Origin of the sequence: Paenibacillus xylanilyticus (assembly GCF_047246825.1) — a bacterium.
GTDB classification, from domain to species: Bacteria; Bacillota; Bacilli; order Paenibacillales; family Paenibacillaceae; genus Paenibacillus; species Paenibacillus xylanilyticus_B.
Window position 1 is genome coordinate 3,178,277 of sequence record NZ_JBFOLB010000001.1, and the last position, 57,671, is coordinate 3,235,947.

Consider the following 57,671-nt stretch of genomic DNA (forward strand, 5'->3'; position numbering starts at 1 on the left):
GCTGAAAAAGCTTATACAATCGATTAACAATATGCACTCTATATGAGCTATCCAGTTGACGCTCTTCTTCTTTAAAGTTAGGAACGGTCAATAAATTTCTGATAATTGTCTTCTTATCTGCGATTGGGGGTAAAGCTTGAATATAAGGATTTGTGTTATACTCTTCAATCGGAAACTCATTATAGTGGGCTTCCTGAGCTTCCATTCCATTGGGTAGATAGATTTTATTCATCGTAATCTCCATCATCATCATTATTAAAAAACATTCGTAAGTCCTCTGTTTCATTATCTGATTCTTCGGCATGAACAGCGATCGTTTCAACAATTGATGTTTCATGGAATTCCTTTGCCCGTTGAAATAAACGCTCTTGTCGTTGATTTTCCTTTATACCCGCTAATCTTTGTGATTTACTTTTACCAGAATCCCTTTCGGATGCTGTTTTCCTCTTTGCTTCTTCGACAATATGTTCAATTTCAGCAAAGAGATGAACCTTTTCTTGCAACTCTCTCTCCTTGCTCCTCTCATCCATTGTTTGTTCATGCTTAATCATTTGTTCTATTTCCTCAATTCCTTTATTTTCATATTTTAATAAATGGTCTAATAGAGTCAGTTTGATTAAACCTTCGTCACCCTCACCCATCACATAAATATTTGTTAAATCCCGTGGATCAAAGCAGATATTTACTCTCCAGCTACCATTTATACGAGCTTTCTCAAACCACTGATTTTTTAATGCATATTCCGAAGCGTACAGCATCTTTTTATAAGATACTCCTCTGGCAGAAACCAAAGCACGGTCGATTGGGTAGAGGTGAGTTTTAATCATCTCTTCTGACAAAACCCTCAATTGCCCTTTTTTATGTTTTAATCCATGATTCCAAATTTGGATGGGTATCTTTTCTATCCCCTCTTCTATCATTAGTTCATCTAACACGTAATCATTAAGGACATGGTTTTTATTATGGAAAAGCACGCACTTTATAATGATTTTAGTAAAATCCTCAATTGATAGACTTGCCCTCAATCGATGATCGGACTCACCTCTCTCTTTAAAACCCTTTCCATTAATCACAACACCTTCAGCAAAGGGCTTCACTCTCGAATTCATTACTGCAAATGCAACCTCAATTATCCCTTTATAATCTGCATGATATGGCGGGCTGTTTTGTATCGTAATCCCCAAACCTTGTATGGCATTCTCAATCTGTTTGCCAACAAGTTCACCTCTATCTGCCATTACTCTGAGTGGTACGCAGAAGGGCCAATCTTTGTCTTCAATAGTTATGCCATACTTTGAAGCGAACTCTTTCTTGGATGACATACTATTTGCGAGTGCAACCATTGCCCCGCTATACGAATTTAATGATTCAAAGCTGATGTTAATCCCCATAATGAGGCGTGAGTATACATCAACGCACAGAAATACAATTGGGCGACCTACAATTAAATCCCTTGATACGCTGGATGTAAGGTAGATATCGAATAACGTACTGTCGATCTGCAAAAGCGATCCGCATGCTCCACCTGCATCTTGTGTTGAATCGCCAATGATTGTTCTAAAATTTTGTTGATATGCTCTGGTTCCTTTCCTTTTTGAGATCTCCTTTTTAGGATTATTCAATTTCTTATACCAGTACAAAAATTGCTGATAGGTCGGTAAATGGGACTTGTCTATGAGTACGGGTAATTTAATCCCATTTTGTTCAACTTCATCTTTAACAAAGGAATCCCTGAGCATCAGCTCATAAGTGATTTTCAAGGAATTATTACGTTCAGAGTAGTAATACCTATTGAGTGCTTGCTTAAAAACCTTTTTCATCTTATCATCAACATTTATGCCGATGCCTCTTTCACCGCTACGTGGTCTTCCACGCTTATGGTTCCCGCTAATTCTCTCCCTTCGCTTAGCCCCGCATCTATGATAGCTTGGTAACAAGCTATCTTTAGTTTGTGCTCCATGCCAATAGCGAATTAACAAGTTTTTTACTCCGTTATAGCTCAGCTTAAACATCTGCATCGCTTCCTTAATTGCTGGTTCTCTATATTTACTGAGATGCAGATGTTCTTCAGTTTCGACATTATTTAGTATGTATTTTACGATCCCCCAGGCATGCTCCCTCTTCCTCTTCTCCGCATCGCTTAAATCCTCTTCGATAAAAATTCTGCAATAGATATCTTCTTCCAACAGTATAATTTCTGACTGCTCCTGAAACCGCCTCAGTTCATCCATCTTCAGAGGATACGCCCATCTATTACTCGCCATATCGATCACATATATAATTGAAGAAACTCGATTAATATGTAGAATTCTAATGACTTTACCATCACCATATTTAAACAGCATATTCTCCATGAATTTCACAGTAATCCCCCCCATCACATTAGTAGATCTATAATTCTTGCCGTTGTATCGAACTTTCTACTCATATCAACCCTAATTGCTTTTTTGGCTATTAAATATCGATATAAATAGAGTCCTGTACCATTACTTGCTCCAGTCTTCTTGTCGAAATCCCTTAAACTATCCCGCAAAACTGAATCTGGATTGCTCAGAAGATAATGATTCAATAACATATCGGATAGCTGATCTTTATTTATATCCGATTGTTCGTTCGATAATAATGTCTCTCTAACCCACTCAATATTTTTAACAAACTGTCTTGAAAGCTGTTTATCCGTTATTACTCTCCACTCTATTCCCTTGGCTCTCCAGTATCGATTCTCGATCTCAAGTTTTTCAAAAGTAATTTTTCTTGTTAATTCGGATGAGTCTTTTATAGCTCTTGCAAGATATCGTTCTTTTCCATCTGCATCTCTAATCGTTAAAAGGAAACTGGTTGTCAGTACCAGCTGTTCTCCAGACTCTTTATCACGGAATTTATCAAATCGAAGGTTCTCTTTGTCATCAATAACCTCCATAACATCCAACAATGGAAAACCTTCTCTTATATCAATTACGTTGTCTTCCCACTCAAACATATGGAATGCCCTTAACTGATTGTCTGAGTGAAGATGGTGTATACGTTGAGTCTTAATTCCAAATATTCTCGTTGCTCTTCCCTTGGAGGAGAACTCGTGCGTTTTCGTCCATGGAATATAGGAGGCTTTTTCCCCCTGCCCTCTTCCTTCTTTAATATATCTCTGAAGTTTCTCCTTGTTCCAACCGCTCATAATCTTACCTCCAAGTAGCCGTTCATTGCCTAACATGCAATGCAAAAAAACATTGGTATTACAGGCAATTAATCCGCTTTTTTTTGCGGCATAGCCTATAATTCAATGCTTTATCACTTATTGCATATGAATTTATTAAGAATGACATGAAGTAATTTTGAAAACTCATGCTTTATTATAAATTGATCTGAAAATAAATATCATCCAAGTCTTCTTGAAGTAAACCAAGGTATCGTTTGGTTTCAGCGATTGATCTGTGGTTTAGGGCTATAGAAATATAGTCCAACGAAATGCCCTGTTTGAATGCGAAGTACCCCCAGGTCTTCCGAAGACCGTGGCTCCCGAACTTATCGGGAATTCCGCACATATCACATGCATGATCTAATATATCACGAGCTTGTTGCCTGGTGATCGGTCTATTTTCTCCTTTTCTGCTTCGAAACAGATATAACTCTGAATCACTCATGTCATAAACAGCGGCGTATTCTTTAATTGCTTTCGCAAGATTAGTTGTTACAGGAAACCTCTTGTATTTCCCTGTCTTTTTCTCATTTACTTCAATAAACTCGGACGGTCGCTTGTTATTCCATACATGCTTCACTTTAAGGCTCAGAATATCTGATATGCGAAGGGCTGACGATATGCCGACTTGGAACATAAGATAATTTCTCAGGCTCCTTGACTTCAGATAACTCTTTACAAGCTCAATCTGTTTTTTATCTCGGATCGGGTAAACCATCTTCATTCGTCTTCTTCCTCACTGCCCCACTTTATTTGAAGTCAAGAAATCGAGAATCTATCTTCAAAGGTGGACTCTCTTCCTCAAAATATGCCAATCATACAAAACTATTGTATCAGGACCCTTGAGGAAGATTCAATGGCCAAGTGTTTTGGGCTAATTTTATAAATCCCTATTTTATAGGATTTTTAGGTTTCCTTAATCAGATTAAGTAAGGTTCGATCATTTTGCCAAGTAATCACTTCGATTCGTCATTTCGCATCAACTGAGATACCTGACCATTCAATCAAATATGTCCTGATGCATCCCCTTTTTTTGTTATTCGTATATTATAATATGGATTTTTGCATATCCAATATTTACATCTAAAAAGCAATATGGTATAAATATCTTGTACATAAATTTTCCAGTAGAAAGGCGTGCTAAAATGAAAGATTTTGATCTAAAAGGTCTTAGAGAAAAGTTAGGATACACCCAAGCTGAACTTGCTTCTGCTCTTCAATGCGGACAAGACTATATCTCCAGAATGGAAAGTAATCCTGGAAACATGTCACTCGAATTCTTTATGAATCTGTGCAGTGTAGCTCGCATGCTACCAAACGATGTTTTGAGTAATTTTAAATTAGAACAACCTAAAGCCCTTGATATTCCTAATGTTTATGGAGAAGAGAGCTTAAAGAAAAACGCCTTAAAATATTACATAGCTCCAACAATGGAACTTTTCAAGAAAAAACCTGAATATCAGACGGCTATTAAGAAAGTATCTGAATTAGATGATTTAATTAACATTTACGGAGCAAAACCCCTCGTTGCTTTGCTCGGTCCATCTGATGCTGGGAAAAGCACAATGATCAATAGCCTTACAGGAATTGATGCGCTTTTGTCTCAATGGACACCGACAACGTCATCAACCGTCTACGTGAAACATATTAATGACAAACCAGCTTGGATGGGCGAAAACCATGTTAGTATTTTCAAAGCAGAAGCTCATGACAAAGGCTGGAATTTCAGAAGAATTCATGATATAGAGTATTGCAGGGATCATGCTCTGCACGTAGGAAACTACGATATATTAGAAAAATACTGTAATAGAAACTCAAACAAACTTCATAAAGAGGTGGATTCCGCTGTCGTTTATTTAGATTCAAACATCTTACTGTCTTGCGACATTGTTGATCTTCCAGGCTTCGGAACTGAAGAAATGGATGATACGGTTAGAGCGCAAAGGGCTAAAGACGAGGCAGATATTGTTTTGTTCTTATGCCAGAGCAACAGTTTCTTAAATAAGCAATCTGATATTTTGTTCCTAAAAGATGTAATCCGCACATTGCCAGTTTTGAACACAAAAGAAGTTCCGTTGCTTTCAAATCTATTTGTAATAGCTTCTCAGTCACACGTTGTAGGTCCTGAAAAAATTCCACAAGTATTAGAAACAAGATCCATGGCGTTTTCAGAGCAACTCTCTGACGAATTGATTAAACAAATCTTTAATGTTAGTAAAAGAGAATTTGTTGAAATATTTAAAACAAGATTTTTCTCGTACTCACTTGATACCCCAGTTCTTCGTGAAGAATTTGAAAATGCATTCAGAGAATTGCTTGTGAATTCATTACCTACTATTCGAAAGGCAAGATTAAACCAAGCTATTGAGGATTTTAAAAATGAATCTCTCACCTTATTTGCAAATGAAGTCCAAAAATATGAGACCATTTTGCGAGACCGTGAAAACTCTAAAAAGGAGTATGAGAAAGCCGTTCGAGAAAAGCCTCAAAAGTTCGAGGAGATAAACGCCCTTCGAAACCAGCTTATCTCGTTCATTGATAAGTCCCAAAAAAGCAACACACTCGAAATAAAACTTTGGGAAAAGGAGACCATCACCGAAAAATACATTATAAATTTAATTAATGAGAAAAACTACGATAAAAAACAGGCTAAAGAGTATCTTCTCTCCAACATCTCTGATCTTTATTATGCAAAGATGCAGGAGATACTTAAAGGCAGTGCCTCAGAGTTCAACACCATGTTGACTCAATTTTTTAAAGATGTTGAGAAGAAAGCAAATTCATTGAGTAAAATATCTGTCGGTAACGTTCAAATACCCTTTGATTTTAAAGGTGCACTCGCAGGAGGAATCGCTGGAGCAAGTGTACTTGGTGGATTAGGATTATGGGCGGCAACTGTTGGAAACCTTGGTGGATATATTCTTGTTGCAAAAGGTGTCAGCTTACTGAGCGCTTTAGGAATTTCAGTAGGTGGAACTGCGGCGGCGGCTTCTTTCGTAGCAATGATTGGAGGGCCAATCACTATTGGTATAGCATTAGCTATTGGAGCATTTGCAATTGTTACATCTCTCTTTGGTGATGGTTGGAAAAAAAGGTTGGCAAAAGAAGTGATTAAAACTCTGGAAAAGGAAAAGGTTATTAACTCTTATTCGGATGCAATCACTAAGTTTTGGGATGATAGTAAGATTGGGTTAAATGAAGTTGTCGAAGGAATTCTGCAAAAAATTGAAGAACACTTGGATAACTTGAAAACGATTATTGAAACCAGTGATCCACGAACAATTGAAGATATGATTACAATAAATAAAGGGTTAGAAGATTTTTTCGGACAACTCCCCTGGGAAGGCAGTGAAAACTTAAAGGCATTACCTACTCAAAACATGTCAATGTCAATATAACAGACTTCATATTCATCTCTTATTAATTTTAGATTCCATCATCATTTTAAAGGGGATAATATACGTTGATTAGACAAATGGAGTGTCAAAATTGTGGTCAATTCAATAACATTGATACTGAAAGTTTCGCACAAGCAATCTGCGGTACATGCAAATCCAAATTTAGTGAGGATGTAGAACTAAGTGTATATAAGTCAGAACAAGAATTAGCTACTGCATTGGCAACAGACCACGCCTATTCTAAAGATGAAAAAATTGACACGAAAACTTGGATAGCAAAAATTGGCGATTCAAATGAGCAAGAAAAGTATGTTAAAGATAATTTTCTGAAAAAATTAAAAAAACATGCATCAAAAATCCCCTTTGCCAAAGATGCATTAGCCATGTATTACTGTGCGATCGATATTAAAACACCTATGAAAGCAAAAGCAATTGCTATTGGTGCGTTAGCATATGTTGTACTTCCAATTGATTTAATTCCTGATTTCATCTTGATTCTTGGGTACACTGACGATGCCGCCGCTTTCTGGGTAGCGTTCAATAGCATAAACACCCATATCACGGATGAACATCGGAAACAAGCTGAGGACTTTTTCAACTAAAGTGTTCGGAGAGAATCACGCATTCTCTCCGTTCTCTTGCATGAATTTAATTAAAGTATAATGAGAGCAGACTATGATCGTACAGTCAAACTATTACAACAACTTTCAGAACAAATTAACGAATAAAAGCGATCCATGACTCCAGGGTCATTTTTAACATAATTATATGTTCTGTGGAGAGTTTCTCATTTTCAAAATCTGCGAAGCCGCATTCCTTCGTTTCGAAAAATCAATTAAGCAACTCGAAACTCGGTACATAACTTATTTAGACCATTTTTTAATCAACTTCTCAGACTTCCTTCACACTGAGAATCGCACCTTCCTACTCCATTAAATTTCCTGTCAGACGACAAGAAGAGGTACTCCAATCTTTAGGCAACGCTACTGATTTTTTTACCAGTAAATTACCTTCGATGAAGTACCTCTGTGTTTACACATGAATTTTGACAATAGTATAGCACAATCAACATAACCAATAAAGTGTGATTTATATTGATGTGTTTGACCGTCTATTGCTAACAACTTAATTGTCGATTAAACTATCTTCAACCAAATAGGAACATATATTCCCGTTATAGTTTGGAAGGTAACGGTATTGGGAAAAGCCAGAAGAGGAGGATCTACAGATGAATATTTATGATATCCCATGCGATGGTGATGGCAAGAAAATTAGGGTTCTAAATTCCGAGGTGACAATACTCCTTGTGAGTGCCCTATTTGTTTAGATGATGAAAATGATGTTCAGTTAATCGAGGAGCATAGAGAATGTGCGAGGATCAAGAAGGCGAATATTTCGAGGAACGATTATCCGATTGCTTCGAATGATTGCTAACTGAAATCATCCGACAATTATTCATCAGAATGTGTCCCAATCATTGTCCGATTGCTGACGGAGTTGCTTGTCCAAAGACTGATTAAAATGTTGACCATTCTTAATAATAAATGGTCAGTAACCTTTATGACAAACTTGCTGACTACTGCCGCCGCTCACATCAAATCCTGGACAAATATCTCATCAGATTTCAGACACTGAATAGATCTATGTATGCCATGGAAACAAAGACCTCCATGGTTTTTTCATTCTTCTAAGCAGATTCACCTTTCAAACCATCTAAGCGTTTGAACATCCCGCCCATTATTCTCCTCAACTCTTGTGTCATTTCATCCAACCGCTCAAATGTCACTTGATCAATATACGTCTTGCGAAAAGCTCGCTCAACCCAATATCTAACTTCATTTGCCGAGGAAAACGCTACACCGAGATGATAGCGTTCCCTGCCAGCATACTGACCGCCATTTGACTCCGCAACGTTTGCACCTATACTTGTGGTACAACGAATTAACTGGTCCGTTAAGCGATATTTTTCATCTTGCGGAAAAGATTCAGCCAATTTATCAATTATCTCCTCAAGTTCTACTGCCTTCTTGTACAAGGTCAACGTCTTGAAATCCCTCAAAAAATAATCTTTCTCCTTTGATTCACCCAATTGTCCATTCCTCACTTTTTCATTGGCTTGAGAATTTTGAGTAGAATACTCCGTTTGAACAGTTACATTATGCTTACGATACCAATCGTTTAATCCAGTATACAGCTTAGAATGTAACTGGTGATATTCATTCCACCTTTGTGGATCACGCAGTACCCCGTCTCTGATGCGTTCCCGATGGTCAATTCCTTTTAATTCACACCAATCACGTAAAGATAATCGATCCTTAAATTTCTCGAAATCGGATGCTTCATCATAATCGTCCCACTCAAATAGGTAGTCTGCCTCACTTATTTTCATTAATATTAGATAGGAATGCTTCGGATCGATGAGATGTTCATGACCGCTCACTATTTCCCCATTTTTAAAGTCGAACCACGCATAGCCGTGATCCCATTCCTTTGAGTACGCTTCCCAGGCGAGTTCAAAGAGATTCTCCATTTTATACTGCTTTATCGTCTCACTTGCTTCTTGCAAACTAATTAATGGTTTCACGTTTTCATTTCCCTCAATAATTGTTCCACCCGATAGCATTGGTTATATTCCCCCAGTAGTAAGTTTATTTGTTGATAACATTACTCTATCCTTTTTGGCAGTTCGTAAAAAGGCTTTTTCTGTCGAACCTCGTTTGAGTATAGGTTATCCTACAGTAAAGTTGTATCTGGACGTTCGTTCTTTAAATCCCTTGAGTTTTCCGCTTCATCAATTGGGTTTTACTTAGAAAGTTGTATTGAATTCTTCCTATATAAGAGGAATTGCTAATTTCGATACAACTTTTATTAATTGGCATCATGAATTGATTGTAAAATCATAGCATTGCAAATTTATTCTTCATAGAGTTAAGCATCAATCACTGATATATACGGTTGCCTTATGGCAACCTAAACCTTTAGGATGCAAGCATCATATCCCGCAAAGTATAAAACCATCGTTTCAATTAAAATCTGCTTGTAGAGATCTAATCAATCATTTATGGTATCCCTCAATCAAAGCCTAACACCTATAAGAACAAGTTCTCTCGAACGTCCAACACAAGAGTATAGCTTACATGAAACAAGAACATAAGCTTCACCCTTATTAAGCAGACTCACGAAGTTTGTTATATTCAAACTCGTTCAAATTATCGTGAAACCAAATTTGCTGACCAGTTTGACTTATCCCGTGTTCTTTAAAGAAACCCTCTAATTTATCCAGTATCTTGGTGAGGTTCCCTCCGCTTTTTATCTCCAACAAGTTCCTCAACTCCAGCTTTTGCATCATTTCTATACCGTTCTTCTTAGCTTCGAGAAGTATTGTTCTTGCCTTTTCACTTTTAGTGGATTTCTCTCTCTTCGTTTTGTCATAATGTCTCCCAGTATTCTGCTTTTCCTCAAGATTCTTTTTGTTGTACTGAATATTCGGCAATTGCTCAATCACCATATCTATAGCTTCCTGAAAATCGGCAAAAACGTATATATCTGCACGCCTGCTATTGTCCCGATTAATCCTTTTTATCGCTTGGTACATCTCACCTGCAACTGTACTTTGCCGAATAGCCTCCACTATTTCATGTTTGAACAATTCAACATTCTCAACAGGTTGCCCAGTCAACCGCATGTAGTATTGGTAGGTTAAGGCATACGTGAGATAATCATAGTGAGGAGTTTTAAGCAAAACAACGGCATCATAATCATGATAATGGTTCACCCCTATTAAGTTACCGAAATAGTCGATCTTTATATTGATTTTTAAATTACCTTCAATTTCTGAAAGGCTATTTCCGTAATCTGAGAAGTATTGAACAATTTCTTTCTCTAATTTATCAACGTTTGCTTTTTCCGTTACGAAAAGAATTCCTGTTTTACCTTCAAGTTGAATTTCTTTTAACGACTCTTTAACAAATTTTTCGAACTTCTTTAATGCGTTCTTAGTCGTTTTAACGTTAATATGATGTAGTGTATCCTTAGCATAATCGTACATTTTCTCTTTCTCATGAAGGTCAAATTTGCCATAAAGTTTATACCTATAGTCGAACGCAGCGTTCGCATCGAGAATGATGTTATTCTTTAGGAGTACAAATTGTCTGTTGTCATTAAAGGTATGAAACCCATCTTCAAACAAGAATCCACCATTCTTTGTTAGTTGAAGACTTTCCTTCAAAATCCCCTTATATATCTTCGAGTTCTTGTCATCCAACTTGTTAATGGCAGATTTTATCATCGGTTCATAGTGCTGATCTTTACCATCAGAAAAGTCGGTAAATCTCATGACATTATTAGCTACATTACCTTCATCTATTAAGTCACGAAGCAATATCGCCCATTCCTCTATTGCAGGTACATTCCTTTTTCTACATTCAGTCCAAAGAAGACCTATTTCGTAATTTGATATATTAATCTTCTCAAGCAAGTCTGGAAACTCGTCTATGATTAGAATATCCCGATCCTTTATCAAGTGTTGGTGCTCCCCTTTACAAACCTGAATGTACATTTGATGAGTAATACAAATAACCTGGCTACGTTCAAATACTTCTGTTGATTTACCTTTCTCTGTGTCCTTTCCTGTGATGCTAATTGCCACTTTCCGTCCTGCGTTGCGATTAATAGCCTTCACAGTATTGTTCAGCTCATCGTCTTTAAGGAACCGTTGCACATACAGTACCCGATGTGATTGCTTCTTCGTCATTCCACCGATAATCTGATGCGTTCTTGTACTTTTGCCTGTCCCTGCCTCATGATTAAACACCACAAATTTATCTCGACTCCATTTTGCTTTATTAATGATCTGTTCTGATAGTCCACTGAAGTAGCTCTCTTTTACTTTCATTTATATCTCCCCCTCGGTTTGCATTATGTTCTGTTGCATATAGAGGATAACGGAGATTGCAATGCCTGAATACGGCTTTGTGGTTCTATAGCGTCTGACCCCCTTGCTTAACATTTATTCATGGCATGCTAATTAATCCTTGATAATGATCTTTGATGATATTGCTAATGGTCTACGATACTCCAAATTGAACTGCCCAATCAATCGCTTCATCTCATCCTCACTGTCAAAGAACGGGATAACCTCGTATTCGCTTACTATCATTTGGGCGTATAATACTTCTCCACTAACCAACAAGCATTCCCCCATGTAATCTCCCCAAATGATATCACCATACTTATTCAGAAAACCTACCATCTCATCGCTCGACTCGAATTGAATCGCCACATTGAAGCTTAGCAATCCCATCATCTCTGTAATCGAAAACGGCATGGCAGGCTGTAACATTGATATCCCGCCTATCCTGTTTACAGTAAATTGTGGGTTAATAGTTGCCGTTCTCAAATTCGACTCCATAAAAGCATGCACGCAGTTATTACCCCATTCATCAAAAGTAATTGAGAGCGAGTTAATAAATGTGGCTATCTTCCTATATCTATCACGGCATCGTTTGTAGTTCTTTAGCTTAATGAAAAACACATCCTTGGTTTGTTCAATCCATCTGTCCAAGGCTTCATTCGTAATTTTTCTCACCTCAGTATCCTCCGATCTAAGCAATAACTTAATAAACCGAGTGACATCTTTTGTAGACCTAAAGTCAACATCCTCTCCGTACTTCCCTACGATTTGATTCAGCTCTTGCCTTAAAAATTTCCCTTCCTCAATGGTACTGCTAAGCATTTCTCGCAGATAAACTAAATTTACCGTGTATTCCGCTCTATTTATCTCACAGACAATTGTTTGTATCATACTTATTCCCCCTATCACTCTCTCCCTATCATATGGAAAAAGTAATTGTCTGAGTGGCAATAAGCGTCGAACCAGGTCGGAGCATTCAGGGGTTGACATAGCCAACAGGAGGATCCTTGGGGAGAGGGGAAGGGAGAAGTCTGTTCGCTGTGGACAGACCTCTCATATTCATTCAGCGACAGCAGATAATGAGCTATTAAAACCTCTTGGCTTTGAAAGCCTACTGAAGAAAGACATACTATCAGGAACTTTACCGCAAGCCAATTGAATTGATGCTTAATACCAAAATCATTACGCAAATGCTGTTCATTGCAACCTGAAACGCTGATTTTGGCGTTCCTATATAGGTTAATGTATAAATCCTACATGACGATCGATTACTTCTGGCAACAAACAGGCAGACGGTTGCTAAGATTCAAAAGCGAAGGCGAAAATTGAAACCTGTACCGTAAGACGAATGCTTATGTTCTTTGGAGGGTTGCATAAGGAGGATGCTACATATTATCTGACGATTAAATCTACTGGTATGGATGCGAAATTACCTACAGAAGATCGCATGCGAGAAACTTATCGAAGAATTTTTGCCCTTATATACAGGTATATGTATTCCGAAAGTTGATTTACCCCTCTGATGTATCTAACAACCCTTTTTATCTGTCAATCCCACGTCCCCCGCCAAGTCCGACTTCATCGCCCATTATCCGACAGCCTTAGACCAAAACATGCGATCATGTCCGACTATCTCAGATAAAATGTGCATATAATCTATAAAACTACTAAAGAGGGGGCTACTAACATGCACAACCATTTTCTAATCGCCGTGGACAGCGGCAAGTCAACTACAAAGGGAATCATGAAGGAAGGGACGCTACAAAAGGTCAAGTTCGAAACCAAAGTTGAGGAAGTCAGCAACTTAGGGGCTGACTTAACACCAGGTTCATATTCGGTTGAATTCGGAAATAAAACCTATCTCTTGGGGAACATGCTTGGAGAAAGCAAGATGGATTTTTCTCTTAGCAAAAAGACTGACACGCATCGAATATGCATATATCTCGCTATCGCCCAATTGCTCAAAAAATCGAAGCAGAACATCGTGTTAAGTAAAATTTCATTGGCAGTTAATATTCCGATCAGCCTGTATAAAAATGAGAAACAGAAGATCGAATTCAGTGAATTCATCCGAAACAACGGCGATACAATCAATATCATTGTCAATAACAAGCCGTTTCTTTTCCGTATTGAAAGTATCCACCTCTTCCCTGAAGGCATTGGTCCCATCTACAGCAACCTAAATTTATATCGGCAGAAACGGGTATTGATCTTCGATATTGGCTCGCTTAATGTCAACATCCAGGAATTTAACAACCTGATTCCTATTTACGACAAAATGGTCACTGCTGATCTTGGGGTGAACATTCTTCGCTCAAAAATAGCGGACAAGCTCTCAACGGAATACGGCATCAGCGTTTCCGATTCTGACGTTGAGGCGATATATCGGGACAAACACTTGATTATCAACGGGGAGAAGATGGTGGAAAGCAAACAAATTGTTGATCAATCGATGACCAATCATGTTAAGGAGATATTCAACTATGCTCGTAGTCGAAAAGTTAGTTTTTCAAATAGTGAAGTCATAGTCGTAGGTGGGGGTTCGTTATTGCTAAAGGAGCATCTAAAACAAGAATATCCTGCCGCCGCTATATCTAACGATCCACAAATGTCAAACGTATTGAGCTTTCTCACAATCCTGGAGGCGAAACATCATGGGAAATCGTAATCGGTTATCCATATCATTCAAGAAAGAGCATCAGTATATTTATGACCATTTGCAGGGTATTACGAATAAAAGTGACTATATTGCAAGAGCGTTAGAAGTGTTTATCAGCGGCGGCGGGCAATCACCCGTATCAAAAAAAGAGATCAAGAACATGGTGTTGCAGATCCTTCAGGAGCAGGGCAATGCTCCGCAAACCTTGTCCGCTCCCCCTCCTGAGCACCAGATTTTAGAGGAAGATGTCGAGCTTTTATCACAACTCTTCTGATTTCACTTGTTTTCAAACGAAAACCCTGCTTTTTTGCTCTATTTGAGCATTATCGGCAGGGTTTTTAGCAATTCACATGTATTTCGACTACAAATAAGATCCAATGAGTGTTACCTCTTAAAAGCCGTGATGGAAACTTCTTAGGCAGTAATCCTTAAAAAAGTCCGAAAACCACCCTTCCGACGACCTGACAACTTTTATTTTCAGTCGATTTCACGGATATGGAACTTATCATAGGCTGACAGCTCGATCAGTTTCCTTGTGATTTCTGTCTTGCTGTACCCAACAGTCTGCCTAACCTCTTCTGGTTTACCATCAAGCAATTAGATGGTCTGTAAACGGTATATAGTGTCCTCTTTGTCTAACCAAAGATCATAACACCTTTCTTCCCCGTCAGGATCGTTACAGGTAATGATATAAGCAGAACCATAATCAAGCTCAGCAATGATTTTATGTACCTTATCCTCCATATGTTTATCCTACCCCCAACGCCTTAAACACAGCATCAGTCGGATCCGAATAAAACACGGGTTGAACCTTTATCAGCAGATCTGCGGGAACCGTTTGAAAATCCACTACGGACGACGCAGGTATCAATACCTTCTTAGCTCCTGCATCTACGCACACTTGAAGTGTATTAGCAAACTCCTCGACTTTAGCAATTGTACCACCAACAGTCATATTACCAAGCACGACCATTGATTCTTGAACGGGTCGCTCCAATGCACCTGAGCATAGTCCAATCAATTCGGCAATCGCTAAATCATCTGTCAAACCAATGCCTTGCATATCACTAATATGCATCAAATAATCCTTGGTCTTCGTGCTAATCGAGCCGCTGATACTCTTACTGTTTGAAGTGAAGTATCGGAAGGCGGTATCCAGGCTCTCTTTCACTCCTCGATGGGATCCGACACCCGACTTCTCAAACTTCCCTGTCCCCGAAACGACTTGGTTCTCCAATTTGTAAACCCCGATCATGCCAGAATCTCCATGACCAACCGTATATACATGTCCTGGTTTGCCCATTCCTTCAGGGATCAACTTTCCACCGCCTTGTTCTGGCACTGACACATATTCTTCGCTCATTGTTTCCTTATCGATATAAGAGAAATGGACATCGTAAAACTCCATCCCGCCTATTTTTTTGAGTTGTTCCTTGACCCTTCTTCTACCTTCGAGAGCATACTTCAAGATCTCCTCGATGTCGTCTCTCGTATACTCCCCGTCTGGATACAGAAGCTTCACTAACCCTGATACCGTTTTACGCACTGCAATTACATCACGTTGGTTCAGGTTGTTACCAAGCCTAAAATACCGATCCAGAGCATCTGAAAACGAACGCTTCCGCATCTCTCTAAAATATTCAGCCATGTAATCGACGATGAAGCCATACTTATCTGTGAAGAAGTCAGGTCGCATCTTCGGTACTTCCCAGCCTGGGAGGTAATAATGCATCCGATCAAAGAATGCAGAGTCATTCGCCATGGCTTCAGGGAACGGTGCAAATAAATGGGATGTCTTGATCAGTGAATCAAGACTTTGGTTGATGTTCCCTACAAATACCATGGAAGCAGAAGCCGCCTTCTCTTCTCTTCCCCGTGCAAATGATCCCGATGCCATGTAATCCTTCATGATCTGTATACCATCTTTGTCCTTAAAGGTTATACCCGCAACTTCATCGAAGCCGATTGTGTCCCATAATCCAACTAAACCAACCTTCTTAGTTGACATATTGTAGAAGAGATTAGCTACGGTCGATTGGCCACCAGAGACGAGAATCGAGTTAGGCGATATCTCTTTATACACATGTGATTTCCCCGTCCCCCGTGGACCGAGTTCACACATGTTATAGTTGTTCTCAACAAGCGGTACAAGCCTGAGAAGTAAATGCCACTTTACTCTATCCTCAAGTTGTGTAGGCTCCATTCCTGTTGAGCGAATAAGTACATCGATCCATTCTTCTTTCGTAAAGCTCTTCCTGCCCTCAAATACCTCATTCAGATCCATATTCGGCATTTGAATCGGCTTCAAGCTACTGATGCTGAACGGATTGCTGTTTTTGACCTCTTCATCGAAGAAGTATTCCATCTTCAGCATGCACCAGATTCCGCCTGCCAGGAGTTTGTCGAACTCTTTGACGTAACTCGGCGATATCGGAACCCCTTTAAGCCCCAGATTTGAGAATTCCGCCACGTAGGAATCAATCTTCTCATTGAGCGTTACCGTAATCTTATCAATTACGGAGTATTGACCGAGTTCCCGAATTCTCGATTTGACCTTCTCTGCTTCATCTGGTCTAACAAAATTCTCTGAGAGAATCTTCTTTACCCGTTGAATCCCTTCTCGGATGTTATCCTCATCATCTGTAGCGGCATACATACCAAGAAGATATTCAAGAACATAAACAGGGACATTTGCCCCCTCTTTCATTAGCTTTGTCAGGTCTTTTCGAACAACCCTTCCTGAAAAAACATCATTCAGTTTCCTATCTAAATCGATCGTTTGTCCTTCGCTTAGTGACTCCATTCGTCCCTCTCCTTTCCTCTAAAAATCAAAGTCACTAACTATGCCCAAATTGATTGTGAACTGCGTTTTTTCAATGACGATATTTGTCTCAATGTCTTTTGTAATGAGGTAATAGTTACTATTCTTATCATATGGTATCGACTTTAACGCAAAGCGAAGCTTAAATGTACGCTCGTCTGGCTTATCTGATGTTCGATCACAGATGACGAGTTCCTCATTACTAATCACGCTTTCGGCATCATCCACCATGTAGATCTTAACCGTTCGAGGAACCCGCTTGTCCTCCACTTTCTCCGTCTGGAAGAAGGTAAGGTTGAACAGGCTATTCGTGATCTTTCTGGTGGTATTTGTGAGCTTTACATCCACTTTCTCGATTTCACGACTGTTCTTCTGCCCAGCTCGAATGTTCTTAAATTGTATGAGTGGCACAACGATCTCTTGAAGACTGGCTCCCCCATGAACAAAATTAGCACCAGCACCTTGAATTTTAAAACGAATAGTCGCCTTCGGAACATAAGTGGTGATTTTATGCTCATTCTTAATTAGACTATCCATGTTGATATCAAGGAGACCGCTTCGTTCTCCATTTTCTTGTGAGAAAAGATGTCTCCGTTTGACCTCAAACGCTTGAATACCTTCCTTTTCAATCTTGTCACTCTCTTCCAATGCATCACGTTGATAAACGAAGCCATGATCCGCAGTGATGAAAATGTTTGTACCGCTCAAATCATCCTTGAGGATTTTAACTATATCGTACAATTCATCAATAGCTTTCTCAGCCGCTGTGAACGTATAGACCTCGGTTGATGCCTTATCTCCCGTTGCATCAATGCTGTCGTGATAAATATATACCAGTTTCTTACCCTTGAAAGTTTCCCTGCGACCAGCCTTATTCATGTTTTTCAGCTCTTGATAGTGTATGGCGGTACTATCAGCTACTGCTCCTTGTAGGATATCAATACGATTATCTATCCCACTGGAAGATTTCCCATTCACAAATACTTTTCCACTTAGATCGATCTCCAAATTCTTATGCGGAAGAAGTGATGCCATTCCCATCTTGGTTACAGAAGGTACGACTCCCAACAGTGGTTGAATTTCACAAGCTCCTGTCGTCTCCGAGTTAAGCTTGTCCGTAAGCTCTGAGGCTATCTCATAACGCAGGGCATCCGATATGATAACAAATACTCGATCACCATTCGAGATTTTAGGTGAAACAAAGCTTCTATAGAAATCCTTCTGGTTTAGAATACCTGGTAGTACCCAGCATGATTTTAACTCATCGTGCACAGCGGCGGACCAATGCGAGCTTAATTCGCTCATATACCAGTTCGTATATAGGTTCTCAACCATCACTTTGAGCTTCTTCAAGATTTCGCTGTTCGAATCATTATCGTATGCAACATAGAATTTCCGATAGAACATGTCCATTTGGTAATAGTCATTCACATAAGCTCGGTACATGTCCACTGCTTGCGTTTTCGGAATACCCATGCTGTATTTCTTATGAAACTCGAACATCTTAACGGTGTAGTAGAGGGCTTCATAAATGGATTGATATCGCTCGTAGTAATGCTTCGCTCTCCGCAGGTTAATTAGCTTCGTATATGCATCATAATCCTCCAGTCGATCTTCCAGACTATTGGCGATATAGATGATAATTGCTTTATCGAAGTATGGGAATATATCCGCCGCCTTGAATTCTTCAATAGGGAGCTGATTTATGATATCCGATAGCTTGATTTCTTTCTCAGCGATTTCTGCATATCGGTCATACAGATGATAATCCGTTTTATGATGCATCCAGTGGTCAACGAACAGCAAAGCATTGGACTTATTTCGAGTAGCAATGTAGCCTTTAACCAGTGAAAGACGTTCCTCATTAACCGCATGGCTAAGTGCAGTGACCGTCAAATGGATAAACAGCGTTTTAAGTGACTTTTGACTTTGCTCATAGCCATACCGCTCAGCTACCGCATTCCAAAACACTTCTAACCCTACATACTTCGCAATCGAATCCAGATGCTTATTCTCACTGTCATCAATTGAATCCATCAGTACAACCTTTAGAACATCCTCAAAATCTGGTGTCTTGATGTTGCATAACGCACTCATCATCATTAGTTCAATTGTTCCTTCAGAATTCGCCTTAACCTCGAACCCTTTAAATTTCTTAATCCGATCCTTACTCCCAAAGAACTTCTCGTATGTCTTTACTGAACTCCGAAGAGAAGTATCAATGTTCAGTTCATTCATGATAAGGGATATCCTATCCGCATAGAACTTCTTCGAGTACAGAATTGTATCCAACAACCAATTGTCTTCCATACTCATGTCCAGGTTGGAGTAGATCAAATAGTTCGAGGTCGGATCCTCTTCTTCGAGCAACACCTTAGTATAGAAGTTATTACCCTCAGTCAACGTATGCACTTTGACGTTCTCAAGGGAAATCTCATGTATATATTCAGCAAACTCCAGGTCTTTATCGAACCAGAAGATGATTTTTCGATGTTCGCCCTCATTGAGCGGTAGAAGAAAAGCATCTTGCAGTGCCTTAGTAACTTCATCCATATTCATTATCTATCAACACCTTTACAATCAGGTTGAAAACAGGGATACACCAACAATTTCTGGCATACCCCATTGTACCCAAATTATTTGATTGGAGCGAGTAAACCATCAAATTTTGCATAGTTCACAGCTACACCGTCATCAAGATCGATCTCGATTTGCATATCTGCCATGTGATGAAGTTTTTCATCGTATGATCGAAGTTCTTCAATCTTCAAATCCAGAGACTTCAGTTCTTTCTTCGCATTAGCAATTTCTTTAGTTGTACCATCCCCATTAATAACATCAAGCAAGGTTTTCTTCTCAGTATCCATTCGAATCTGGAGCTCATGCAGATAATCCGTTCTGATTCTCGACAAAGTTGATTTGTCATAGCGGTGCATGTAAATTAGGCAGTTAAATGCTTTTTGTTTGCCTGAAGTAAACAACCAATAAATTGGCTTTTTCCTATACGTTTGGAGATGGTCCTTGAAAAAATCATTTAGTAAATATCTTATGATTGCTTCTTTTGCTGTCTCTCCATCTTTCTTTCCGAGAGAGACAGCAATAAAGTCAAGATTAATAGTTAAATAATCTTCACCAAAACTAACTTTCACAAATTCAACAAATTTGGATAAAATACCATCTTCAAAATTTGCACCTGGTATCATCGGTAGAACATTGTCTTTATCAACTTGGTAGGTTTGATACTTGTTTGGATCAAAGTTTCCTCCAGCATAAACAAGACCTTCTTGATCTAAAGAATATCTTCCAAACATACAACCTACTGCATAAGAAATAAAAGTCTTAGTATCTCTCAATTTATCCGCTCTACTAATTGTTATTTCTGACTCATCGACAACTGGAGATAGATACTCATTCAAATTATTTGTCTCAATAAAGATTCTATTCAATTCTTCTTCATTTTCTTTCATTCTAAAAAACTGTTCTTCAGTTAAAGTTTTCCAGTAATTAAACGTTTCTTCCAGAGTATTATCTTTTAAACCTATTTGGTCACTTTCTTTATTAGCATGGTTTTTAATTAGTAAAAATGGATGTGATCTAAAATTCCAACTTGTCTCTACTTTATCCCAATCGGTTTTCGAAATAGATATATTATCTACCACGAGTTCATCAATACGTAGTTTTTGATTTTGTGATTGAATATAAGGTAGTCCGATAATATTTTCTACTTGGAAACTAATGGTCGAGTTTGTAACACTTAAAATATATTTTGCAACGGGTGAGTTTAAGTAGGCTACTAATTCATATAATGAATATTCATCCTGATTATTTAGGAACAAGCTTGAGCCATGTACATCCCACAAATATCCTGGTTCAAAGTAACGTGCTGAAAATTCTGCTGAAGTTAAATAAGACCATGTAACTCCTTCTTGTAAATAATATGCTTTATTTTCAGTTCTTGCTCTTGTTAGTCCTCTTCCATTATCGATCCATCTTAAAACATAATCATTGTTACCGTACCATTTACAATACTTCCCACCTTTTTTATAGGGAATCCAAATTGGTGATTTTTCGTTCATCTCCTGGATGTTAGAACAACCGATCAATAAATTATTATTATTTATCTCATACCATAGCCTTAAATAATAATTATTATCTCCAGTAATCATACCTTGAAAAGAGTAAGCAAAATCAGAAAAACGATTTGATTCCCTGTAAATATCATATACGCTGTCATCTATCCAATAAGCTATAGGAATACCTGGAATTCTACAGAAGTCTTTTGATTTTGCTGTTTTATATCTTTCGTTTATAGTTGGAAATTGTAACGGTACGCCTTCTTCGTTTGTTTCGTAGTATCGAATATAAGTATACTGTCCAGAATAATTGTCTATAAATGTGTTTCTAATTATAAATGCACTTGTTCCAAAATTAATGCCTAAACTTGTTCCACCTTTTCCCAAGTATGGCATATGGACCATGTTTATCAATGTCTTGGAATTCACGATGTATTCTCTTAATTTTTCATAACTCGATAAGGTCATCCAACTTTCCATCGTGATCATAGAAAGTAAACCGCTTGTTGATAAGTAATCAAATCCTTTTTCAATAAAACAAGAGAATAAATCCGATTTTGTATTTGGATAGCTCTTCTTCAAGAAATTAGACAATTTCTCCCCTGCTCCATTGCTCCCCATGTAAGGTGGGTTCGTACAGACAACGGCGTATTTACTACTCATCACTTTTTGTTGCTTAATAATTGAGGGTAATCTCTCTATTATCTCTGCTATGGACAAAAATTCAATAATATCAGCCTGTTCTTCTTGCCCATTATTAAGTTCAATTAATCTCTTTTCTAAAAAATCTGTGTCTAAATATTCTACATTTAATATCGAGCCATATTCTTTTGCATCCTTAAATTTAGTCCTAATATATTGTAGTTTTTCTTTCTGGGTGTTTTGTTCAACAATTGGAGCCTTATCATCAACCAAAACTTTTAATATCTCATCTGTCATCCAGTTACTTTCTTGAATTGCACAAATATTCAGCTGTATATCTTGTCCAAAAACTCTACGGGATTTTTCTCTCGCTTTCATCATAATTGCGAAAGATGCTAATTGAATAGCTCGATCATCGATATCCAAACCATAGAGATTTTTTTCAAGAATCAATTTTGGAATTTCGTTCTCAGAATAACCTTTCTCAAGGTACATCGTAAATAAAACGTCAAATGCATACACCAAAATATGTCCGCTTCCACAGGAAGGGTCGAGAAAAGTTATTTCTTCTGGAGATACATTTCTATAGCGAATTTCTTCGAATTGCTTCTTTACTTCTTCTTCTTGAATAGCATCATCTAAATAATACTCCCAACCTGACTTTAATGAACTATCAGGATAGCTTTCTATCCAAATACGCCCTAATGAGTTCTCAACCATATAACGTACAATCCAGTTGGTAGTGAAGATTTGAGTAGCGGCAGGTATGTTTTCCTTGCTGATCTTTATATTCTTTTTGAGATCAGCAAACACTTGTTCCTTCTTTTCTGCGATATAATATTGATACAGCCAGCCTATTATTTCAACTTGTTCCCAATCGGATGCTGGTATGTTTGTTAGATCCGTCATCTCCCGAAGAAAGGAACTTTTCGCTAATAGCCCTTCTGGAAAAAGAACTTCTTTGTAGTCATCTATAGTTTCAAACATAAACGGAAGATCTTTATTCAAGCTGTTACACTGCTTAATTACCAAATACTTGAATAGCTCTTCTGTCTTATTATCTACCTTCAAATCATAAACCAATTCTTTATCAATCTCTAAGTCAACCGTCAATGCCTCTTTAATAATATCTGGCTCAGAGCTATCGGGATTACTGGATGACAGGACTCTTACCTTGGTAGGAAGATAGTTGTTAACCTCCATAAACCGCAAAGCTGTAAAACGGTTAAACCAGGTATATGCAACTTCTTCGACTACTTGCTGATACCCGATTTCCCTAATTCGAAATATTAGTTTCTCCCTTTGTTTCTTCTCAGTTGCAGTTAGCCGTTTCCCATCAATATATATACCATCTGAACTTTCAATTTGAGCCTTCTTAATATTTTCTTCCGTAATTCCTATCTTAAAAGCCTTAGCTTTGACTTTCTCAATCAACTCTTTACGAGCATTCGTCGCAAAGTTTTTTAAAGCTGTCTTATTCATACGTGCTTTTCACCAACCTATATTCGGGATGTATTTTAGTCAGAATGCCGTGGCCATAGACCACGGCATTTTGCATTAATCAATAAACTCAATTTGTTTGTTGCTCTTAATAATCTGCTTCAGTTTTGCTGACAATGTGTCCAGCAACATATCTACATCTGCTTCCGTCTTCAGTGTTTTGGTAGAAAGTAATGTGTTCACCTTTACACATTCCCGCTGAGGAGTTGCCTTCACTACAACATTAGCTTTACCTCCTCCGCCACCTATAACTGGTGGTTCAACTTGTTGTTTTTCCTCAAACTCACGAATTTCACGATTAATAATGAGTTCTTGTTTGTCTTTGAAGGTTGTGCTTTGTGTTATTGTCGCATCCACCTTAAAGATGTCCACAAGTTCATTCATACTATTGAACAAGTTTTCATAGTAAGCTTGGATTCGTTCTTTTGTCTCTTCAAACACCCCATCTTCATTCGCACGCAATGTCAGATGATTCAAATCCAATTGAATAACACTTTTCGCCGCTACTTTCTTCTCCTCAAGCACCGTTTGAATTTGTTCATCAATTTTATTCACAAGTTCAGGAATATCCTTGATTTTTCGATAAGGCTGTACTTCTGTTAATATCTCTTGCAGTTTATCTGCAAAACCCTTGATCTCGTCACCCGATAAATAAACATCGTTTTCTTGGTATTTCTCAATTGCATGGAGTCCTTTGTCAAAAATTTCTTTTTGGGAAGCAAAGAAGCTTTTTACATACGTAACGTCTTCTTCCCAATCCAGAAGATTATCTTCCAGATCACGAAGTTTCGTGAAAAATGAGACGTTATCTAAGCCTTTCGTAAACTCCCCGAAATATTCAAGTCCACGATCCAAGAGACTACCGCCTGGATACTTTCTTCCTTCGTAACGGTTTTTGAGTGCTTTAATCTCGATTATTTGTTGATCAATCAGGTGACGAATATCCTTGATCAGACCATCCTCATCATCAGCAACATCCGTTTTGTTGAACACTTGCTTACAGATGTTCTTCGCAACTTTCAATAATGACTCGGCAACGATAACCCTCTTTACAACAATAACCTTATCAATCTCGCTTGTTTTGGTCAAAGCGTTGACGGTATTACCGTCTTCAGGTTCCAAATACTCGGAATTGAGACGTAAGCGAATTCGTTGCTCCTTCATCAACTCTGCTATCAAACCAGAAATATCGAGTTCCTTCCACCCATAAGGTTTATCCTTAAAACGATCCAATAACCCCTTGACCCTAACTTGTTTCTGGATGCTATCCTGCAAGCTAATAAAGTCCATGACTTCTTTTATTGCCAGCTCATTTGCATTCGACGATCCACCATCAATGGTCAATTGCTCATTATTTCTTCTCAAAATCGAGATGAGATTCTTTTCTGATTCCAAGAAGTTCTTCACATATCCAAGTTTCGTATACACATTTTCGACCAATGAAAGGAATCCAGCGTTAATTCGCTCTTTCACCGTTGAACCCTTGATCTCAGCTTTATTACCATTGATGTAGAATAAGCCGTCTTTGATGGCTTCCTCCAGCATATCTCGCACTCTGCGTCTGCGATCAATAGCCTCATCCCTTTTATTGTTCAAGATGTTCTGAATGTTACCTGGAAGTTGATTCAGATTTTTCTTCTTCCGATACTCATCAATCTTGAGAGCTTCCTCCATTTCCTCCACATATGCTCCATTCGCACCCATCTTTAGAATCATCTCACCAGTTCCAGAAGACATGAGCATCAATTCTTGTTCTGATTTGGCATAGTGATCCGACAGCGGCGAAAGAATATTAATGCCAATACTTGATGTTTGATTTCCGATATTCTTCTCATCCATCTTCTGATTGTATGGGAATTGGTATTGTGCCGAGTAACGATATCTCTTGTCATCGTATAAGTCCTGATAGATATAATTGGCAAGCTCCCGCTTGATGACATCCTCTTCAATCTTCATTGCTTTGATCTCACGGTTAATATCCTGCTCATCATCCGTCAAGAACAAGTAGAACTCACCGTTTTTCTGAATAAGCGTTTGGGATATCAGTTTTCGGAGTGAAACCTTAATTTTATCCTTTAAAGCCAACTTATCTTCATCGATCTGTGTAACCATGAGCGTAGCAACATTGTCGATATTCGCAGGAAGCTCTTTAATATACTTAATCATGAACAACACTTTAAGCAGATCCATGTTAAACGGATCGTCTTTTAATACTGGATTCTCATATGCACCTTCAATAACCCTTGCGATTGTAGGGGTTAGGAACTCCTTAATTGTATCGTAGAAAGCATAAAACGGGATGAGTGTACCCTCTTCAGCATCCTTAAACCGCAATCCAGCTTCCTTGAATGCAGAGAGCATGGAACGCTCTCCTTCTGACAAGTGCTTGCCAGAACTACCGTGTTTACGAACTTGTTCGAAAACGTTCTGGAGGAGCTTGAATTGGTATGGAAGGAATGGGTATACATCAGCAAACTCCAGATCATTTTCAAAGCCACGCAAATCCGCTGTGCTATCCTTAAAGCTCATAAGGTTCTTGAGTGTTGCACTCTTCTCATGATGAAGTAGTTTCAATTTATCAGCAACATGTTCCTTCTTATCAAGGATCCGCTTTTTTATTACCTCATCAACCGATATGGAGGAGAGTGACAATCTCGTATCGAATCTTCCTTGAATACGGGAGAAGTCATCACCCTTCACCTTAACAATACTATCAATGCTCTCCTGCGAAGTAACCATGATCCATACTTTACCCTGACAATGCGTTCCGAGATCCTCCGCCAACGTTTGCAAGTTAAGCATCAGTTGTCTACTGTCACCTATGTATTGACCAATCTCATCGACCAGGAAAATGAGGTGGAAGTTGCTCCCCTTCTGAGCAATGTACTCTTTTACGTCCTTCGAAAATTTTTCGATGCTAATCTCAAAGTTATTAACACCATTCTCGAACCAGTTACGAGCCGTCTCCTCGGACATGGAAGTAACCTTGTTTAAGGCTCCAATTACATAGTCAGCATCAAAATAGAAGGTGTTTCTGCGGTCAACCCATTCTTCGCCTGCCGCCACTTTAAACTCACGTTTAAAGTCCTCATACACACCTTCTTTGGTCAGGTACTTCTCCATCTCGGCCACACCAGGGATATCCCCATAAAAGCCCATATGCTCGTAGAAGACTTTCGTGAATACCCGAAGGATCGCATCCTCTTTCGACTTGTTATCCAAAGAGCTTTTCGAATCGATGTTAAATAAAATGACCTCAGTTTCTACATTTGCCGTTCTCTTCATATTAGCGTAAATGAGTTCATCTTGAATTTTATCAGCAAAGAAATCCACAGCTCTCTTATCCTTTGCCTTTTTATTTTCAAGCAAGTATGCAAGGATCTTCAAAAAATGTGACTTACCCGAACCAAAGAAGCCCGAAATCCAAACGCCCATTTTATCTGTATTTCCATCAATACCTTGCTGATAATTTTCATAGAATTTGGATAAGTGCTTATTAAGTTCTCGTGTCACGACATATTCATCAAGTTCCTGATATATGTTATCTTCATCGGTTTGAGCAACCTTTATTACGCCTTTAATGCTACGTTCAATGTCTTTTACAAACATGTCTTTAATTTGCACAAGTCTTCCCCCTCGAAATTAATCCACTAAACGAAATGCTCTATAATAGTTATCGTCTTTGAAGCGATCAAATAAGCGTAATGATAATCCATCGTATTTCCCTGGGAAAAACATAATGACAGGAGTTTTATCCAGCACCTCTTGAAGATTGTTAAGAATATTGTGGGAACGTACGAATGGATACACCTTTCCAACACCAGTAATGAGCACAACATTATTATCGGCCAATTGTTCCTTTATCTTTTGAAGAAACACTTCAGGTTTTGCAAAGTTAGCCATCGCTTTAAACAAGGCATCCTTGCCCTGTTTTTCTTCCATTTGAGGAATTCGGTCATAGATCCGTTTCTCTTTGGCAATCTCAATGAGCATCTTATATAAATCGAACTCAATGAGTTTGCGTCCAGAACCTTCGTGACTGAACTCCTTCAATACGTGAGGGATATAATCTCGAACCAGCAGTTCGTTCTCAGGCTCGTAATCAAACACATAGAAGCTAATTTCGTTTCCCAAGCCTCTGCCCTCAATGAACTTATCTTCCCTGATCTTCGGTATTATTTTATCAAGCCTACTTTTAATATTCGCCATACGCTATACCTCACCCATTGCTCGAACATAAGCAATGTCTCCGATTTGGATCAAATGTTGTTTCAACTGTTCATCCATCATAATCCTGCTTAACTCGCCTGTCCTCTTGTCCTTCAACACACCTGACTCAAGTAAGATTCGTTGGATGACATTCTTTAGCTTCGTAACGGTTTGTTCCGTCCATCCAGCAATACCTTCGTCTTGCTCCGCTTTAGAGTTAAAATAAAGATTAAGATCCTTCTTCTCCAATAAATAGGTATTCGATTCAAGCTTCTCACGAATGACCTCATTCATGAATTCATAAAAGAGCCTGTCTGTTTTCATTATGGCATAAAGGTTGATAATCTTTCCCGACTCCAGCGAATGCTCCAGCACCAACCGACATAATGTATCATCGAGAATGCTTGTCCTCCGTATTACCGACGGTATGCTTCTTTTAAGGCTTGCACTGACCTGATACTGAAATAAGTTCTCTGATAGTACCTTTTCCCTTATCTCTTGCTCATTTAAGCCCTGCACTTTAAGACTTACGACCTGCTTGAACTCGAAAAATAGGAATGAAGCCCCTGTTAATGTAGCACTATATTCTAATTCTGTAGACATAACTCAACTCCCTGCTTTTACAACAATAGTATTTTGATCCTTCATCATTCCAGTCATTAATAGTACCCGTTCGATAACCTCCAATCGTCGCTTCCCGCATTGTTGTTTAAGTATCGTTGTAAACTGTTCTTGCTTTATAATCTTGTTCGGGTTGTTTATGTACATATTCGACACACTCTGCATTAGCGAATCTTCGCTTACGGTATTATCCCAATAAGCATCAACGATCTCGTTTAACGCCGTAGCGAGTTCCCTCTGAGTTTTATAAAAAAGTTTCAGTTCCAAATTAACCACCTCGCACAAAATCTGCTTATACTTCATTATTACTCTACTCTTACTTTTTTATTATACAGGATCATCCCAAAAAGAAAAACCGCTTGTTAAGCGGTTTGATGACAACATTATTTCCCCCAATACAATTCTGGTCCCATCACCTTTAGCATCCTTTCAAGTATATTGGCCAACCTTCTGATAGTATCGTCCAGTTCATCTTGCGGGTGAAATCCTAATCCTATTTTTCGATCCTTCGCAACGAGTACAGGGTGTATATTTGCCTGAAGCTCTTGAATCTTACTCTCGTATGAGTGATACAACTCCGCCTGAGATTGATCAAAATGCAGATAAATCGATGCCTGTCCATATTTATTATGAGCACTCAATTTGAAATTAACACCATTGCGACCACCTCCAAGTGAGAGCTGACAATCGTGACTATTATGCTTCTTAGCTTTCCATACATTGGTTAAGTGGGGTACGTATCCCCTTAGCTTTTCAAGCATGTATTGCTTCACATCCTCCGTCCGCTTAAAATCATACTTTGTCTTCACTATTATCCGCCCAGTATGAGTTGACGGAACTTGTGAATAAGAGTCATACAGTTCCAGTGGCGGATACGCCGAATCTCTTATGCAATGTAGTTTTCCCCACACTTCAAGCTTGTGTAGCTTGTTAAGATCACTTGCCCACAATATGGCTTGTTCATGTAAACGCAAGGCGTAAAAATCGATGTACTTGTGTTTATGACTCTTCATGTATGATCTAACTCGTTGAAGATAACCCTCATTGAATCCTGAAGCAATCCAGATGATTGTTCCCTCCGATGTTCCATCTAATATTTCAAGCACTTTCTCTAAGTGACGTTGATCAGATTGGTTAACTTGAGATTCAATAAATATCGGCAATCTCCGAGATACATTTATCGCATACAAATCCACTTTGCGTCTGCCAATCGGAACCTCTGCCTCTGCAAGCTCTAACTTTTGTCCAATGAGATCCTCCAGGTATTCGGGATACTTTAGGAGAAAAAGGGTTAGAATAAACTCTTTCTCGGATCCGTTTTTACTCATTCAACATCACTCTCCATCATTTTAGAAAGGGAAGACAACGCCTTCCCTCCCTTACTCATCCTTTATATAGCCGATTTAAACTCATCCAGCATTTCAGACAGCATGTACAATTCCTTCACTTTACTTCCAGCATCCCATTGGCAATTAACCAGAAACTCGTTAATCGTTATCAGAATGGAACGTGCTTCTTTGCTTAGTGCTTGGTCGTTTAAGGCAAAGTTACTTTGGATCAGCACGTCTGAAATTGATGGCTGTCCTTGCTCTTTGTCGTCTGTCTTTTGGAAGATAGTCGCCATTAGGACGGAATACGGGATCTCAAGGCTCTCTGCCAATGAAAATACAACGGGTAAGCTTGGTGATGTTTTTTCACCTCGTTCAAGTCTGTTGATGTACGAGCTTGACACTTGGCTCATTTCCTCCAGTTGCTTCAAGGATAGATCTTTTACTTTCATTCTGTAGTGCCGAATCAAGATTCCGAAGCTCTCCGAAATTGCATACCCTCCTACGTGGTTGCCTTCCTCAATTGCTAAACCTGAAGCTGTATTGTCTTTCTTTTTGTCATCTACCATTCTTAAATGGCTCCTTTCTGCTTTTCCTCGTAGTGAGAATCCTTTGTTCTGTAGAACCTTTTATCATAAGCATTGACCTGCGTTTCAATAACACTTGAAGCATCAGTTATCTAAATTTTGATGAGTGCAGACGATGTTGTCTTTGTACGTTTAACAAATGAATTACCAGTTGAAGAATGGCAATCTCCTTTGGTGTTTATATCAACAATTCATTTATTGAGACATTGTTTTTATCAATTACTCAAGGGACAATACAGTAACATCTTAGCTGTTGTCTTACGACAACAGAATTCAATCATCTTGGAGTATTAGGCAACATTTGAATTCCTGATTTCAATGAAAATCTCTTGGGAAATCTACTCCAGAATTCTGATCAAAACTAAAAGTTGTACTGAATTTCATCCTGCTTCCTTATAGAAGGTAAATTAGATACAACTTTTTCATTCAGGGATTGATGCAATAACATTCAGGTTTACAAAAGCGAACGTCCAGATACAACTTTTAGAATGCTCACGCTTTCCCACACAGCTCCCTAAACTGACAGCTCCTACACGTTGGCTCGTACTTTGTCTGCTCAAACGCCTCCATTTCGAGCGGCACATTATTCTGAATATCCTGTAAGTAAGACTGCATCCAATCGATGCTGGTATGAATGAGATAATCAATATTTTCAAAATCGTAGCGTTTTGGGGCGAATGAAACAAATGAACCATCGTTTAGATACTCGTTCCGAAGCTCAATCTGATCCTCAGTGCCGATCTGGAATGATTCTTTTACGAACTTGGCATAAAGGGCGAGCTGTGTTCGATCATTTTCACTTCTCTTGCCAGTCTTGAAATCAGTTATCACATACTTTCCATTCCCCAAGTCCCTGTACAAAAGATCCATTACGATCCAAACCTTAACGCCCCTAACTTCAATAAATCTAAACCGTTCTGACGCTATCAACTCCGTATCTTTCCGCCGTTGAAACAAGTCATTAACCGTATTGCAGGAAATTAGATTGTGAACTATATCAGGCAATCTTTGTTGATAATCCGAAATTGCTTCAAGCGATAATTCACCATCAAAATAGATTTCAGACAAAATCGAATAATCACTCGGCATCTCTAACCATAGATTCTGGCGGTACTTTGAATCACAATAAGATTTGTTCAAGTCTGAGCGTATATTCGCCATAATCTCAAGCTGTAGAGGCAGTTCCTTCAGTTCATCTAATGAATTTACAATTCGATGTATTTGTTCGTGCACTGAAGAGCCGAAGACCATTGCCAGTGATTGCAGATTCTTCAGTCTCCAAGCATGCTTTTGGAGGTTGAACGCATTCCTTCGTCTTCCAATGGGAGAGGCATAGTAACTGAAGTAGTAGCGACGGGCACACTCGGATAACGTCTTATGGCGGCTCAAACTCCATGAGAACTCAGGATATTTTATATTCACTGCCCTCACTCCCCCTCGCATACTGTTTACATTCAAAATAAAGCACGCCCTGTCATGATTTGGTTCCATATAACCTAAAATTCATTTCAAATACTCATTCCTATACCGTTCTCATCACAACGATATAAAAAAAGCACGCTCTCCATTTCTGATACTGGAGGCATGCTTCTGAATATTACTGAATATATTATTGTCTCGTGTGACTCGGTACTGCATATAGATCTCCACCCCTTTATAAGAACTTACGTTCGGTTTAATTATAACAAGCATTCGAGACGTAAACAATGCTTGTCTAAATGAAATCTCACACACCGTATCGACTGAGGGGAAATATTAATCAGTAAAATAGTGGAGTCAGGGATTAGTTACTAAGGTTTCACCCACAGGCTAATCTGTTTGATACTGTGTATAAATACAGTCACTTCTTCATTTGATTAGAATTGTTCACAATTGATCGTACATCTTCATACCTGTTTCATACATCCTCATAACTTTATCTTAACTTATACATAAAGGAATGAAGCGTTCCCACATAAATACATCTCCACTTGTTCATAACTGTTATGAATGTCTTATGCATATGGTCATAATATCTGCATAACTACTAATCCAGTTCCCCAAAATTCCTCTCATCCTGGATTTTTTGTCTAAGGTTGGCTAAGTCGCCTTTCCTTTTCCTCCAGTACATTCCGTATGCCAAGAGATCTTTCTGAAACTCTTTAAGCTCATATTTTCCCACCTTACTTTCAATCATGCTTTCTTCGATTCCAAGTACCTTAACGATCTCGTGCTTTACAGGGCTTCTCTCCATCTCATGAAATAGAGCTGAAATGCCCTGATCAAATATGGATTGAATCCCAAGCTCCTCACGCCTCTTATAGAAATCGTGAAATACTACTCTGTTCCGTAAGATATGCAGATTGAGTAGCCGCCTCGCTCTATGGTGATCTCTTTTAGCCAAGTCAATAATCTCTGCTAAGCTCATTCCCCCAAACAAATGCATTTGAAGATCATCCATATATTGATTGAAGAAATCCTCATCCCACTTCAACATTCCAGCCCCCAATCTGTATAAAAAAAGCCGCCAATCACATCGAATATCCTGGCGGTTTCAACTCTACGCATATTATAACATTGTTTATTTTATCCCTGTCTGTGTTCTCAGCTTCTATAAGATCCTTCAATATGCTCCTTGACTCCGCATACAATATCTCAAGAAAGTGTCGTATCCCCATATTATATACCAAGCAGACAGTAAGACGATCCCTATCGATTCCATCAGGATTAAAGGGCTACTCCGTCCCACAATTCCCATTTATGCTCACCGCTCGTATGGATGTCCCAAGGTTCTCCGTCTAATTCCTGTTACTCAAGCTCTGGCACAAGATCACTCACTTTACTCCCCATACCATTATCCCCTCTCGTCATTTTGCTGGCATCCTCAGATGGTGTTTGACTATCTTCTCGATTCCTCTTCATCTGCTCCATATGCTGTTGATGAATCAAATTTAGCATTAACATGCAATCATCTCGTGTCGGTTTTGTTGTATATATGACATCGTTGATTTGATCAACCAAATCCAGGTCATTTATCTCCCGCAACATCTTGAAATACTCTGCCTTTAGCTGGTCAAAGTAATGATCCATAAATCTTTGGATAGCCTTCGTCATGCCGTATGCCTGTCCCAACTCCCAACTGATTTCATCCTTAATTAATCGTTTACCCATGCATTCTTCCCTCCTACCCTTCAAAAATAATTCATAACCTCTCTGATAACGACCCTGCCAGTTTTCTTATCTCCATAGATTGCCTGATTATATTGAAGCAGAATCAGAAACTCATCATCGTCCAAATCCATAACAGCATCTCTGACAGCCTTCTTTTGTTCATCTGTCATCACAACTATATATACAATTAGCAACTGTCTACCCACTTTATAACCATGCGTTCTACCTCTCCCCCGTCCTTAAATCATCATCGTTTTAAAGTAGTAGCCGATTATAACTCCTGCCGAAAGCATGGTTAGATCCGCCACCGCCATAATCACAGTATTCTGTATAAATTGCCGCTCCTTCAATCTCCCCAACACGAATTTCAACGATTTCACCTCCGTAATGTTGCTTACAAAACTCCATTAAAAACAAAACCACTTAGCCGCCATTCGACTAAGTGGTTCATTCGATTCTTATTGAGTTATTTTTAAATACACTACTACGCATCGGAGTCATTCCCGATCACCTCCCCTATACTATTCCATTGTAAATACTAATCTGGAAATGGGGGATAGTCAATAAAAATGTAATATTGTTACTGTTATAACCTTATTGCTTTTTGAATCCATCACTGCATTCAAATCAGCCTCTATTTTGCAACAAAATACATACAGCACTATGGCTTTCAAGTATATGTTTGATTGAATTAGACTGGCACAGCCATACCTAATAACGAAGCCCCTTTCTTCGTACTCACCTTATCTTCGAACATTTTCTTATCAACTTCGAAATTCTTGACGGATTTCCCACAAAACCTTTGCCAACTGACATTTAGATCTCGATTGCCTTCCTCTCTTCATTATACTGGCATTGAACAACACAGAATTCGAACAAAACATGACCTAAAATGAGCTTCTATACGCTTACGCTTAATCTACTATAAGTAAAAAGACGGCTATTAGTATTTTTTTCCAATCAATCAGTTCCCAAAAAATTTCAAGGGGGGTGCAACCTGAACCTCATTTCATCGTTTAATATGGTACTACTATTACAGAAAGGTAAAATACCCATGGTGGAAATTTTTGAATCAATCAAGGCAGAGAAGTGGTCAAACCTAATTCGACCAATGCTCTCTACTTATCATTTGATGATTAATTATCATAGTTAAGTAAGTGCATAAGATACTATAGAGGGCAATTACGACCCTTTACTACACTTAGAGGGGGGGGGGAACACCATGAAGACAATTACTATAAAAACTGACGACAGTAAGTATTATTATTTTGCTTCTCAAGCATTAGCAGACAAGGGATATAAGGAGATCGGTAAGGTTAAATACAACCGAAAATTCAGGACCATTTCCACAGACCTTTACGAAAAAGACGGCAAACTATATGCCTTCAGAGAAATGTACCACTACAACACGACAGTTTACTCTATTAAGTTGGGACTTGTACACACATTAAAAGGAGAATATGAGATCGTAGAGGATACTACCTCTTCTGAAATAAGATGAGAACCATCAAAAAAAAAAAAAAATCAAAGGAGATTCAAAATGAATAACAAAATTGAACTTAATGCCTGGAGAAATCATTGCTTACAAAATCAAGCAAAAGTGGATAATGATCGTATGAAATATATGTACGGCGATAACAGGGAAGGACTTGTAGCAGTGCTTACAATTATCAATCATCTTGAATTAGCAAGTATCGAAGCTCTGCGGGAGGAAATTAAGGAACAGAAGAAGGCATTAGAAACAGGCTTCGACAGCGATGGGGAACCGTCCTGTGATGATGAGCTTTATCCATGGAAAGATCACTTAGTTTGTAGGGAAGGAGTATTTATATGGGATTGGGACTCCGATGACTACGTACTGATCAGGGAAATCCCGAGGAGAGGATAAGCATAACGATTGCCGCTCTAAATCATTCAAATGAGTCTCATCCATTTCGAAATATCTCTCGACTCTCTCCTGGTGCTTGGAAACAGAAATCCATAGTAGCTCCCTACTGCTTTTTTTGAATTCCTATGTTATAGCGAGAGGGCGGGGAGAAATAAATACGATGGGGTTAGAGAAATTCGTAGTAGCGTGCATATCATTACCTATTGACCTCAAATGGTTTCCATTTAAGGTCCCGAACATCATCAATACTTGGAGCACGTACAAGGTCAAGCATGCATTCATCACAAGCTCCAAACTCAATATAGTTTTTTTGAGCTTGTCTTAGCGATGTGCTTCCGTTAGCTCCTCCGTTTGCGTCAAGGTCATTCCAGCAAGCAGGGTCATCCTGCCACCAGCAAATGGAGCAAATATCATGAATCTCACTTTCTAAAGTAATGTATCCACAGCAACGACAAGTATAATTAGATATCTTACTCACCTCAAATTATAAAAGTTGAAGGAATGACCCACCTGTATCGGAAACCTCCATACTTTCTGAAGGTAATAAGCCTTTGATCGGTCCAATTCATCGACGTCAATTCGGAAAATATCTTTGTCGTTGACTTATTCGATAGATGTGTGATTCTCTTTTTCCCCATAGGTGCGATCTTAGCTCGCATCGTATCTCACTCCCCTATTCTTGATTGAATTTCCCGCAACTCCTCAATTAAGACTTTCCAAGCCTTAATTTCCATACCTTCGTCCATTAAATCTAACTCTTCATCAGTTAAATGCCCATATAACTCCCAAAATCCTCCTAAAAACATTTCCTCATACTCAGCAATTCGTTCTTCGATCTCAAGAAGGTATTCTTCTTGGGTTTGTGTTTTCAACTTTTTATCCTGATACTCTTTCTGCATCAGAATTCCATAAACAGAATCCTTCGCAAGTTCAATCGCATATCGAGGAATCATTCGATTATAAACAGTTAGTCCACATTGTCGGATGTATTTTTTCAAACTCATCTCTGATAACCCAAGCTCATGCATTACTTGCTCCATCGTCAGGTATGTCTTTAATCCTTCAATTTCTTCTATACGGCAAAGAGTAATTTGTTTGATATACTTATGATCACGCTCACCCAACTGCAACATACGAGAAGCAATAAGCCGACGCCTACGTTCATCTCTCCTTCTAAGGTATTCATTAGCAGAAGCTCGATCATGAATGTCTATTAATTGCTGGATCTCGTCAGTCAATTCCCTTCCCTCCTCGTTTCCTTCTCAAATAACAATCAAGAACCAGATATTTATGATTTCTCAACAGACATAATGCTTCTTGCGTCATTTCTAATTCTCTTTGTCCTATCTTTCTTGTCTGCATTTCGTGTTTCAAATCCTTTTTAGGTTTCCGATTTACCTTAGCCATCATCTTTGTCCTCGTTTAAAATGAAGTTTTATAAAAAAGTGCCCAGTCATCCATGACCGAGCACCTATCACTTTCCATATGAGAATAATATATCGCATTTAGCCAGTCAACAAAAATTTGGATGTTGTTACAATGTAAACCATATCAACACAAATGATTATTTCAATCCTCCATTACATCCTTGTGAAAATCATAATCGGATCCTGTAACTGGATCATATCCATCTGGACTCTTCAATTTACTGTTCATAATAGTGGGCACTAACGAAATGACTTTCTGAGGTGCATGCAATTTTCTCAAATAATCGTCTGTTGAATATAAAGTCAGGGATTCGATGCTATGACTCATGCGGGAGGGATGTCTTGGATGACCTGATTTAGCTATACCCAAGCAGTGTAGTTGGTGTCCCTTGGAGGTGAGAAGTCTCGCAACTTTATTATGCCGTTGATTGATAAAATGCTTTTCTCCCCAAGAAACAATAATTGTCGTTGCTCTACTTGCGGCTTCAAGAATGAATTTATCGTTCTCATCACCAATTGGATCGTGCACGAATTTGAGCTGATTTGGATCTGTTGAAATGATAGCATATAGATTAACGATTTCTAACGATCCAAAGCCAAACTTTTTGGCAAAATAAAGACACTGTTTAGAGGTTTGGTCCTCCTCTTCATGACTTGCCGTGCTGGGATTTAACATGACGTATAACAACCTCGGCAAAGAAGCATCCCACTCACGAGATAGCAAATATCTGTACTTCTTTGTTAGATCAAATACCGCATCCATCTTCATTCGTATCACTCCCTTATAAAAGCTTTTATTTAGAAGAATAATATTCCAGTAGTTTACCGCATTAAAGTGTTGTGCGGTACCTGACTTGGATGGTTAACATCAATTAATATGACGAATATGCATCTCAGTGAAGATGATCCTCGTATATCGATGCTTTGTTGTATTTAGTACGTTGGATGCAATCTATCTTATGTATGAGGCTTCCGCATGATGACTGCCAATCAATCATTAGAATAGTGCAAAGCGAAGGCGTTAATTGTAATCTTGAACGTAAAACGACTGTAAAGAAACATACGCAATCTGCAAAATACCAAGCATAGAAGGGAATCGGTGTCATACCTCTGGGATTGTCTGACATGGTGAATTACAAATCAACTTGATATTTTGAACAATCTTTTATAGATATTTATTTATGCAGAACTGAAGAAGGAGCATTAATTTTCACTTTCATCGATATTACCCTGCTCATCAATGAATATTGCTGTAATTCCAGTTCGCTTCTTTGCTAACAGTGGAAGCCTACCCCAAAGATTACGGAACTGCCTCACATCGGGTAATGCAATACTATATTTTGCATTCGGATCATCCATTCGTTGAAGCGTTTCAGCCAGTACACCAAGAAAGTAATTCACGTTCATCGCACTCAAGGATCCTAACCCTTTGACCTCAATAATCCATCTTTCTGTTCCTTTATTGGCATAGATATCGATTCCAGGCGTCTTCCCCCAAGCTATTTGGGTTTCCCAACCGTTTGCTTGTAAGTAGTCCTTCAAAATCTGCTTGAGATTATCTTCTTTAAATACCGAGAATTCCACCGTCATCTGCTTTGCCTTAACGACTGGAGTTGGCACAGAATGCATGCCCTCAGTCACTAAGTAGTTGCCGATTAATCCATCTCTACGATTTTCCCTTTTGATCAACCCTTTGCCTTCCAAAGCCCTGCATGCCTGGTTTACTGCCTGCTGAGGCTCATTTAAACCCAATATCCCATTCGCAATTTCACGATCGGTCAAGCCATCCTTGTCTTTCAGATAACTGATGATCTTATCCTTTAAAGTCATGTCCCCACTCTCCCTACTCCAGTTATTCCCTATCGTTCTATTATAGGCTACCTCCATAATCTCCGTAAATAATTGGGGGTTGTGACTTAGTTTGTGATTGGTATTAATCAACGCTTACCTATCATATACTCAATTTCCCGATCCACTGTTATTCCTGCCATCTCATACCATCATTTATGGAAAACCACGACGAATTTCTGCATAATAACCATCAAATACAATATTATTTTTCTCTCCCAAGCCGATGAACTTTGACTCCACTCTGTATTTAATCCCTTCATGCAACTACATCAGGCATGGACTTTCACTACACACCGCACATGACCCCTGAAATTTCAAGTAACAATTAAGACAGAGCGACCCTATATCATGCGTCATGTGATTGAACAACTTCTCAGCCTCTTTCGAGCAAAAAGTACAGCATTTCATAATCTCTATCCTCCAATTTGTCTCGGAAACGCAAAAAGACCGCAACATCCCCTTATGAAAGGAGAACTGCGGTGCTTCTGACAAACCCGAACATTATATGATGTTAGAAATAGTATAGTTTAGATCTGGTTAAGGTACAAGTATTTCTTTTATCTACAAATGCAGTCTAAAAGGAAAGTATCATGAATACAATGTCCATTTCATTTTCATAGGCTTGACCACCATAGAGTGTTACAAACGAAATGTCAGTAGGATTGAACTTTTCCGCCTCAGCATGAAGTTTAATTGTTAAATCTTCGATTATTCTACTAAAGTCATTTTTATAACCAATCATTAGCTTGTTTAATGACGTATAATTGGGGGTATCAGAAGCAATAAATCGATACTTTTCTGAACGATGCTTTCGAGGACAGTTGACTGCAAGAATTGCATGAAAGTCAACGATGCCTGCGTGCCCCCTTCTGGCATCACACATTTTCTTAATGTCAGAAGCTAATCCCCCACCATTTTTGTACTTCCATATACTATCACTTGCTTCGTATCCTAAAATAAACGGAGAATATGCATTTTTGATTTCTATTAATGTGTGAGGAATGTATTGATGGTTGTGATACCCTTGCTCAACCGATTTCTCTTTTAATATTGCCACATCAAATGATGGATTTCCATCACATTGCCCCCACTTCTTTGCCTTCCATTCTGGGGTCACTATATAGTTATAGTGCTGAATATCTTGTTGAATTAGGTAGGATAACTTATCCCTAAATAAAAATTCATTCTTTTTTCTAAATAATAGTATTGCTAATTCATCTCTTTGGAAATTAGCCTCAAATTTCATTATCTTATTAACAATAAAGCCGTGGTCAAATCTTAAATTAATCTCTGATTGGGAATAACCTATTCCATCAGTTATCTCCATAAGAAAATCCCCTCCATGTAAAGTGAAGTCTCCAGATATATTATCTTTATTGCATCTTTAATCATGGTCCCAACTTCTTTTAATATCCTGCTGTCACCCCTCATGATAAGGATTCATGCATATTATCCGCTGAAGCAAACTTGACGTAATGGAGTGCAGACTTGTAACAGTCCAGCAACTACATTTCTCACTTTCTATATTTTTCGTCCGACATTCAGAAATGATTAATTACGTATTGATTTGCATAATCATCTAATTCCTGAAAAGTTCTTATATCTCTATTTTCTAATAGCTTAGTGTATTTTGAATTGACATATTTAAAAAAACTCTGTTTAGATGCTGTATAAATCGCTTTTAGGGAACCATTCTGAACATCGTCAAGGATACAATCATCAACATTTTTTAAGAATTTTAATGCCTCGTAGCGTTCAACCTTTCTTCCGTTTAAAAAGGTGAGAATGTATAGGATATCCCCACTCGTGATACGCTCTGTACGGTTTAATTTGGGTTTCTCCAACTTTTCTTCTGTTTCCTTTGCAATGCCCCCATCATAAGATAAAATATCCCCCAATCGATCCATGTGTTTGCAATGGTTAATAAGCATTAAGGATTGTATTAAATGAGCATTTTTATCAAACGATTCTTTAAGTTTCATATCCACGTTTTCTGGATGCATCAATTGAAGATATACCTTCAACTTAATCATTTCATGTACTACATCCATTGGGTCGTCGTTTCCTTGCGGTGAGTAAATCATAAACTCGTCCTTATACGAAACAACTCCTAAGCCGACTTCCGCCGCTAAATCATAATCGATACCACCCTTAATCTTATAAAACTTAACATTGTCTCTGACTACATTTTGAGTTGGAGCCACCCACATTAAATCCTTTTCTTTACCCTGTTCTTTAATAACATTCTTGGCTTGCTCCAAAAAACCAGTGCTACTTTTGAATATTTTATTGCTTGTGCTCCCAAGAAAGCCACCCAATGAAAATGTATCAAATTCGTTGTCCATCACTATCATTGATACAATATCGAAATCGATATCTTTCACCAAACCAGATGCATCAATAATGGAATCCATATATTGTGCCAATAGACCCGTTTCATTTTTCCTGTAGTAACTTAATTCTCTCATACAAAGCTCTCCATTCTATGTAATACCTGACGTTATGAACGAATTATATATCCACATTTATGGTTTGTACAGGCATGTATCAGTGGTTTCTTTTCACACGCTTTTTTTATGTTTTTTTAACGAATTGGTGAACAAAACCCACTTCCAACGTGATATCAAAAAGACAAAGGACCCGCCTCAGCGAGTCCTCAGCCATGTGAAATTCGGGCATCCCAACCTCCCCCTTGGCTTCTGCTTTTCTCACATCTTTAAAACCGTATCTTTTTTATTCCCATTTCCACCGCCTCTTTTACTTGTTTTGCAAAGCGAATATTGTCGGGACCGTTTGAAAATTGCTCACCACATTTAGAGCAAATATAAAGGGGAACTTCAATCACGGTAATTATTATTTTGCCGACCCTACCACGCTCATTAACGAAGTACAGAAATGATTGCTCACCGCAGATACATTTTGATAGTGCTTCTCTCAGCATTTAATCGGGCACATCCCTAACAATCAAAGATTTACGTAATACTCATTTGATATACATCGAATAGATGTCCAAGATACATTCCAGTCCAAAATGCGCCTCTTCTGCTTCTGGGCTTCTTTCGCTTTTTACCGAAGAAATTGTCGACGACTTTACACCTTCTCTCGTTGTTAGTAAGTAGTCCTCAGCAAAATTAAATGTCTGATTGATCTGCACAATATAAGCATTGTATTCCGATTTATCTATATTTCCCCCGCCCTGAAGCATTAGTTGATTAATAGCTCTCCTGGGTATATTCGTTAATTTTGAAAACGTTAACCTTGAGTAACCCTTTTGCCGCATAAATGCTAATAGGCACTCTTTAACGGTTTGCTGATGATCATAATAATTAACCATAGACATCGCTCCTCTCCTTATATTCAGTATCCCGTTGCTTCCTACTTTCATGTTTCTTCAAGGACGACATATCTACCTTTAAGCCAGATATGGATAAGTGAGAAGCTATAATTGTCGTCGTCTTGACTTGTCTGCAAATAAATCCTCTCGGCTCAATCATGAATTGTTTCAACTCATCTTCACTTAACGGACCTCCTATCTTATATTTCTCCATCTACTGTGCAATTCTGCGTATGCTGTATTGCGGCAGGCACTTCGGTCTTGGGACCGCATATATACCATCATCGAAATCATCGTCAAAATTATCTTCCTTTTTTTCCATTAGTCTCTCCACCTCTCTCTTTGGAAAGAGAATTTAGGAATGCATTATATCGCTGTTGCTCTTTATCTATAGTTGCTTTAGCGTACACAGCAAATCCTTCTGCATCTTGATTATCGAGAAAATGAAAATACTCTTGCTTGTGCTCTTTTATAATAACAAGGGGCAAAATTTGATTTTGCAAAAACTGATGCATCATAATTAATCTACCCGTTCGTCCATTCCCATATGGATGAATTCGTTCAAATTCAATATGACTGGAACAGATTGAGAAAATAATATCATCAGGTGATTTCACTTGTTTAATCTGGTTGTTTAGCTCTTGAACCCATTGATACATAAGGGACGATATTTCTTTTGGAGAGGCAGTAGAGAATTTCTCTCCTACAAATGCATTATGTTCTGATTTGAATTGTCCTTGTTCATGGTGAAGTCTATCCATTAGAATCGAATGAATGTCTTGGATTAATGATATCGTAAGTTCTTGATCGATATTATCAAAAATGAACTTAAAAGCTAACCGATGATTTTCTATTTCGTAAAATTCACGAACTGAAATTTTGCCAGGAATCACTCGATAAAGTAGGATGGAAATAGCTTCACTTAGCGTGATGGTGTTGCTCTCTATTGCACATGAATGATGTGTCATACGCACTAAAATGTCGTCCAAATAATCTTTTGGAAGATGCATCATTAATCCCCCATTTCTAAAAAAGCTTGGAGACTTGCTTGTTATGAACATACACAAGCAAGTTGGTTTCGTCAATAAAAACTGGATTTGGTTACAAATATAACCACATAGAAAATAAATCCGAACCCCACCTTGCTTTTTGATTGAAATAACATACATAATCTAACCAATCAAACATAGGGAGTGAAAACGGTTGGAGAAGTTGACCGATCTTGACGGCTTAACAAAAGAATTTGCTCGGGCCATAAAGTCAGTGAAAAATACAGACGAGACAGGCGAGCCGAGTTCGGAGGAGATTCAGAGGGCAACGATTATTTTTATCGACGACACCAAGCTATTTGTTAACGAACATCTTAATGAGGGTTTTTCGTATGATTGGGTTTCAATAGATGGGAAGGCGTTGTTTCATCATGACCATGAGAGTAACACGCCGAATTATAATTATAGGGATTTGCACTCGATCGTAAAGGGGATTATAACTTTCCACCATTTAATGTGAGAATGGTCACGACTGGCAAATGGTCTGAGAATTCGGGAGATGAATCGAGTAAGAAATAGAATTAATAGAAAAGCCGAGTGAAATCAGGTAAATAACTGATTCAGCTCGGCTCTTGAATTCGATATAGGCTAAGTAACGGATTCATTTCATTCGGATTATTCAATGTCTAATTCGTTATCAAAATCATTCAACAACAGATCGCATTCATACGTATGGAAGATCCCTGGCAGTTCGGAAGTTCAATTCGTCTATTCGTGTATCTTTGTATTATCGTAAATACTTCAATATGAACATCAGGACTAATAATCTTCAGTTCTTCTTTAAAGAAGACTTGATACTGCCCTTCCTTTATTAGAATTGCTGTATCACCTTAGTAAAGAATTCTATCCTCTGGTGTTTGCACAAATTTAATTCGCTTTGTATTCCCGCTGAATTCAACATAATAATTGTACTCAAACTTGGTGAAATCCATATTCCAGCCATAAACTCCTTCCTTGCAGACAATCCATTTTTGTTCATCTTTAGCTATGACTTTTTCTTTCAGTTTTGTATTTAGCACCAACTTCTCATCATCCACTTCATCCTCATTAAAACTAATAATCCCGAATTAATTGTCCAATTCCTTCTTCAAAGAATCAAAACTTGCAAATTCAAGTCCTTGGATGATTGTAGTTGATTCGAATAATCCCTCTCCAGGAAACTCATATATATAAAATGTTTCATCTATAGGCACTATAACTCTTATTCTCATTGATACTGTCTTTAGATACTTCATCGTTGTTTATGAGCATGTCCATTCTCTCTCCTTAATAAATCTCTTGATGTCCACTCTCTATTCTATCTCGGTAAAACCAAAGCTCATTATAAAGAAAGTACGTGATTTCGAATTTTCACCCTACCTGCTCTACCTCTATTTTGACAAACCGATTCAATTCATGGACAAAGTAATAACCTCCCACTCTCAACTCTTCCTTCAAATCCTCAATGTCTATGAATATTTCTGCCGCCAATTCTTCCAGCGTATCATATCGACCAGACTGCAATTCCTTATTCAAGTATTCGACCCTTATCGAATTCGGGAACTGGTAAAATTGATGTCCGTACAATTCAATCATCTCCTTCTTAGTAATAGATAATGTGATTGTACGCAGATTGTAGAGGGCTTACTACCACTTTAATGTTCGAGCACGTTTGAACTATTGTCCAAGGGAAGGGTGGAAATGGAAGAGAGGTTCGGGGATGAATTAAATCGAAAAAAGCCACAGCTGGCATGGAATCATCGTATTATTAATCGTGGAAAACAATCGAGAAAATAATTTGAGAGAAATGAAAAAAGCCGAATGTAGTTAGGAGTATACCACCTAAAAATCAGCTCGGCTTGTTGTCACAGCTTTGATATGAGTTGGAAGTACATCACAGTGGGTTCATTAGCTTCTCACATCTGTCTCATCCGAAAATGAACTAATCCCTTAATTTGCATCCCCCTACTACCGTCTACTCAAAAACTCAAAGTATTTGCTAATTGCATGATTTAATGATTGTGTTCCTTCATAAATGGACTTAAACTCCTTCGATCCCTTTATCGGAATAGAGTGCATTGGAGTCACACATCTTTTAACATCATCAAGTGTACAGGTTAAACGCTCTAATAGGAGCCGACCCTCATTACTTTGAAAATGCCCCAAAAGATCTCCTTCATACTTTTGTACTCTTCTGCATCTGGATAGGCAATCACTGATAACTCTGGGATTATTGTAAGTCTCCGTTAAGTAGCGTTTGAACTCTTCTGCAAACTTCAGATCTATTGTATCAACAGTCATTCTGTTGGACCTCCCGAGATAGGGTTAGTTACAAAGGAATCATATCACATAATCTTGCAGTATGGTTTTAGCAAATTTACTGGCTGTAACCGATGTCTAATCATTTGATAATTATAGAGTGATTACATCCGTAATTGGATTGAAGACAATTCTTCCCCTTTATCCGAATCCCAACCTCGAAAACACTCTCAGATTCCGACAATTACAATTGAAATCCCTACTATGTCCCCAGCTATTATAGTCTGCCCCTCATCCCCCCTCCCGCTCCCCACAAGGCTTCCCAGCCTTTCCCTCTCCCTTAACCCTAATCCCTAAAGCAATTTAAGTTTGCCACTGAAACCCGCAAAATCACTGCCCAAAACACAAAAAATCGAGGAAAAACAGCAGAGAAAAAGACCGAGAAAATGACTGGGAACAGCCGCTGGAGAATCGCAATCATCACACCAGGTTGAGAAATAAATCGGGGAAAAGATCGAGCAGAAGACATTGCATTAAAAAGGGAAATCCTTATGTATCAAGGCTTTTAGCCGTTATCCTTTGGGCTGATGGCTGAGAAAAGGATTGAGGAAACAGAGGATCGGGACAGGGTATTACAGAGAGATACGGGCTGAGGATTGAGGGCTGAGGATCTTCCTATCCACTCTTCCCTGTTCCCTAAGAGCCTGCTCAAATGAGAAAAAGCCGAGCGAATATCAGGGTGGTGATACCTGAAATTCGTAGGCTTAGTGGTAAACTTTAAGTGATCAGTGGCAGACTTTGAGTGCGGAGGGGCAGACTGAAATGGAAGTCTACATAGTAGGGGACGGTTTTCAGGGGTGAGGACTTTGGTTGAATACTTCTCATTTAAATGGTTATAACATCCAATAGCCAAACTTCAAATGGTGAAAATACATCTTATCAATTGATTTCAACAGAAACTTACCCATACACTACAATTCCCCTTAAAAACCTCTTGTGTAATGAACAATATCACACTAACTAATTTTGGAAAGCTCCTCAAATCAATTAGTCTAAATGCTTTATGATTTCACAATCGATTCTATTGGATTTTAATACTTTACAAAAGCCTTCTGCAAAAGCCACAGATTCTTCGTAACGCCCTTTCTTATCAATGTTGATCAGATAATTATTCTCATAAGAAGAACCCACTCTATTATTTTTTAGCCAAGAAACAAATTCATGATTCAGATCATAGAGAACGACATATGCCCATCCAAAAAGTCCGTCACGCATAGGCTCGGTAGTACCACTTACAAAGACGGGTGTAGGTATACACTTAGATGCATAAAATTCACCTGACTGATTAGCTAAGCGGTATATCTCACCCCATTTATCTCCCCCCTCCTTTTCATTCTCTTTTGAAACTGCTAATAGTGGTCTTATCTCATAATTCACATCAAACTGTTCTTTCAAATCCAAGGGATATACAGATGTTAGTTGAATAGGTCCATTCTTACGAATAATCCAAGCAGTTCTTATAACTTTATTCACGCCATTCAGTCCAGTAACTCCAATATCTGCATAATATTTGATGCCGTGTTCATCTATTTTTATGCCACATACTTCTCCCTCATGTATTCCCAGCCTTATTTGCTCTTCCATATAACTCCAATCCCGCTGTTCTATGGACAATACATCCTTGAAATATTTAGCCTTAGGTCCCCCTTCAGGATGAGCGAGGTCTAAAGCATATTTTTCAAGTTTCTGTCGAGGTATAACTATAGCAAGTTCAGCGTTAGGGTAGTTTATCTCTAACTCAAATTCCCTATCAATCTTACCCTCAAATACTGCACGAATAATCGCATGCCCCACTTTAACGTGATGATAATTTCCAACCTTGTTGATAATAATGTGGGATGACTCCAGCCCACCAACTGATAGATTCTCTTTCCATATATCACGTGCAGTACTGTCAAAAACGAAATCTTCTACGTATCTCATTGTATAACTCGGATAATAAGAGTCCCAATTAACAATATCCATTGCATCGCTATACAAAATTTCATTATTAATTGTATAGACTGAGCGAGTTAAATACTCATAAAACAACGTGGAATGTAGTGGATTTCCATAATCAGTTGTTGCGGCACCAATAAAATACTCAAGTGCTTGAAGCTGATCATCAATTTTTTTTGCATGGCTGAGAGTTACATTGGTAATTACAACACAAGAAATGTGCGTAATTTTGATACCGAGGTTCAGAAACCTATTTCGTGAAAAAGTATGCCAATTATCTGATAAGCTATCGACTAAATTGAGTAATAAAATAGCATAAAGATCTTCATCTATGGACTGAGAGATGGACATCCTGTTCTTATCACCTTTAATACTTACTGTATTCTTACAAAAAAAATCTAATAACATTTCACCTTTTAGGATTCCCATATTATCTATAAGTTCTTTATGAGTCTTAAACAACGATTCAGAAACTTCATCATTAAATTTATTAGTATGTCTATAATCAATATTATTTCTTAAATAGTTTGAATCGAAAAGAAATAAGAAGGCTGTTCCGTTAAGATTCTTCATTAATGCTCTCCCATCCGTAAAGAAATTCAAAGCATATTTTACCTCGTAACCGTCTTGTCATTAAAACTAACGTATATCTAAATTTATTTATTCCGAAAAGACACGTTTTCACCAATTCTAATACTTAATATTTCTTTTAACACCACTCTTACTGCTTATTCTTTACAGAGAACTGGCCATCCATTTTGTGTTCTCCAATACTGCTCAATTGCTGTTCTTCCGCTTTTGTTTTCCAATAGTCTCTTAATAAACTGCCTATCTTCTTCATCTAAATCATCCATAGGGAACTTATTATGAAATACTCTAACTCGCAAATCAAACTTAGACAACGTTTTATACTTTCCAAAGCCTATGGCAGTGGTTGCATCATTATTTAATGCAATATGTGATCTTATCCTTGCAAATACATTTTTTTCGTGCCCATTGTATATTACCAGGAACCCGTCTTCATCAGGTTCGCACAAATTTTCCTGAAAAATAAACTGGTTTTCTTTTGAGATCTTCGAGATGTTTGATCCCTTTTTTGGAAAATCTGTGGGTTTTTTTACCGCAACTAAATCCTGAACTGTTTTATCTTTTAACAAAAACCAGTACAGCCCACTTGCCCCTTGCCTTTCCCATGAGCCTGGATAATAATCTTCAAACCATTTGCGTAGGAATGTTTTTTCATCCCAATAATTTTTATTGCCAAGTTTATACTCAACTGAACTTCTCCAGACATACGATGTAACTTCATCTAATTTCATGACTCCACCCAAACTGTAATATAAATTCTACCGTCTTAATCTCACCTTTCGCATTTAACTAACTCTATCGTTAACCTTCTTCTTTCGGATACATACTATTCTTTCTTCTACGAACCAGACCTAATCAGAGACATATAATTATGGTACAATATTCCTAACTATAAAGCAGTAAATACCTTCCTTCAGACTATCAGTCGAACTCATTAACGTTACCACATTGACACAATTGTTTTTAATAAATTTACCATCATAACTTTTTTTTTGGGGGGGTTAGTGTATGAGCAAGAAGACTAATAATCTTATAAACATAGAACAACTTCGCAATGATGTCAGTGAGTTGTGTAAGTACGAAGTTCTATTTATAAAAAAAAGTGACGCTCTCCAGTATAGTTTATCCACTGAAAGTCCAGCGAGGCTTATGAAACACGGAGAGGTATGGCAAATTGCTATTTTAGATTATTTGACAGAGGCAGAAAAATTAGAAGCCGAATCACATGAACTTGGACATTTATTAGTCTTTTATAGACCACCAGGCACTGTATCACTGGATACATATGAAATGTTTGACGATCCTTTGTCGGGTCTTATTGGAAGACTGAATAATGCCATTCCCCATAAGTTACTAATTGACGAATTAAAAGCTCTATACAATATTGGCTCTGATCTTCATATTAAATTAATAACTGAATCTTTGGGAAATATTCCTGATATGATAGAGAGAGAAGAGAAACTGGGGAGCAAGCCGTATCTTCAAGCAATTGGAGTTTATTTATTTGATATTGCAAGAACCAATCCTACTACTATAAATGATATTAGCCAAGTGATATTACAGAATCGGACCGTGGAAACAACTTATAAGTTATCTCACAAGTATTTATCTAAAGTTGAACTTGGGCAAGACATGTCTACACAACGTAAGAATGTTTCAAACTTCATGGAGGAACTTGGATATAAAGAAGATGAGCACTACTTTCTCGATTAGTTTTTTTCTAAAATTGAGAATAGGCTATCTCAGCAGCCTATTCTCATTTGCTTTCTCTTTTATTAAAACCCAGTACAATTTTAATTTACCTCTTGCCTCACCTTTTGAGAAACAATAACTTCACTTAGATTTCTATAGCGTATGTTCAGTAAGAGTTTTTAAGACTCTGAATTCCAGTTTCTTTTATTTTGCTCTTCTGACTTGTATAAGTCTCTCTTACAATTCCTTGAAAATTGCAACAACTTGGACCTTCTCTAAAATACATTGTTTGTCTGTAAACAGTTATGACAAGTCAACTACAATTTTTCTTTCATCCCCTACTTTTATTCCTCTTCCTTTTTCAAGTCCCTCACCGTTTCTTTCCATGCCATTTTGATACTCTACTTTTCGCTGTGTATCCTCTGTTACTTCATATACTCCTGTTTTTTCTTCAAAAAATCAAAGAAAATCCAGATTTATCAAGGGGTTTCGGGTTTTTCGAACCTTATGAAGAAGAGAATCGAGCCGAGGTAAAACAGGAGTGGATCCCTGTATTTCGCTCGGCCCTTAGGAAAAACATGTTTAAGTGGAATATTTAGGATTTTTGTAAACTTTGATTGCTTTCTACAGAAGGGCAGGGAAAGACAGGGATTAGGGATAAAGAGCCTGAGGAAAAGAATTGAGGAAGAGCTTGAGAAAAGCTTGGATACGCCTCGGTTTTTGCTTGGGAGAATGCATGAAGAAGAGCATGGAAAGACAGAGAAAAAGACTTGGGAAATGCTTGAGGAAAGGTCAGAGCATTTGCCAGTCTTTATGTGGTTTTGGGACAGTTATTTAGTCAGAAACAGTTATTGGGAAGGACAGGAATTGTTTGTTGGTGAAAAGGTAAACTCTTCATTATCATGTTTATCTGTTCTGAGAATGAATCTATCCACATATATTTCAGCTTAGTTAATGTGAAGGAATAAAGGCCTTTTCGAGAAATTTAACAAATTCATTATGCTTCATTTTTTTACTACCAACTTTATAATTGAGAGAATTATACTGAATAATTTTATATTCATCAAATCCTATTTTATCGAAAGTAATTTTTCCACCCTGATAATGTGGGACGCTTACTCCGTTACCCTCTTTTAGTTCCTTTAGAATATCTTTCACTATCGTACTTATTGACTTTTCTTCAGATTCTTCAAGTTCAACTCCCTCCCCCTCCTTCTTTATAATTTCTACTTCTTCAACACTTTTATTAAAGGAGTTCATTTTGGTCCCAACTTCTCCGTCATCATTCACAATTTCTGTTTCGACAAGCCCCATTTTCTTTATCTTTGGTATTTCGCCCGTTAACTCCCAACTCATATAGTCAAATGCTCTATTATTAAAAACAAATGACTTTAATTTATTAAATTCCTCAAAAGAGATAAACTCACCATGAGCGGACTTATTTCTCATTCCATTAAACTCAACCAGCTCCTTTCCAATCTCAGGCAAGAACTTAGATAGAATTGGAAAGGTATTTTCTTTATAAAATAATGCCAAGTCCCTCCACATCATTTTATGTTTTGCTAAATTCCCATCGTGTTTATAAACTATATTTCGCAACTCCTGCTCAAGTACACCAAAATAATTCATTGCTAATCCTGTATATGATATAAGGTCTTTGGATTTCTTTAACGCACCCTCTTGTGTAATAGCTGAAGCAATTGTTTTATGAGAGGTATCAGAAAATCCATTTAGCTTCAATTTGATCTTTTGGTATTCGTTGTATAATACATCCATGCTTAGAAATTCATATAATATTTCCGAACTGTTGCTTTTTGATTCCACAAATTCCCATCCAACTAATTTATCACCAGTATCAATTTTCAATTGAATTAACCCTATGTTTTTATCATCTGACAAACCATTTAACAATATTTCTCTACAAAATGTAGCAACAACTTTTAAGGCACCGTAATCTACGGTATTGAAAGCATAATCAAGTAGAGAAGCACTAATAGTTTTTACTAATACAATATATTGTTCAATATTGGTTAGTCCTTCATTTTCAAATTCCATAAAGTCAACTACATTAGTAGCATTTTTAATACCATTAATTTTGTCTTCCAACTTATTAATATCTTTATAAAACAACCAATATATATCTCCGTAAAATGCTTTTAATGATCGGTCGTTTGGTTGGCTTTTGCCTAATTCCTTTAGAATCTGCTCAATTCTATATAAGCAAAATGATCGTAATCCCTTAGGAATAGGATGATTAGGTATTATAGCTTCTTCCTTAAAAAGAGGTTCAAAAGTAAATTTATGAACATATTTATGAGTTAATCTACTATCGCTACTATTTAAAGTAGGCTGTTGAAATTCAAACCTTTTAATCTTTACAATATCTTTTTCCATACAGCAGACTTTATATTTTTTCCCTGAACCACAAGGACATGATTTATTTTTACTTACTGACATAATATCTCTCTTTTCTTCAATTTAATCTCTATAACTTAATTATTCTGAAAGACACGTTCTCAGAATATCTTCTCCGTGCTCGACTATTTTACAAGCTTCGTCTATATGATCCTCCATTTTGATTCTGCATTAACACTAAGTATATATGAGTTGTCTTTTTCCAAATTCTCAATTGTTGCATGCAATCCATTAGTCGTTTCAATAATAGTAGTTTCCGATTTCCTTTGGGGTCGTAAAGCTTTACAGTAAAATAACCAGACGATTCTGTAGTGAATTGAAATTTATACACACCTGACAAAAGTGTAAATTGATGAGTCACATCAGTCCCGTCCCCATAAAATTCTAAAGGTAAGTCAGTGGGCGAACTCATCATATAATTTATTCTCTTAAACTGGTTTTTTATCTCCAAGTATTATATATCTCTTTATCTAATCGGTCTATTTGTGTTTATAAAATAAAAAAAGTAAAGTTAAATTGCATTCAATAGAGGTTTGTCTGCCAGGTTAATTGGGTTCACAGTCGGTTTTTCCTATTCCCTTTTCCCAAAAGAAAAAAGAGAAAATTAACTTTCTCTTTTTTCTTCCCTACTATGTTCATAATTAATAAACCCCTGCTAAAAAACAGCCCTCAAACCCGCATTCCACCGTTGCCCTCATAAATAAAGTCATGCTACAAAACCGTGTTTTCCTCCACTTTTGACTCAACTTTTTGTATCACAACTTTATTATAATCTGAATAATGTCTTGATAGAAAAACAGGGGAAAGGCTTGATGGATCTGGGTTTTTCCCCTTCTCCACTCTTCCTCTCCCCGATTTTATCACGTCTTTATTCGATTTTTAGCACAGGTTTATTATGAATAGCAGGTATTTATTAGTTTTCTACAATAGCCTCTAACCAACATCGCCACCGACTCCACATGTACCGTATGCGGGAACATGTCCACCGGCGTTACCTCAACCGTCCGATAACCGCCATCCTCCAGTACGCGCAGATCACGTGCCAAGGTGCTTGGATTACAGCTCACGTACACCACGCGCTCCGGTTTCATCTCCAGAATCGTATCCAGCAAGCGTGGATCACAGCCCTTCCGAGGCGGATCGACGACGATGACGTCGGCTTCGATGCCTTGCTCTTTCCAGCGCGGGATGACATCTTCGGATGCACCGACTTCAAACTTCACGTTCTTCATCTCGTTCAGCAGCGCATTGCTGCGAGCGTCTTCGATCGCTTCGGGCACGATCTCCACCCCGTACACCTGATCCGCATGCTGCGCGAGGAAAAGAGAAATCGTACCGATGCCGCAGTAGGCATCAATAACAGTCTCTTTGCCGCTTAGCCCAGCGTACTCTACCGTCTTCCCGTACAACACTTCTGTCTGCACCGGGTTGACCTGATAGAATGAACGCGGAGAGATGGCAAACTGCACATCCCCGATATAATCGTAGATTACATCACGGCCCCACAGGACGCGGGTCTCATCGCCGAAGATAACGTTCGTTTGCTTTTTGTTCACGTTCTGGCAGATGCTCGCCACATGCGGGATCGCTTCACGAATACTGCCGATCCATTCATCCTTATGCGGGATATCTCGGCCATTGGTAACCAAGACAAGCATCATCTCACCTGTGCGGAAAGCCTTCTTCACGACCACATGACGCAGCAGGCCGCGGCCTGTCTCTTCGTTGTATGCACTGATCCCGAGATGGCTGCCGATCTCCTTCACCTTCGCTACGACTTCGTCGTTGTGCTCATGCTGAATAAGGCAGGTCTCCATATCAATGATCCGGTGGCTTCCTTTGGCGTAAAATCCACCAACCAAGCCACCTTCGGTCACACCAATTGGCACCTGTGCCTTGTTACGATAGCGCCATGGCTCGTCCATACCCATGGTTGGCAGCACACGGATAGCGTGCTCGGTATTGTCCCCGCTCATGACACCTTCCAGCCGAAGACGAATACGATTGCTGCCGTTCCCTTGTTCTTCCGAATTAGCTGGTTCAGCTGCCTGATCCGCATCTTCTTCAGACCGTTTCCTCAGGCTCGTTTCATCACCCTGAGCATCTGCATCCTCCACCATCACGTTCAACTTCCCGATCCGCTGCAAATTATCCACCACCAGCTGACGCTTCCACGCAAGCTGTCCGGCGTAGCTCATATGCTGGATCTGGCACCCGCCGCACTGATCGTAGATCGGGCAGGGCGCGGATACGCGATCCGGACTCGCCTTCACAATCTCCAGCAGCTTGGCATAGCCATACTGCTTCTTGGTCTTCATCACACGTACGCGCACCGTTTCGCTTGGAAGCGCACCTTGCACGAACAACGTGTATCCGTTCGCACGGCCTACGCCCTCACCGTCATGGTTCATGCCAATGATGTCGATGACGGTCTCTTCGTTTTTGCTGACCGGAAGTCCTTCAATTGGCGCGGATTCGCGTCCACGTCCCTTCGGACGAACGGCAGAAAGAGATGCGCCTTGTGGCCGCACCTCTTTCCCTTGCTGACGTGTTGATGGACGAGATGATTTACCTGGCTGACGGGATGCGATAGCGTTCCCTTGCCCTTGAGAGGCAGCCGAATTCCGGCGGTTTTTTCCACGACCGCTGCGGTTCGTATTAGACAACGTACATTCACTTCTTTCTTCTTTATATATCACCCCACGCATGGGGAGTTCATTCCACTTCATCTTTTCAATTTCACCCTGAGATTATACGTGATCCCTTCGCGGTCGGCAACTGGAAAAACACACTGTCACCCGTGCCATCACACGCTTCTCTTACCGAAACAGCTGTAGGTGGTGCTGCAGGTTCTGGAACGTCGCAGGCAATGTGCCGCCAAGCTCCCCATCCAGGTTCAGCTGCACGTATCCAGGTGACGTCACTTCCATGTAATCCGTCTGGAAATGAATCACTTTCTTGTCGTTCAGATGTTCACCTCGCAGCGCGAGCGTAACGAGACGGATCATGTCTGCCAGGTTACATTTGCGCACACCGATGACATCGAACAGACCGTCGTCTATCGTCGCACCCGGAGCCAACTTCTCGAAGCCTCCAACTGAATTGGTATTCGCGATCAGGAACAGCATGAATTCATCATGAATCTCTTCCTGGCCTGCCGCGCGGATAATCAGCTCCTGCGGAGACAGGCTGGCCATCTTCTCGATGCCTTTCATATAATAGGCGAGCTGTCCAATCATCGTTTTCAGACGGCTTGGCACCTCATACGTCAATTCGGTCAACGAGCCGCCACCTGCGATATTAATGAAATATTTATCATTTGCCTTACCCAGATCGAGAGGGCGGGTCTGCTGATTAATCACGACATCCACGTAATTTTCCCAATGTTTTGGAATACCGAGCGCACGCGCAAAATCATTCGTCGTCCCCAAAGGGAACACACCCAGCGGAGGACGATTCTCCCGCTCGGCCATGCCGTTAATGACTTCGTACAGCGTTCCGTCGCCGCCTGCGGCAATAATCATGTCATAACCACGCTCGATTGCGAGCTCCGCTTCCCGGGTTGCATCTCCTTCACCCGTTGTTGCGTGTACCGAAGCTTCAATTCCACCTTGATCCAAACGCTGCAAAACATCAGCCAGACGTTTCTTCATTTCTTCCCGGCCTGAGGTCGGATTATATATTAAGCGAGCCTTTTTCATCTCATACGCCACCTATTCCACATTATCCATGAGTCTGATCGACCTCATTTTCTTTCTACTTGCGAGCGTCCACAACCGGGGAACATTTTACATGATCACCCACGTCCGTTAATCCTGCCCGAATCTTCATCCATATCTATATCTATGCATAAGGAATTCCATCTCATTCCAAAGCCTTTATATTCTATCATATCATCAAATGCGAAGATGTCCTAGCCTGTAACGTATTTACGACTTCCGGCACCCCGGTGTCTTCTCATTTTACACAGCCATCGATTTTCTCTTCAACTGTATTTAACCCATTTTATAGACACCCATTCTGCCCGTCTGACAAGAATTTAACCTTCCCTTCCTTAGAAATGGAGCACAAAGAAACGGCTCCGATGAACGAAGCCGCGTGTATATGACGTTATATCCCGCACTCAATATCCATTTAGAAGCCAATCCGCCTGCCGGCACGAAGCTGTTTATACCAGAAATAGACGGTGCAGCCCACACAATAACCGAGCAATGCTGCACTTGCAGCAAGCAGGAGCATCCCGGAGAACAGATAACCGGCTACCTGCCACTTCAGGAAGAATGAGATAAGGGCCAATGACAAAAACGCGACAGCCAATATATTATTGAAGCGCTGCAGCTCCACCGCCTGGGTTTCGGCACCTTTTCCCTTCAGCACAGCCTTCCCGATCTGGACAAATAGATTCAGCTTCCCGCCAGAGACGAGCCCGACCACCTGAATGATCCATAACGCACCCAAGATCAGCGGCTGATTGAACCCAAACGATAGGAGTACAAACAGCACAATTCCGACCTGATTCGCTTTGACATAACGCATAGGCACTTCCCGCATCTGCATATCTCCTTATCCCTATTTTATTAGTTGGTTTTATTGTAATCGGGATCGAAGTTTGGAGCAACAGAAAGATGATTTGAACATGTGCATATCTTATTATAGGATGGTAAAATCCCTTCGGAGTACATCCCAATGGGGCGTGGGGATATTCGTTACCCTTTTCCACTCGGCAAATGACCTTTCCATCTCCTCTATTTCGCCAAAAGAACCCGCCACCAGCTTATGCACCGGAAGAATGCTGTAGATCTTCAGCAAAAGATACAGCAGCCGCTTATGATTGCGGATCAGCTTCGCCTGTGCTTTCGGGATCATATCGATGCCCATCGCCTCCAGTACAGCAATTCCCTCGTTCATGGCCCCGATTATGTGCAGGAGCTGCTTTTGGCTGCCCTCCAGCTTCTTCAACTCTCGCTCTTCATCGAAACTCACCGCATTCAGCATCAGAATCGGGATGAGATGACTTTTCAGCCAAGCGTCGATATCTTCAATTACATCCAGCTTGTATTTAGCTTTCGCGAAGGCCTGATCCAGCAAAGGTTGAAAAGGGATACGACCGTCCAGCGCACCGATGACCATCAACCCCTTCCCCCCGCCTATGGACATCATCCGATCTTTGTTTCGCTTCCCACCGCTGACGTGAAAACCAAACGCCACTCTCTTATCCACCCGGCTGTTGTCTTCGAGATAGGTTTGCATGCTTCGCGCGTCCGCATTGTTGCCTACAATCACGATGTTGGTGCTCTGATTGTCAGCAAGAATGGGTAACACTGATGGAAAATCATTATATTTCATGACAACGAAAATGAGATCATAAACATCATCTGCTTTTAATTCTCTTGTTACACGAACTGGGTCGACCGTTGTTTTAAACTGAAACACATGCCGAATGACAACGCCATCCCTCTCCAACTCTTCAGCCCGTTTCCCTCTAGCCAGAACCGTAACGTCATTTCCTCCACGTACCAGAACCTGGGCCAATTGACTGCCCAACACACCCGCACCATAAACTAATATTTTCATTCGATTTCCCTCAGTTTCGTTATTTATGAATAACCGTTGCTTTATCAACAGTTGTTGATAAAATAAGAGTATCAAAGCACCTGTCGTTCTTCAATCGCTAAAAAAATCGATTTCGTTGAATAATCAACGAAATACTCATTTTTGTTGAAAAGTGTAAGCCATTTATATAGAGATATACAGAAAACGAAGAAACATGTAGAGGAGGAGCCATGGATAGACGCGTGCTTAAAACCAGAAAGGCCATCATGGAGGCTTTTGTGGGATTGCTGGAAGAGAAGGATTTCGAGCAAATGACCATTAATGACATCGCCGATCGGGCCAATGTTAACCGGGGAACGATCTATTTGCATTATACAGACAAGTTTGATCTGCTGGACCGATGCATTGAGACGTATTTGCAGCAATTGGTGGACACCTGCATGAGCGATCATTTTCCAACCCCGCTTACTGCGAAGGAAGCGCTGCTGCGGACCTTCCGGTATCTCGAAGAGCATGCGGCCATTTATACCACGCTTCTAACGAAA

At 39.0% G+C, this 57,671-nt stretch carries 48 protein-coding genes (2 of these 48 running past the window's edge); 10 read left to right on the forward strand and 38 right to left on the reverse strand.

Going from position 1 to position 57,671, the window contains the following annotated elements; all coding sequences use genetic code 11:
- The 4 genes from AB3N00_RS14140 to AB3N00_RS14155 all read right to left on the reverse strand — a co-directional run.
- Positions 1 to 232 carry the beginning of an ATP-binding protein gene (locus AB3N00_RS14140; protein WP_274359509.1) on the reverse strand. The gene continues 1,241 nt to the left of window position 1, outside the view, so 232 of the gene's 1,473 nt are visible here — the first part of the coding sequence; the start codon lies at positions 230 to 232; the stop codon falls past the left edge of the window.
- Positions 225 to 2,354 carry a Mu transposase C-terminal domain-containing protein gene (locus tag AB3N00_RS14145; RefSeq protein ID WP_274359960.1) on the reverse strand — a complete coding sequence of 710 codons (2,130 nt, stop codon included), beginning with the start codon at positions 2,352 to 2,354 and terminating at the stop codon, positions 225 to 227. The genes AB3N00_RS14140 and AB3N00_RS14145 overlap by 8 nt, the downstream gene beginning before the upstream one ends.
- A gap of 23 nt (positions 2,355 to 2,377) precedes the next feature.
- Positions 2,378 to 3,172 (reverse strand): TnsA endonuclease N-terminal domain-containing protein, encoded by a 795-nt coding sequence (locus AB3N00_RS14150; protein WP_274359507.1) that lies wholly within the window; start codon positions 3,170 to 3,172, stop codon positions 2,378 to 2,380.
- 175 nt (positions 3,173 to 3,347) lie between these two features.
- Complete coding sequence (locus tag AB3N00_RS14155; protein WP_095288535.1) at positions 3,348 to 3,917, reverse strand: tyrosine-type recombinase/integrase; 570 nt, start codon at positions 3,915 to 3,917, stop codon at positions 3,348 to 3,350.
- 421 nt (positions 3,918 to 4,338) lie between these two features.
- On the opposite strand from AB3N00_RS14155, the gene AB3N00_RS14160 reads away from it, so the two are divergent.
- A complete protein-coding gene (locus AB3N00_RS14160) occupies positions 4,339 to 6,591 on the forward strand; it encodes a dynamin family protein (RefSeq protein ID WP_274359506.1) in 2,253 nt (750 codons plus the stop codon).
- 65 nt (positions 6,592 to 6,656) lie between these two features.
- Positions 6,657 to 7,193, forward strand: a complete 537-nt coding sequence (locus AB3N00_RS14165) for a YkvA family protein (RefSeq protein ID WP_274359505.1) — start codon at positions 6,657 to 6,659, stop codon at positions 7,191 to 7,193.
- A gap of 1,085 nt (positions 7,194 to 8,278) precedes the next feature.
- Here AB3N00_RS14165 and AB3N00_RS14170 read toward each other — a convergent pair.
- The 3 genes from AB3N00_RS14170 to AB3N00_RS14180 all read right to left on the reverse strand — a co-directional run bounded on the left by AB3N00_RS14170 (position 8,279) and on the right by AB3N00_RS14180 (position 12,394).
- Positions 8,279 to 9,214 (reverse strand): four helix bundle protein, encoded by a 936-nt coding sequence (locus AB3N00_RS14170; protein ID WP_274359504.1) that lies wholly within the window; start codon positions 9,212 to 9,214, stop codon positions 8,279 to 8,281.
- Between the two features lie 543 nt (positions 9,215 to 9,757).
- The gene (locus AB3N00_RS14175) at positions 9,758 to 11,485 is read right to left on the reverse strand and encodes a hypothetical protein (protein WP_274359503.1); all 1,728 of its coding nucleotides are present in this window, start codon (positions 11,483 to 11,485) and stop codon (positions 9,758 to 9,760) included.
- Between the two features lie 132 nt (positions 11,486 to 11,617).
- Entirely contained in the window at positions 11,618 to 12,394 is a 777-nt protein-coding gene (locus AB3N00_RS14180) for a hypothetical protein (protein WP_274359502.1), read from the reverse strand.
- Positions 12,395 to 13,190: 796 nt separating this feature from the next.
- Here AB3N00_RS14180 and AB3N00_RS14185 point away from each other — a divergent pair.
- Complete coding sequence (locus AB3N00_RS14185) at positions 13,191 to 14,171, forward strand: ParM/StbA family protein (RefSeq protein WP_095288531.1); 981 nt, start codon at positions 13,191 to 13,193, stop codon at positions 14,169 to 14,171.
- Positions 14,158 to 14,436: a hypothetical protein gene (locus AB3N00_RS14190; protein WP_095288530.1), complete on the forward strand. Its 279-nt coding sequence runs from the start codon at positions 14,158 to 14,160 to the stop codon at positions 14,434 to 14,436. Before AB3N00_RS14185 ends, AB3N00_RS14190 begins: the two co-directional genes overlap by 14 nt.
- Before the next feature lie 474 nt (positions 14,437 to 14,910).
- Here AB3N00_RS14190 and brxL read toward each other — a convergent pair whose 3' ends face one another.
- The 13 genes from brxL to AB3N00_RS14255 all read right to left on the reverse strand — a co-directional run bounded on the left by brxL (position 14,911) and on the right by AB3N00_RS14255 (position 33,263).
- A complete protein-coding gene (brxL, locus tag AB3N00_RS14195; protein ID WP_274359501.1) occupies positions 14,911 to 16,965 on the reverse strand; it encodes a protease Lon-related BREX system protein BrxL in 2,055 nt (684 codons plus the stop codon).
- A gap of 18 nt (positions 16,966 to 16,983) precedes the next feature.
- Positions 16,984 to 19,542: a BREX-1 system phosphatase PglZ type A gene (pglZ, locus tag AB3N00_RS14200; RefSeq protein WP_274359499.1), complete on the reverse strand. Its 2,559-nt coding sequence runs from the start codon at positions 19,540 to 19,542 to the stop codon at positions 16,984 to 16,986.
- Between the two features lie 77 nt (positions 19,543 to 19,619).
- Positions 19,620 to 23,180 carry a BREX-1 system adenine-specific DNA-methyltransferase PglX gene (pglX, locus tag AB3N00_RS14205; protein WP_413035083.1) on the reverse strand — a complete coding sequence of 1,187 codons (3,561 nt, stop codon included), beginning with the start codon at positions 23,178 to 23,180 and terminating at the stop codon, positions 19,620 to 19,622.
- Between the two features lie 75 nt (positions 23,181 to 23,255).
- Positions 23,256 to 26,822, reverse strand: coding sequence for a BREX system P-loop protein BrxC (gene brxC / locus AB3N00_RS14210; protein ID WP_274359496.1), 3,567 nt, complete (start codon positions 26,820 to 26,822; stop codon positions 23,256 to 23,258).
- A gap of 18 nt (positions 26,823 to 26,840) precedes the next feature.
- Entirely contained in the window at positions 26,841 to 27,407 is a 567-nt protein-coding gene (locus AB3N00_RS14215) for a DUF1788 domain-containing protein (RefSeq protein WP_274359495.1), read from the reverse strand.
- A gap of 3 nt (positions 27,408 to 27,410) precedes the next feature.
- Positions 27,411 to 28,010, reverse strand: a complete 600-nt coding sequence (locus AB3N00_RS14220) for a DUF1819 family protein (protein ID WP_274359494.1) — start codon at positions 28,008 to 28,010, stop codon at positions 27,411 to 27,413.
- Positions 28,011 to 28,013: 3 nt separating this feature from the next.
- The gene (locus AB3N00_RS14225; protein ID WP_249281071.1) at positions 28,014 to 28,304 is read right to left on the reverse strand and encodes a TIGR04540 family protein; all 291 of its coding nucleotides are present in this window, start codon (positions 28,302 to 28,304) and stop codon (positions 28,014 to 28,016) included.
- Positions 28,305 to 28,411: 107 nt separating this feature from the next.
- The gene (locus AB3N00_RS14230) at positions 28,412 to 29,356 is read right to left on the reverse strand and encodes a hypothetical protein (RefSeq protein ID WP_413035084.1); all 945 of its coding nucleotides are present in this window, start codon (positions 29,354 to 29,356) and stop codon (positions 28,412 to 28,414) included.
- 62 nt (positions 29,357 to 29,418) lie between these two features.
- Complete coding sequence (locus AB3N00_RS14235; protein ID WP_095288522.1) at positions 29,419 to 29,925, reverse strand: helix-turn-helix domain-containing protein; 507 nt, start codon at positions 29,923 to 29,925, stop codon at positions 29,419 to 29,421.
- A 510-nt stretch (positions 29,926 to 30,435) separates the two neighbouring features.
- Entirely contained in the window at positions 30,436 to 31,365 is a 930-nt protein-coding gene (locus AB3N00_RS14240; RefSeq protein ID WP_274359492.1) for a PD-(D/E)XK nuclease family protein, read from the reverse strand.
- Between the two features lie 604 nt (positions 31,366 to 31,969).
- Entirely contained in the window at positions 31,970 to 32,416 is a 447-nt protein-coding gene (locus tag AB3N00_RS14245; RefSeq protein WP_413035085.1) for a hypothetical protein, read from the reverse strand.
- A gap of 314 nt (positions 32,417 to 32,730) precedes the next feature.
- Positions 32,731 to 33,093, reverse strand: coding sequence for a hypothetical protein (locus AB3N00_RS14250; protein ID WP_274359490.1), 363 nt, complete (start codon positions 33,091 to 33,093; stop codon positions 32,731 to 32,733).
- 20 nt (positions 33,094 to 33,113) lie between these two features.
- Complete coding sequence (locus AB3N00_RS14255; RefSeq protein WP_413035086.1) at positions 33,114 to 33,263, reverse strand: hypothetical protein; 150 nt, start codon at positions 33,261 to 33,263, stop codon at positions 33,114 to 33,116.
- Positions 33,264 to 34,315: 1,052 nt separating this feature from the next.
- Here AB3N00_RS14255 and AB3N00_RS14260 point away from each other — a divergent pair.
- Together AB3N00_RS14260 and AB3N00_RS14265 are read left to right on the forward strand one after the other, a co-directional pair.
- Positions 34,316 to 34,594: a hypothetical protein gene (locus AB3N00_RS14260; protein WP_274359487.1), complete on the forward strand. Its 279-nt coding sequence runs from the start codon at positions 34,316 to 34,318 to the stop codon at positions 34,592 to 34,594.
- Between the two features lie 39 nt (positions 34,595 to 34,633).
- The gene (locus tag AB3N00_RS14265) at positions 34,634 to 34,981 is read left to right on the forward strand and encodes a hypothetical protein (protein WP_274359485.1); all 348 of its coding nucleotides are present in this window, start codon (positions 34,634 to 34,636) and stop codon (positions 34,979 to 34,981) included.
- Between the two features lie 196 nt (positions 34,982 to 35,177).
- On the opposite strand, the gene AB3N00_RS14270 is transcribed toward AB3N00_RS14265, so the two are convergent.
- From AB3N00_RS14270 to AB3N00_RS14310, 9 genes are all read right to left on the reverse strand, one after another.
- Positions 35,178 to 35,450, reverse strand: coding sequence for a CPCC family cysteine-rich protein (locus AB3N00_RS14270; RefSeq protein ID WP_274359959.1), 273 nt, complete (start codon positions 35,448 to 35,450; stop codon positions 35,178 to 35,180).
- A 196-nt stretch (positions 35,451 to 35,646) separates the two neighbouring features.
- Positions 35,647 to 36,219 (reverse strand): hypothetical protein, encoded by a 573-nt coding sequence (locus tag AB3N00_RS14275; RefSeq protein ID WP_274359484.1) that lies wholly within the window; start codon positions 36,217 to 36,219, stop codon positions 35,647 to 35,649.
- Between the two features lie 331 nt (positions 36,220 to 36,550).
- On the reverse strand, positions 36,551 to 37,177 hold the full coding sequence (locus tag AB3N00_RS14280; RefSeq protein ID WP_274359483.1) for a DUF1643 domain-containing protein: 627 nt from the start codon (positions 37,175 to 37,177) through the stop codon (positions 36,551 to 36,553).
- Positions 37,178 to 37,611: 434 nt separating this feature from the next.
- Positions 37,612 to 38,238 carry a MarR family transcriptional regulator gene (locus AB3N00_RS14285; RefSeq protein ID WP_274359482.1) on the reverse strand — a complete coding sequence of 209 codons (627 nt, stop codon included), beginning with the start codon at positions 38,236 to 38,238 and terminating at the stop codon, positions 37,612 to 37,614.
- A gap of 595 nt (positions 38,239 to 38,833) precedes the next feature.
- Positions 38,834 to 39,586, reverse strand: a complete 753-nt coding sequence (locus tag AB3N00_RS14290) for a hypothetical protein (protein WP_153976912.1) — start codon at positions 39,584 to 39,586, stop codon at positions 38,834 to 38,836.
- A gap of 214 nt (positions 39,587 to 39,800) precedes the next feature.
- Positions 39,801 to 40,727 (reverse strand): hypothetical protein, encoded by a 927-nt coding sequence (locus AB3N00_RS14295; protein WP_274359480.1) that lies wholly within the window; start codon positions 40,725 to 40,727, stop codon positions 39,801 to 39,803.
- Positions 40,728 to 40,975: 248 nt separating this feature from the next.
- Positions 40,976 to 41,200: a hypothetical protein gene (locus AB3N00_RS14300; RefSeq protein ID WP_274359479.1), complete on the reverse strand. Its 225-nt coding sequence runs from the start codon at positions 41,198 to 41,200 to the stop codon at positions 40,976 to 40,978.
- A 42-nt stretch (positions 41,201 to 41,242) separates the two neighbouring features.
- On the reverse strand, positions 41,243 to 41,599 hold the full coding sequence (locus AB3N00_RS14305) for a hypothetical protein (RefSeq protein WP_274359478.1): 357 nt from the start codon (positions 41,597 to 41,599) through the stop codon (positions 41,243 to 41,245).
- 296 nt (positions 41,600 to 41,895) lie between these two features.
- Positions 41,896 to 42,603, reverse strand: coding sequence for a Fic family protein (locus AB3N00_RS14310; RefSeq protein WP_413035087.1), 708 nt, complete (start codon positions 42,601 to 42,603; stop codon positions 41,896 to 41,898).
- Between the two features lie 193 nt (positions 42,604 to 42,796).
- Between AB3N00_RS14310 and AB3N00_RS14315 the strand changes: the two genes are divergently transcribed.
- A complete protein-coding gene (locus AB3N00_RS14315) occupies positions 42,797 to 43,102 on the forward strand; it encodes a hypothetical protein (RefSeq protein ID WP_251582657.1) in 306 nt (101 codons plus the stop codon).
- A gap of 370 nt (positions 43,103 to 43,472) precedes the next feature.
- Here AB3N00_RS14315 and AB3N00_RS14320 read toward each other — a convergent pair whose 3' ends face one another.
- From AB3N00_RS14320 to AB3N00_RS14335, 4 genes are all read right to left on the reverse strand, one after another.
- Positions 43,473 to 43,679, reverse strand: coding sequence for a hypothetical protein (locus tag AB3N00_RS14320; protein ID WP_274359475.1), 207 nt, complete (start codon positions 43,677 to 43,679; stop codon positions 43,473 to 43,475).
- A gap of 313 nt (positions 43,680 to 43,992) precedes the next feature.
- Positions 43,993 to 44,208, reverse strand: a complete 216-nt coding sequence (locus AB3N00_RS14325) for a hypothetical protein (RefSeq protein WP_274359474.1) — start codon at positions 44,206 to 44,208, stop codon at positions 43,993 to 43,995.
- Between the two features lie 1,719 nt (positions 44,209 to 45,927).
- Positions 45,928 to 47,451 (reverse strand): DUF6883 domain-containing protein, encoded by a 1,524-nt coding sequence (locus AB3N00_RS14330; protein WP_274359473.1) that lies wholly within the window; start codon positions 47,449 to 47,451, stop codon positions 45,928 to 45,930.
- A 155-nt stretch (positions 47,452 to 47,606) separates the two neighbouring features.
- Complete coding sequence (locus AB3N00_RS14335) at positions 47,607 to 48,197, reverse strand: hypothetical protein (protein WP_274359472.1); 591 nt, start codon at positions 48,195 to 48,197, stop codon at positions 47,607 to 47,609.
- A 277-nt stretch (positions 48,198 to 48,474) separates the two neighbouring features.
- On the opposite strand from AB3N00_RS14335, the gene AB3N00_RS14340 reads away from it, so the two are divergent.
- Positions 48,475 to 49,179: a hypothetical protein gene (locus AB3N00_RS14340; RefSeq protein WP_274359471.1), complete on the forward strand. Its 705-nt coding sequence runs from the start codon at positions 48,475 to 48,477 to the stop codon at positions 49,177 to 49,179.
- Between the two features lie 711 nt (positions 49,180 to 49,890).
- Positions 49,891 to 50,109 carry a hypothetical protein gene (locus AB3N00_RS14345; protein ID WP_413035088.1) on the forward strand — a complete coding sequence of 73 codons (219 nt, stop codon included), beginning with the start codon at positions 49,891 to 49,893 and terminating at the stop codon, positions 50,107 to 50,109.
- Here the strand turns inward: AB3N00_RS14345 and AB3N00_RS14350 are convergent, their stop codons facing one another.
- From AB3N00_RS14350 to AB3N00_RS14370, 5 genes are all read right to left on the reverse strand, one after another.
- A complete protein-coding gene (locus AB3N00_RS14350; RefSeq protein WP_274359470.1) occupies positions 50,110 to 51,615 on the reverse strand; it encodes an SEC-C domain-containing protein in 1,506 nt (501 codons plus the stop codon).
- An 851-nt stretch (positions 51,616 to 52,466) separates the two neighbouring features.
- The gene (rlmD, locus tag AB3N00_RS14355) at positions 52,467 to 54,239 is read right to left on the reverse strand and encodes a 23S rRNA (uracil(1939)-C(5))-methyltransferase RlmD (protein WP_413035089.1); all 1,773 of its coding nucleotides are present in this window, start codon (positions 54,237 to 54,239) and stop codon (positions 52,467 to 52,469) included.
- A gap of 153 nt (positions 54,240 to 54,392) precedes the next feature.
- The gene (locus tag AB3N00_RS14360; RefSeq protein ID WP_413035090.1) at positions 54,393 to 55,274 is read right to left on the reverse strand and encodes a diacylglycerol kinase; all 882 of its coding nucleotides are present in this window, start codon (positions 55,272 to 55,274) and stop codon (positions 54,393 to 54,395) included.
- Positions 55,275 to 55,707: 433 nt separating this feature from the next.
- Positions 55,708 to 56,124: a DUF4395 domain-containing protein gene (locus tag AB3N00_RS14365; RefSeq protein WP_413035091.1), complete on the reverse strand. Its 417-nt coding sequence runs from the start codon at positions 56,122 to 56,124 to the stop codon at positions 55,708 to 55,710.
- A gap of 99 nt (positions 56,125 to 56,223) precedes the next feature.
- Entirely contained in the window at positions 56,224 to 57,147 is a 924-nt protein-coding gene (locus AB3N00_RS14370; RefSeq protein WP_413035092.1) for a ketopantoate reductase family protein, read from the reverse strand.
- A 209-nt stretch (positions 57,148 to 57,356) separates the two neighbouring features.
- On the opposite strand from AB3N00_RS14370, the gene AB3N00_RS14375 reads away from it, so the two are divergent.
- On the forward strand, positions 57,357 to 57,671 hold the 5' portion of the coding sequence (locus AB3N00_RS14375) for a TetR/AcrR family transcriptional regulator (protein WP_413035093.1). The gene runs 255 nt beyond the window's last position; the window shows 315 of its 570 coding nt (coding positions 1–315); it begins with the start codon at positions 57,357 to 57,359; the stop codon falls past the right edge of the window.

Bases quoted from the DNA above. Each gene is read 5' to 3' on its own strand.
- AB3N00_RS14145 (WP_274359960.1), bottom strand. From the start codon at position 2,354: ATGGAGAATATGCTGTTTAAATATGGTGATGGTAAAGTCATTAGAATT.
- AB3N00_RS14150 (WP_274359507.1), bottom strand. From the start codon at position 3,172: ATGAGCGGTTGGAACAAGGAGAAACTTCAGAGATATATTAAAGAAGGA.
- AB3N00_RS14155 (WP_095288535.1), bottom strand. From the start codon at position 3,917: ATGAAGATGGTTTACCCGATCCGAGATAAAAAACAGATTGAGCTTGTA.
- AB3N00_RS14160 (WP_274359506.1), top strand. From the start codon at position 4,339: ATGAAAGATTTTGATCTAAAAGGTCTTAGAGAAAAGTTAGGATACACC.
- AB3N00_RS14170 (WP_274359504.1), bottom strand. From the start codon at position 9,214: ATGCTATCGGGTGGAACAATTATTGAGGGAAATGAAAACGTGAAACCA.
- AB3N00_RS14175 (WP_274359503.1), bottom strand. From the start codon at position 11,485: ATGAAAGTAAAAGAGAGCTACTTCAGTGGACTATCAGAACAGATCATT.
- AB3N00_RS14180 (WP_274359502.1), bottom strand. From the start codon at position 12,394: ATGATACAAACAATTGTCTGTGAGATAAATAGAGCGGAATACACGGTA.
- AB3N00_RS14185 (WP_095288531.1), top strand. From the start codon at position 13,191: ATGCACAACCATTTTCTAATCGCCGTGGACAGCGGCAAGTCAACTACA.
- AB3N00_RS14190 (WP_095288530.1), top strand. From the start codon at position 14,158: ATGGGAAATCGTAATCGGTTATCCATATCATTCAAGAAAGAGCATCAG.
- brxL (WP_274359501.1), bottom strand. From the start codon at position 16,965: ATGGAGTCACTAAGCGAAGGACAAACGATCGATTTAGATAGGAAACTG.
- pglZ (WP_274359499.1), bottom strand. From the start codon at position 19,542: ATGAATATGGATGAAGTTACTAAGGCACTGCAAGATGCTTTTCTTCTA.
- pglX (WP_413035083.1), bottom strand. From the start codon at position 23,180: ATGAATAAGACAGCTTTAAAAAACTTTGCGACGAATGCTCGTAAAGAG.
- AB3N00_RS14215 (WP_274359495.1), bottom strand. From the start codon at position 27,407: ATGGCGAATATTAAAAGTAGGCTTGATAAAATAATACCGAAGATCAGG.
- AB3N00_RS14220 (WP_274359494.1), bottom strand. From the start codon at position 28,010: ATGTCTACAGAATTAGAATATAGTGCTACATTAACAGGGGCTTCATTC.
- AB3N00_RS14230 (WP_413035084.1), bottom strand. From the start codon at position 29,356: ATGAGTAAAAACGGATCCGAGAAAGAGTTTATTCTAACCCTTTTTCTC.
- AB3N00_RS14235 (WP_095288522.1), bottom strand. From the start codon at position 29,925: ATGGTAGATGACAAAAAGAAAGACAATACAGCTTCAGGTTTAGCAATT.
- AB3N00_RS14250 (WP_274359490.1), bottom strand. From the start codon at position 33,093: ATGGGTAAACGATTAATTAAGGATGAAATCAGTTGGGAGTTGGGACAG.
- AB3N00_RS14255 (WP_413035086.1), bottom strand. From the start codon at position 33,263: ATGACAGATGAACAAAAGAAGGCTGTCAGAGATGCTGTTATGGATTTG.
- AB3N00_RS14260 (WP_274359487.1), top strand. From the start codon at position 34,316: ATGAAGACAATTACTATAAAAACTGACGACAGTAAGTATTATTATTTT.
- AB3N00_RS14265 (WP_274359485.1), top strand. From the start codon at position 34,634: ATGAATAACAAAATTGAACTTAATGCCTGGAGAAATCATTGCTTACAA.
- AB3N00_RS14280 (WP_274359483.1), bottom strand. From the start codon at position 37,177: ATGAAGATGGATGCGGTATTTGATCTAACAAAGAAGTACAGATATTTG.
- AB3N00_RS14285 (WP_274359482.1), bottom strand. From the start codon at position 38,238: ATGACTTTAAAGGATAAGATCATCAGTTATCTGAAAGACAAGGATGGC.
- AB3N00_RS14290 (WP_153976912.1), bottom strand. From the start codon at position 39,586: ATGGAGATAACTGATGGAATAGGTTATTCCCAATCAGAGATTAATTTA.
- AB3N00_RS14295 (WP_274359480.1), bottom strand. From the start codon at position 40,727: ATGAGAGAATTAAGTTACTACAGGAAAAATGAAACGGGTCTATTGGCA.
- AB3N00_RS14300 (WP_274359479.1), bottom strand. From the start codon at position 41,200: ATGCTGAGAGAAGCACTATCAAAATGTATCTGCGGTGAGCAATCATTT.
- AB3N00_RS14305 (WP_274359478.1), bottom strand. From the start codon at position 41,599: ATGTCTATGGTTAATTATTATGATCATCAGCAAACCGTTAAAGAGTGC.
- AB3N00_RS14310 (WP_413035087.1), bottom strand. From the start codon at position 42,603: ATGCATCTTCCAAAAGATTATTTGGACGACATTTTAGTGCGTATGACA.
- AB3N00_RS14330 (WP_274359473.1), bottom strand. From the start codon at position 47,451: ATGAAGAATCTTAACGGAACAGCCTTCTTATTTCTTTTCGATTCAAAC.
- AB3N00_RS14335 (WP_274359472.1), bottom strand. From the start codon at position 48,197: ATGAAATTAGATGAAGTTACATCGTATGTCTGGAGAAGTTCAGTTGAG.
- AB3N00_RS14340 (WP_274359471.1), top strand. From the start codon at position 48,475: ATGAGCAAGAAGACTAATAATCTTATAAACATAGAACAACTTCGCAAT.
- AB3N00_RS14345 (WP_413035088.1), top strand. From the start codon at position 49,891: ATGCATGAAGAAGAGCATGGAAAGACAGAGAAAAAGACTTGGGAAATG.
- AB3N00_RS14350 (WP_274359470.1), bottom strand. From the start codon at position 51,615: ATGTCAGTAAGTAAAAATAAATCATGTCCTTGTGGTTCAGGGAAAAAA.
- AB3N00_RS14360 (WP_413035090.1), bottom strand. From the start codon at position 55,274: ATGAAAAAGGCTCGCTTAATATATAATCCGACCTCAGGCCGGGAAGAA.
- AB3N00_RS14365 (WP_413035091.1), bottom strand. From the start codon at position 56,124: ATGCGGGAAGTGCCTATGCGTTATGTCAAAGCGAATCAGGTCGGAATT.
- AB3N00_RS14370 (WP_413035092.1), bottom strand. From the start codon at position 57,147: ATGAAAATATTAGTTTATGGTGCGGGTGTGTTGGGCAGTCAATTGGCC.